Raw genomic sequence first — 57,671 nt, 5'->3', positions numbered from 1 at the left:
GTTCGTCGCGCTCGGTCTGCTGTGCGGCGCAGCCGCGCCGCAGTTTCTGCGGCTGCTCGACGGCTCCAAGGCGCTGTTCGGCAAGCTGCCGTTGCCGCTGCCCGCGCGGCTTGCGCTCGGCGGGCTCGTGGTCGGCATTCTGTCCGTATGGACGCCCGAGGTGTGGGGCAACGGCTACAGCGTCGTCAACTCCATCCTGCATTCGCCGTGGACGTGGACCGCGCTCGTCGTCGTGCTGGTGTTCAAGCTGGTGGCGACCGCGGCCACTGCCGGTTCGGGCGCCGTGGGTGGCGTGTTCACGCCGACGCTGTTCGTCGGCGCGGTGGTCGGCTCGCTGTTCGGCCAGAGCATGCACGCGTTGTGGCCGCACGGCACCTCGGCGCCGTTCGCGTATGCGATGGTCGGCATGGGCGCTTTCCTCGCGGGCGCGACGCAGGCCCCGCTGATGGCGATCCTGATGATCTTCGAGATGACGCTCAGCTACCAGGTGGTGTTGCCGCTGATGCTTTCGTGCGTCGTCGCGTACTTTGTCTCGCGGGCGATCGGCAAGACGTCGATGTACGAAATCACGCTGCGCCGCAATCAGGAAGAGCAGGAACGCACGCGCCTGCGCGCGACGCAGATGCGCGAGCTGATCCGCCCCGCGCAGACCGTCGTGCCGCCCAATGCGACCGTGCACGACATGACGCGCGTGTTCCTCGAATATCCGGTCAAGTATCTGTATGTGGCGAACGAATCGGGCGCCTTTCTCGGCGTCGTCGCGCTGAAGGACATCACGTCCGATCTGCTCGACAAGCGCGATACCTCGACGCGAACCGCCGCCGACTATCTTCAGCCGCACTTCGACGTGCTCACGCCCGACATGCCGCTCGGCGTCGCGTTGCAGCACTTCATGGCGTTCCAGGGCGAGCGCCTGCCGGTTGTCGAAAGCGCCGCGCATCCGCGGCTCGCGGGCGTGGTTTATAAAACGTCGCTGCTCGATGCGTACTTCCGGATGAATCCGACGCGCTGAGCACGGCGGCTCCGCACGCGGGCGGCGCGCCCGTGCAAAGCATCGCAGAATCTCTACAATGAAAAGACGCTGCGGCGGCATCGGCAGCGCGAGCTTACGCCAGGCCGGGCGAGCGCGACGCCCGCCATTCGATCGGAGGGAAGATGAGCGAACCGTCCCTTGACGCCGCGCGCCGCGACCAGGCGGGCTGGGTTTTCCTGCACATCGAAGGCGAGCCGTACGATCGCGGCGAACAGCACGGCCAACTGCTCGCAGCCGAAATCCGCAACGCAATCCGCACCGCCCGCTACCTTGCGAAGTGGGACACCGGCGAAGAGTTCGACACCTTCGTCGAGGCTGCCGTCTCGCAGTTCGCCAACAAGCTCGACACCGAATTCGCCGACGAAATTCAGGGCATCGCCGACGGCGCGAAACTGCCGTTCGCCGAAGTGCTCGCGTGGAACGGCTACATGGATCTGCTGCAAAGCTGGTGGCCCGCGCACGCGGCCCAGCAAAAGCCCGGCCTCGGACTCAAGCCCTGGCGCGGCCGGCGCGGCCATCATTGCAGCGCGTTCATCGCAACGGGCAACGCCACGCGCGACGGCCGCATCGTGATGGCGCACAACTCGTGGGACCGCTACGCCGCGGGCGATGCGTTTAACGTCATCTTCGACATCGTGCCCGACGAGGGCAACCGCATTCTGATGCAGGGCCTGCCGGGCTGCATTTCGAGCCTCACCGATTTCTGGGTCACGGCCGCGGGACTGATGGTGACGGAGACGACCATCTCGAACTTCGTCGGCTACAACGCGGCGGGCGCGCCCGAGTTCTACCGTTCTCGACGCGCGTCGCAATACGCGAACAGCATCGGCGAATGGTGCGAAATGTTTGCCGTGGCGAACAACGGCGGCTACGCGAATAGCTGGCTGCTCGGCGACATCAAGACCGGCGAGATCGCGCGCTATGAACTGGGGCTGCACTACTCCGGCTTCGAGAGCACGAAGGACGGCTTCTACAGCGGCTACAACACGGCGACCGATCTGAAGATCCGCAACCAGGAATGCATCGGCGAAGGCGAGGACTATACCGACGTGCGCAAGAACGGCGCGCGGCGTCTGCGCTTCATGCAGCTCGAGGAGATGCACCGCGGCAAGATCGACGTCGAGCTCGCGAAGGCGATGATCGCCGATCATCACGACGTCTATCTCGATCGCAACGACAACCCGTGTTCGCGCACGATCTGCGGACATCTGGAACTGGACGACGCGCGTTTCGGCGGCTCGGATCACGGGCCGTTCAATCCGTGGGGCGCGAACGACGGCAAGGTGGTCGACAGCGAGATGGCGCGCGACATGGCGTTCTCGGCGCGCTGGGGACATCCGTGCGGCCGGCCGTTCGATGCCCAGGCGTTCATGAAGCGGCATCCGCAGTGGAACTGGCTGAACGGCTATATGCGCGACCGGCCGTCGTGGCCGTGGACGCGCTTCGATGTGCTGAGGTAGCGGCGGCGTGCAAGGATGGAGCGACGCGAGCTTCGCGACGCGCGAACAGCCGCTCGCGCGATCAGCCGTGCCGCGCCGCCGCGCCTCCAAACTGCTGAACACCACTGCCTTTTGACTGCCATTCCCGCGCCATCATCGGCGATTTACAATGGGTGGTCACGAGGCGCGCGGCAAGCTTGCTTTGCAGGCCGCTGGGCAAGCATTACGCGCCCCGCCCGACCAAAGCGCGCGGCCTTTGCAGCCCGGCCTCGCGCGGCTTGCGCTTTCCTTTCGACGCGGGGACGGCACAGCCCTTGCTGAATGCTTAGCGCCGCATGAGCTTAGGAGGTCGGGCATGAAAACCTCGACACTGTTGACCATGGTGACGCTGTCCGCTTCGTGCTTTGCCGCGCCGGTTCACACCGCGCAGGACGGCACGCCGGCGAGCACCCTCGCCGAACGCGCGAACGCCGCGCCAGTCGCCCCCGCAGCGCCTGACGTGGCCGTCACGGACGACAATCGTCCGCAGCAATGGCAGCATATCGTCCTGCCGAAGTCGCGACATCCGGAGCGTGGGTTTGCGGCGCGCAATGAGCGCTTGCAGACCTGACAGCAGCGCCCGTTGCGTGGCTTTGCTCGGTCCGCCGCGACCGAGGGGTCGAGTGCGGCGAACCGGCCGGCAATACGGAGTTCCGGCTCGCGGCGGTCCGCGTGCGGCTTGAGCGGCGCCGGCGGCTTGTGCGGCTCGGGCGGCGCCGCGATTCATTCCAACTTTATCTGCAGGAGCGCTTGCATGACGGCATCGTCCATCCCCGGGGAATCCATCGACTTGCAGATCTCCGACGTACTCAGCGAAATCCATTTCCCCGCCAACAAGGACGCACTCGTCGACGCGGCGCGCGAGGCAGGTGCGAGCAACGAAGTCCTGTCGATGCTCGACGGCCTGCCTGAGCAGGACTACGCGGACGTCGATTCGGTCACGCGGCTGATCGGCGGCAATTTCGGGCCGGGACTCAGTGTGTGAGTTTGTCCGCAGGTGAATGCGGGCGCAGGTGAGCGCGGCCAAAAGCCCGACCTAAAGGCGGCCTAAGCGCGACCTAAGCGCGACCTAAGCGCGGCCGCTCGCGCCCCGCTCCCGCGCACAAACGTTCCAGACGCGCCTCGTCCGCGCGCGCTATGCTCTTTCCCGAGACAGCAACCCTCTTTGGAAGGAGCACCACATGTCCGACGTCCAGCCAGAACAACAAACCTACCGCGCGATCAATTTCGCTGAAAAACTCGCGCTGTTCCAGGACCAATGGCAAGCGCGCGTCGTTGCCGAAATGAACGACTATCAGTTCAAGGTCGTGCGCATCGAAGGCGATTTCGTGTGGCACGAGCATGCCGACACCGACGAGACCTTCATCGTGCTGGACGGCCAATTGCGCATCGACATGCGCGACGGTTTCGTGACGCTGTCGGCGGGAGAAATGTTCGTCGTGCCGAAAGGCACCGAACACAAGCCGTTCGCGGAGCGCGAAGTGAAGCTGCTGCTGATCGAGCCGCGCGGCGTCAAGAACACCGGCGAAGCAACCAACGAACGCACGGCCGTCAACGATCTCTGGATCTAGCCCGGCGCCGTTGCGAGACCGGCGGCGGCGCCCGCTCGTGGCCGCACATGCCGGACTCCACAACCCGCGAGCGCACCTGCACGCTTCGCATGTCGCGAATCGCGCGCCGGCGCCGTGAAGTCCGACTCGAAATGCTCGACGAGGTGATCGACGAAAGTCCGCACCTTCGCCGGCAAGTGAAGGCGGCTCGGATAGACAATCGTGATCTCGATCTCGGGCAGGCGGTAATCGCCCAGCAGTTCGACAAGCCGGCCCGACGCCAGGTCGCGGCCGATCAGATAGCTCGGCAGGATCGCGACGCCCATGCCGAGCAGCGCGAACTGCCGCAGCATTTCGCTATTGTTCGCGGCAATCGCGTTAGTGGTCCTCACGCGCACAAGCCCTTCCGGTCCGCTGAACACGCGCTCCTCGCCGCCCTGCTCGGGCGCCCGGCTCAGACACGGATGACGCAACAGATCGTCGGGGCGCGTCGGCGTGCCGTGCTGCGCGAGATAGGCCGGCGTCGCACAAACGGTTAGCTGACAGGTGGTGAGCCGCCGCGTGACGATGCTCGCACTGCGCGCCGGACGCCCGACCATGATGCCCACGTCGAAACCTTCTTCAACGAGATCCGCCTGGCGGTCGGCGAGCGTCACATCGGGCACGACGTCCGGATAGCGCGCGGCGTACGACTGCACGGCCGGCGCGAGGCTTTGCAGCCCGAACACCACCGGCGCGACGATCCGTAGGGTGCCGACCGGCTCGTGATGGCGCGCGGCCAGCATCTGCTCGACGCCTTCGAGATCGTCGAGCAGATGACGCACGCGCTCCAGATAGGTCGCGCCCGACTCCGTCAGCGACAGACGGCGCGTGGTGCGATTGAGCAAACGGGCGCCGAGGCGCGCTTCCAGATCGGCCACATGGCGCGTGACGACAGCGGTGGAAAGATCGAGCGCGTTTGCCGCGCGGACGAAACTGCCGAGGTCCGCCACTTTGACGAACACGCGCATGGACTGCAATTGATTCATGGGGCGACTCCTGCGTCGAGATGCCGGGCCGGGCGCGCGCTGCCGCCTCCATCACCCCGCGCGGCAAGGCTCGCGCGGATTTGCCCAACGAATCGATTGTATCGACCCGACCTGTCCCAACCCTGACCTGCACATGACAATCGCGCCAGCTTGGCCGATGCGTGCGCGCGACGTTTCACCCGTGATTGCGGAGTCAGACTAGGTATAAACCCTTAGATGCTGGTAAGATGGCGCCTGAACAATTTCACCGCTAGCTATTTCGTCAGCCTCTAGCCATGCCACACCGTTTTCAGCTTCTCGAAAAAATCGCGTTTTCTCTGGTCTGCTGGTCCGCCGCAGCCTGCTCGGCGTTCATCGCTTACGAGCGCTGCCCGGACATCAAGGTCGTTCTTCATGCGGGTAAAGAAGTCCTGCGCTACAGCGGCGAATATTCGTTCGTGTGCGCGAGCCCCGTCGTCGATACCTGCACGCAGTTCACGACAAACTGATTCCCGCAGCGGGACTTATGCGCAAAGGCGTGGGGCATCTTCAGCCCCACGCATGCTCGCGCTTCACGCGCCCTCGCGCGCTTTAAGCACCTCGCGCCCTCAGGCGCTGCGCCCGTACACCACGCGCGCGAAAAATCCAGCCAGCACCGCTTCTGCCGTTTCACTCGGCACATTCTGCGGATCGACCGTGTAGAAGAACTGCACGCCGTCGCACAAACCCATCAAGCCCAGCGCCAGCGTCGCGGCCGGCAGCGGCAGCGGCGTGCCGACCCGCTCCGAGAACTCGCTCACATACGCGGCGAGCTGCTCGAGCTTCTCGTGCATGAACGCGTTGAACCGTAGCCGGAAGCGGCCGTCGCGCACCGCCAGCAGCTTCGCCTCGACCCACAGCAAAAAGCATTTGTTCTCGCGATGCAGGTTGCTGTAGTAGCGCATCACGCGCTCTTCCATTTGCTCGCGCGTGACCGCCTCTTCGAAAATAGCGCGCAAGCCCGCCTGCATGGCCTCGTGGTCGCGCCGCAGCAGTTCCAGGAACAGTTCGTTCTTGCTGCGGAAGTTCGAATAGAACGCGCCGCGCGTGTAGCCCGCCGCCGCGGCGATGTCCTCGACACTCGCCGCGACAAAGCCCTTCTTCATAAAAGTTGCCTGCGCAGCGTCGAGCAGACGCTGCCGCGTCTGGTCTTTGCTTTGCTCGCGTGTGAGTCTTTGCCGTTTCATGGGCGCAAGTCTAGCACCGAAAAGAATTCTAATTCACATCGACATTCAGATACAGGTGTGTATTAGAATGCGAGGCATCATTGAAAATCAGATGCGTATGCCAATTGCATGACCGGGCGTGCGCTCTTCGCTGGTATGCCGCTGCGGCCTGCCATGTTCTTCGCTGTTTCCGGTTGGGGTCATTGTGAAGCGTCCCGGTTTCCGCGCATCTGAAGCGATGCGCCAGCAGTCTCCTCGCCTCGCGGGGCAACGGCGTGCGCGCCGCCTCGCCGTTGCGCTCGCGTTTGCGGGCGTCGTCGCGTTGAGCGCGTGTTCCAAAAAGGAAGCCGCGGCGCCCGAGCCGCGGCCCGTCGTGGCCGTCGCGGTTCATGCGGACGGCAACGCCGCGCCCGTCGCGTCGCTGCCGGGCGAGGTGCAGGCGCGCTATTCGACGCCGCTGTCGTTTCGCGTCGGCGGAAAAATCGTCGAGCGGCGCGTGCGTCTTGGCGACGTGGTGAAGAGCGGCCAGATCGTCGCCCGCCTCGATCCCGCGGATGCGCAAAAGAACGCTGCGAGCGCGCAGGCGCAGCTCGCCGCCGCCGAGCACAGCTATCAATACGCGAAGCAGCAGCTCGACCGCGACCGGGCGCAAGCCAAGGAAAATCTGATCGCCCCCGCGCAACTTGAGCAGACCACGAACGCGTATGCGTCGGCCGCTGCGCAGCGCGATCAGGCGGCCCAGCAGGCGGCGTTGTCGAAAGATCAGTTGCAATACACGACGCTCGCCGCCGATCACGCCGGCGTGATCACCGCCGAGCAGGCCGACACAGGTCAGAACGTGTCGGCGGGCCAGGCCGTCTACAACCTCGCGTGGAGCGGCGAACTCGACGTGGTCTGCGACGTGCCGGAAAGCGCGCTCGCCGGCCTCGCGGTCGGGCAAACGGCGAACGTCACGCTCGGCGCACTGCCGGGCCGCAAATTCACGGCGCGCGTGCGCGAACTGTCGCCCGCCGCCGATCCGCAAAGCCGCACCTATCGCGCGAAACTCACGCTCGACAATCCGGGGCCCGACGTGCGCCTCGGCATGACCGCGGACATCGCGCTGTCGGCGCGTTCGTCTTCGGCGGCGAGCAACGCCGAAGGCGAGCACGGCTTTTTCGTGCTGCCGTCCACCGCGCTCTTTCACGACGGCACGCAGCCGGCCGTGTGGGTCGTGCGAGCGACGGACAGCGCGCTGGAGCTGCGCCGCGTCACGGTCGCGCGCTATAACGAGCGCACGATCGTCGTGAGCCAGGGCCTGAAGAACGGCGAGCACGTCGTGCTGCAAGGCGTGCATACGGTCAGCGCCGGTGAGAAAGTCCGCGCGATTGCGCCACTGCATCCCGAGGACTTCGCTTCATGAGCGCGACGCACGAAGAAGGACGCTTCAATCTGTCCGCGTGGGCGCTGCGCCATCAGGCGCTGGTCGTCTTCCTGATCGCACTGGCCACCGCGTTCGGCGCCCTCGCCTACACGCGCCTCGCGCAATCCGAAGACCCGCCGTTCACGTTCCGCGTGATGGTGATCCGCACCTTCTGGCCCGGCGCGACCGCGCGCCAGGTCCAGGAACAGGTGACGGACCGCATCGGCCGCAAGCTGCAGGAAACGCCCGCCATCGACTTCGTGCGCAGCTACTCGCGCCCCGGCGAGTCGCTGATGTTCTTCACGATGAAAGACTCTGCGCCCGTGAAGGACGTGCCCGAAACCTGGTATCAGGTGCGCAAGAAAGTCGGCGACATCGCCGCGACCTTGCCGCAAGGCGTTCAGGGTCCGTTCTTCAACGACGAATTCGGCGACGTCTACACCAACATCTTCACGCTCGAAGGCGACGGCTTCTCGCCCGCGCAACTGCACGATTACGCGGACCAGTTGCGCACTGTGCTGCTGCGCGTGCCCGGCGTCGCCAAGGTGGATTACTTCGGCGATCCCGATCAGCACATCTACGTCGAGATCACGAACACGCAGCTCACGCGGCTCGGCATTTCGCCGCAACAACTCGGGCAGGCGATCAACTCGCAGAACGCGGTGTCGCAGGCGGGCACGCTGACCACGACCGACGACCGCGTGTTCGTGCGTCCCACCGGCCAGTTCAAGGACGTGAACGCGCTTGCCGACACGCTGATCCGCATCAACGGCCGCTCGTTCCGTCTCGGCGACATCGCGACGATCAAGCGCGGTTATGACGATCCCGTCGTCACGCAGATGCGCGCGGGCGGCAAGGCGGTGCTCGGCATCGGCGTGACGATGCAGCCGGGCGGCGACGTGATCCGTCTCGGCAAGGCGCTCGACGCGCAAATGGTCGGCCTGCGCAAGGCGCTGCCCGCCGGTTTGCAATTGACCGAAGTGTCGAGCATGCCGCACGCCGTCGCTCATTCCGTCGACGACTTCCTGGAAGCCGTGGCCGAAGCCATCGCGATCGTGCTGGTGGTGAGCCTGGTGTCGCTCGGCGTGCGCACCGGCATGGTGGTGGTCATCTCGATCCCGGTCGTGCTCGCCGTCACCGCGCTGTGCATGTACATGTTCGACATCGGACTGCACAAGGTATCGCTCGGCACGCTGGTGCTTGCGCTCGGCCTGCTGGTCGACGACGCGATCATCGCCGTCGAAATGATGGCCGTGAAGCTCGAGCAGGGCTGGAACCGCACGCGCGCCGCGGCGTTCGCCTACACCAGCACGGCATTTCCGATGCTGACCGGCACGCTCGTCACCGTCGCGGGCTTTCTGCCGATTGCCTTGGCCAAGTCGAGCACCGGCGAATACACGCGCTCCATTTTCGAAGTCTCGGCGATCGCGTTGATCGCGTCGTGGCTCGCGGCGGTCGTGCTGATTCCGCTGCTCGGTTTTCACCTGCTGCCCGAGCGCAAGCGCGAGGCGCATCACGCTCCTGACCACGAACACGACATCTACGACACGGGCTTCTATAAGCGTCTGCGCGGCTGGATCGGCTGGTGTATCGAGCGGCGCTTCATCGTGCTCGCCATCACCATCGTGCTGTTCGTCGTGGCGATGGCCAGCTTCGCGCTGGTGCCGCAGCAGTTCTTCCCGAGCTCGGACCGGCCCGAACTGCTGGTGGACGTGCGGCTGCCCGAAGGCGCATCGTTCGACGCGACCTTGCGCGAAGCGAAACGGCTCGAAAAGGTACTTGTGGGACGCCCTGAAATCGATCACTCGGTGGACTTCGTCGGCACCGGCGCGCCGCGTTTTTATCTACCGCTGGACCAGCAACTGACGCAGCCGAATTTCGCGCAGTTCGTGATCACCGCAAAGTCCGTGGAAGAGCGCGAGAAGCTCGCGCAATGGCTCGAGCCCGAACTGCGCAATAACTTTCCCGCGATTCGCACGCGCCTGTCGCGCCTCGAAAACGGGCCGCCGGTCGGCTATCCCGTGCAGTTTCGCGTGAGCGGCGACGACATCGCGACGGTGCGCTCGATCGCCGAGCGAGTCGCCGCGACGCTGCGCGCCGACCGCGATACGCGCAACGTGCAGTTCGATTGGGACGAGCCGGCCGAACGGTCGGTGCGCTTCGAAGTCGACCAGACAAAAGCGCGCGAACTGGGCGTGAGTTCAGACGACATTTCGAGCTTCCTCGCGATGACGCTGTCCGGTTATACCGTCACGCAGTATCGCGAGCGCGACAAGCTGATCAGCGTCGATCTGCGCGCGCCGAAAGCCGAGCGCGTGGACCCGGCGAAGCTCGTCACGCTCGCCATGCCCACGCCGAACGGCGCGGTGCCGCTCGGCACGCTCGGGCATCTGCGCAACGATCTCGAGTACGGCGTGATCTGGGAACGCGACCGTCAGCCGACCATCACCGTGCAGTCCGACGTCGCGCCGGGCGCGCAAGGCATCGACGTGACGCATGCCGTCGACAAGGCGCTCGCGCCGATTCGCGCGAGCTTGCCTGTCGGCTACCGGATCGAGATCGGCGGTTCCGTCGAAGAAAGCGGCAAAGGCCAGGCGTCGATCAATGCGCAAATGCCGATCATGATCGTCGTCGTGCTCACATTGCTGATGATCCAGTTGCAGAGCTTCGCGCGCGTGCTGATGGTGGTGCTGACGGCGCCGCTCGGATTGATCGGCGTGGTCTTCACCCTGCTGCTGTTCGGCAAGCCGTTCGGCTTTGTCGCGATGCTCGGCGTGATTGCGATGTTCGGCATCATCATGCGCAATTCGGTGATTCTGGTCGACCAGATCGAGCAGGACATTGCCTCGGGGCAAAAGCGCTTCGACGCGATTGTCGGCGCGACCGTGCGGCGCTTCCGGCCGATCACCCTGACCGCTGCCGCCGCCGTGCTCGCGCTGATTCCGCTGTTGCGCTCGAACTTTTTCGGGCCGATGGCCACCGCGCTGATGGGCGGCATCACGAGCGCGACCGTCCTCACCTTGTTCTATCTGCCGGCTCTCTACGCGCTGTCGTTCCGCGTACGCAACGACGAGCGCGAGCCGCAAACGCCGCCCGAGTCCGGCGCGGCGCACACGGGGAATTGAACATGAACCAGTTCGCACATTCCCGCTTCCTGAGCAGGTTGGCGGCTTTCTCGCCGGCACGCGTCTCGCGCAACACGGCGCTTGCCGGCTTCACCTTCGCGCTCGCCGCTTCGCTTGCCGGCTGTTCGTTCGGACCGAACGGCGAGCCGCCGGCGATGCCGCAGCCGCTCCACTACGGCAGCGAGGCGCAACCGGCGCAAACCGTCGCTGCGCAAGGCGTCGCGCAGCAGTTCATGGTCGGCGGCAAACCGGTGCCCGAGTGGTGGACGTTGTATCGATCGGATGCGTTGAACGCGCTCGTCGACGAAGGGCTGCACAATAGCCCGACGCTCGCCGCCACCGAACAGACGCTTGCCGCCGCGCGCGAGCAACTGCGCGCGCAGATCGGCAGTTCGATGCTGCCCACGATCGACGCGGGCGGTCAGGCAACCCGCAATCGTGCGCTGGCGATTCCGGAGATCGGCCCGAATACGTTTCTGTACAACATCTTCGTCGGCCAATTGCAGGCGCACTATACGATCGACCTGTTCGGCGCCGCGCGTCTCGCCGATGCCGCGCTCGCCGCGCGCGTGAACGTGCAGGCCTATCAACTCGACGCCGCGCGGCGCGCGCTCGCTGCGAACATCGTGAGCGCCGCGATCACGAGCGCAGCATTGCGCGCGCAGATCGACACCACCGAGCGGCTCGTCACGCTTGCCAACGATCAGGCTCACGACACCGCGCGGCGCTATGCGCTTGGCGCCGTCTCGCATGCCGATCAGTTGAGCGCGCAACAAAGCGCGGCGAGTTTGTCGGCGAGTCTGCCGGGGCTCAGGCAGCAATGGCAAACGACGCGTCACGCGCTCGCCGTGCTGCTGGGCCGCACGCCGGACGCCGCGCCGGACGATCTCCAACTCGTGAGCTTGCATCTGCCCGAGCAGGTGCCGGTCGTCGTGCCGAGCGAACTCTTGCGCGCGCGGCCCGACATTCAGGCCGCCGACGCCGCGTTGAAAGCCGCCGCCGCCGATGTGGGCGTGGCGACCGCGCAGATGTATCCGAGCCTGTCGCTGAGCGCGTCGATGGGACAAGGCGGCTTCAGTTGGCCGGTCGCGCTTTCGGGCGCGGGCGCGATCTGGAGCATCGGCGCGTCGCTGTCGCAGCCGCTCTTTCACGGCGGCGCGCTGATGGCGCAGCGCCGCGCGGCCATGAACACCTACGAGGCCACGGTGTCGCAATACAAGCAAACGGTGCTCGCCGCGTTCCAGAATGTCGCCGATACGCTCGCCGCGCTCGAGCATGACGCGCAGGCGCTGGATGCCGCGAGTACGGCGGCGCGTTCGGCGCAGGGTGTTTTCGATGAAACGTCGGGGCGCTATCGGCTCGGCGCCGTGCCGGTGTCGTCGACGCGGACCAGCGAGCAGCAGTTTCGTAATGCGCAGCTCGATGAGATTCGCTACACGAGCGCACGGCTCACGGATACGGCGGCGCTGTTTCAGGCGATGGGGAATCCGCCGGTGGGGGGTGACGGTGGGCAGGCGAGTTTGGGCGAGGTTTCGCGGGGAGTAGAGGCGAAACCTGGTGGTACGAATTAGTCGGCCGGAGTTATCCCCAGTTGATGTTCATGAGCCTGTTGAAAACTTTCTGATAAGCAGGCTAACTCGTTGAGCGGGCTGGGGTTATCGGCAGCGGTGTGGAATGAAGCAGAAGCGGCGGGATTGCCTTCAAGGACGCAGGCCTCGCGCGACCATTAATCGAGATAGCCTTCTGCGACCTACCGATATATATAATTCGCCGCTCCATGGATACCTCGGGAATTCTTCATGCGAGTCGCCGTTATTAGCCCGTACTATAAAGAGCCGCTTGACTTTCTACGAAGGTGCCACGAGAGCGTCCTTGGACAGCAAGGGGACGTCACTCACTTCATGGTCGCCGATGGATTCCCTGCTGCCGATGTCGATAGCTGGGAAAACGTCGTCCACATCAAGATTCCGAATCACGGTGACTATGGAGACACTCCTCGTGGAGTAGGTGCCGCGTGCGCGGCTGCCAATGGTTTCGATGCGATCTGCTTTCTCGATGCCGACAACTGGTACGAGCCAAACCACATCGAAACGATGCGCTCAATAGTACAGATGACGGGTGCGCAGGTGGTCACGGCTACTCGCACAATAATTGCGGCAGACGGCCGCGTGCTTGGCATCTGCAAGGAATCCAACGGGATCGATTTCAACGACACCAATTGCTATTTCCTGACGCGAGCTGCGTTTCCCGCATGCGCAGTCTGGCTCTTCAAGGACTCGTCGGAGAGCATCGTCGGCGACAGGGTTTTCTGGCGTGCCGTGAAAACCGGTGGCTACACGCGAGCCCACTCAATCGTGCCAACTGTCAACTATGTGACCACGCTTGCATTTCACTACCAGATGTTTGGAGAAACGCCACCCGACGACTCAAAGCTCATCGCCCAATTCAACGACGATCAGCATTTTCAGATAATCAGTTACGCACAACTGAAAGAGATACGCCGAGAGGCAGGCTACTGAAAGCGACCATGCACCTGGCCTATTGTCGGCGGCATTACACGCCGCAGCCGTCCGCTTAGTCTCAGCGACACGGCAGACCCGCGCATAAGCCCGCATTGCCTTGCGGTCTGCGCAGAACACAGCGCGTGCGAGCACCGCCCGCACGCCCTTCCCATCTTCAAGGCTTATTCGACTCAAACAGATCCATGATCTGCTTCTTCTCGTTCGACGACACGCTCGGCGGCGGCACCGCCGGCGGCGTCATACCCGCAGGGCCCACGCCGCCGACCGCATCGCTCACACCGGCCGTCGGATTCGCGGAATCGAGACCGATACTCGCCACGAAACCATTCCCCGGCGTCATATCCGAATAGAACAGCTCGCCGTCGACTGAAGTCACGCCGTCGGGTTGCGCCGGCTCGCTTTGCGGCACGCCGCGCAACGCGCGCTGCATGTACTCGACCCAGATCGGCAAAGCGAGTTGCGCGCCGAACTCGCGGCTGCCGAGTGTCTTCGGCTGGTCATAACCCATCCACGCGACCGCGACGAGCGATTGCTGATAACCGGCGAACCAGCCGTCCTTTGCGTCGTTGGTCGTACCCGTCTTGCCCTGCAAGTCCGAACGATGCAGCGCGTTGGTGCCCGCGCCCGTGCCCGCCGTCGCGACCGAATGCAACAGGCTGTTCATGATGTACGCGTTGCGCGGCTCGAGCGTGCGCGGCGCGTCGCGGCCGGCCGTCAGCGGCTGCGCTTTCGAAAGCGGCTCGCCGCGCGCGTCCGTGACTTCGCTGATCAGATACGGGTTGATCCGATAGCCGCCGTTGGCGAACACCGAATACGCGCCCGCCGATTGCAACGGCGTGACGAGCCCCGCGCCGAGCGCCATCGGCAGATACGGCGGGGTCTTGTCGGCATCGAAACCGAAACGCTGCGTGACGAAGTCTTGCGCGTACTTCGTGCCGATATACGACAGGATGCGGATCGACACCAGGTTCTTCGACTTCTGCAACGCGAGACGCAGCGGCATCGGACCATCCGGCTGATCGTCGTCCTTCGGCTCCCATGCGTCGCCGCCTGGCGTGCTCGACGGGAAGTACAGCGGCGCGTCGTTGATGATCGTCGCCGGTCCGAGGCCCTTGTCGAGTGCGGCCGAATAGATGAACGGCTTGAAGCTCGAACCCGGCTGACGCCATGCCTGCGTCACGTGGTTGAACTTGTTCTTGTTGAAATCGAAGCCGCCGACGAGCGCGCGAATCGCGCCGTCCTGCGGCGTCAGCGACACAAGCGCGCCTTCCACTTGCGGAAGCTGCGTGATCTGCCAGTTGCCCTTGTCGTCGCTCATCACGCGCACGATCGAGCCGGGCTTGATCTTCGTCGCCGACGCGGCGCGCGCGCTCAGCGCATTCGCCACAAAGCGCAAGCCCTCGCCGCTCATCGTGACCTGCGTGCCGTCGACCAGTTGCGCCTTCACCTGCTTCGGACTCGCGTCCGTCACGACGGCGGCCACGAGTTCGCCGTTATCCGGATGATCGGTGAGCGCGTCGTCGATCGTCTGATCGCGGTCGTCGCCCGCAGCCGGCAATTGCACGAAGCCTTCCGGCCCGCGATAACCGTGGCGCCGCTCGTAATCCATCACGCCCTTGCGCACCGCGCGATACGCGGCGTCCTGGTCGGCGGAATCGATCGTGGTCGTCACGTTCAGGCCGCGCGTATAAGTTTCGTCCTTGTACTGCGCATACATCATCTGCCGAACCATTTCGGCGATGTACTCGGCGTGCACGCTGTATTCGTTGCCCGGATTGCGCGTGTGAATCTCTTCCTTCACCGCCTGGTCGTACTGCTCCTGGCTGATATAGCGAAGCTCGAACATGCGCCTCAGAATGTATTCCTGACGGATCTTCGCGCGCTTGGGGTTCACCACGGGGTTATACGCGGACGGCGCTTTCGGCAGACCCGCGAGCATCGCGGCCTGCGCGAGCGTGATGTCTTTCAGATCCTTGCCGAAGTACACGCGGGCCGCCGCGGCAAAACCATACGCGCGCTCACCCAGATAAATCTGGTTCATGTACAGCTCGAGAATCTGGTCCTTCGTCAACGCGCGCTCGATCTTGTACGCGAGCAGCATTTCATAAACCTTGCGCGTGTAGGTCTTTTCGCTCGACAGGAAGAAGTTGCGCGCGACCTGCATCGTGATCGTGCTCGCGCCCTGCGACGCGCCGCCGTGCGCGAGGTCCGCGAAACCCGCGCGCAAGATGCCGAGAAAGTCGACGCCGCCGTGCTCGTAGAAGCGATAGTCCTCGATCGCGAGCACGGCTTTTTTCATCTGGTCGGGGATGTCCTGGAAGCGCACGAGGGAGCGCCGCTCCTCGCCGAATTCGCCGATCAGCACATGGTCCGCCGTGTAGACGCGCAGCGGCACTTTCGGACGATAGTCGGTGAGCGCGTCGAGCGAGGGCAGGTTCGGCCCCATCACGACGAGCGCATAGCCGACGATCAGCGCGCCCACCACGGCGACAATCGCCGCGAAGCTCGCGAACCAGATCGCGATGGTCGCGCCGATCGGGCGGCCGCGTTCTTCGCGATCTCGCGAAGCGGCGTTGCGTCCCTCGGTGCGGCGGTAGGAGTCCCGGTCTTGACCGGCGGGAGAATGCGAAGAATGCGGTCGTTTGATGATTGGCATGACTGGAATAGTGGGCGCGTGAATCAATGGCGTGACTCAGTCTCATGACTCAGTGGATGACTGAATGCCATGACCGGATGCCATGATTCAACGCCTTGTTCTCGCGCTTGAAGCGCGCATGAATCCTGAGCGGGCGTTGTCCGGGACGCAAACCGCCGCGCGACCCTTTGCCCCCGCGAGTCGCCACGGCGCGCCCGAACAGTGTCCGGCGCAACGTAACAACGCATTTTAAAGAAATCAAGCCGCGCTCAACGCAGTTTTTTTGTAAGAATTCCCTTCGCGGCGGCCCCGGCGGCGCGGGCTTGAGTAGATTCGGCAAGCTTTCGATGCGCTTGCGCACACAGCGCGAGTTATCAACAGAAAACGTTCACAAGCCTGTGGACAAGCCCACCAAAAACGCCACAAGCCGTTGATGTCACGGCATTTTCACGACGCGCCCGTTTGCGATCGGCGCAACTCGTCATATGATGGATTCGGCGCACGCCGATGCGCGCCGCGAAGCGCCACACCAACAAAAGTATGCGAGCCGATCATGACAAAGCCCAGCGAACGCATCGTCGTATTCGTTACGCCCGCGCAGAAACGCGCGATCGCCGCCACCGCCGACGAGCTCGGCATCAGCGTCAGCGAGCTCATGCGGCGCGCGGTGCTGAGTTTCGACGCGACGAGCGAGCAGGTGAAAGCGGCGAGCATCGTCGACAGGCTCAATGCGCCGCGCGCGCCCGACGCGCTCGACGCCGCGCTGCGGCGCGTCGCGCAGGACACGGAGCATGCGCGCGCGGCGCTGCCGCCAGGCTTGCGCACGCGCGCGAGCAGCGAGGCGAGCGGACTCGCGAACGCCGACGCAAACCACGCACTGCCCGATGCGGCGAACCGCGCGGCGCATGAGCCGATGACGTCGTCAGGCAAAGCGCTTGCGGGTAGCGCGCCGCACGCATCTCAACCCGCTCCTTCCGAACCCGCCCCGCTGCTGCCCGCCGATGTGCTGGCCGCGCTCACTGCCGATGTCGATGAAGACGCCGTCGCTACCGCCGAAGCCGTCGCGCGAGTCGCCGCGGCCCGAGCGGCTGCCGATCAGAAGCCGGCGCCCGCTGCCGTTACCGCGCAGACGCAAGTACAGACGCACATAAAGAGCGTATTGAAGCGCCCTCGCCTCGACATCGCGCGCGATGACGACGATCCGCAAGGCGATCTGGGCCCCGAAGGCGGACGCTTCGCCTAGCGCCGGCGAAACGCAATGGAGGTGTAAGGCGAATGTACGATGCAAGCCCATCGTCTCCACGCGCTCACGCTTTCACAACCATCGCTCAATTCACGCCGACGACACTCGCCGCTCGCACACTGAGCGGCTCGCGCATCGTGCCCTTTAAGCGCATTTTAAGAGAGCCCGTGGTGTAATATCCGCGAGCCGCTGAAGGGACGCGCCCGCGTGTTTATCATCGAAGCTTGCCGCTTCATCACGCGACGCATGCGCGAACCGACCGGACAATTTGCGCTCGTGCTATTGCATTCCGCACGCGCGCCCCGACCTCCGGTCCGAACGCTGCGCGGCTTGTCGCGCGGCGGCGTAAAGTAGCAGTGGCAAGCAATCGAACGCGCGTGAACTATTCAGCGCCGACACCATTCTTTGGAGGTTTTCATGTCGCTTTTTGACAGCATTTCGCGCACGCTAAAAGGTCTCCTGAACGACGCGGCCGACTCCGTGCAGGACCCGTCGCGCGACTCGCGCCAGATCGTGCGCGAACTGGACGAGAGCATCGGCAAGGCCGAAAATTCGCTGATCGAGATTCAGGCGCAGGTGGCCACGCAGCAAAGCAAGCGCGATGTTGCCGCCGACAAGGCGAAGAAGTATGAAGACGGCGCGAAGCGCGCGCTGCAATCCGGCGACGAAGCGCTCGCGCGTGAAGCGCTGAGCGCGCAAGCCACCGCCGAGGCGGAACGCGATGCACTGACGAAGGAACTCGCCACGCTCGAGCCGTCGGTCGCGCAGTTGAAGAGCCAGATCGAAGACATGCGCGCGCGCCGCAACGATCTGAACGCACGGTCCAACATTCTCCAGGCCAAGCAGCAGATCGCCGAGGCGAAAGACGTCGCTGCGACGGCGCTCGGCGGCATCGGCGGAAAAAACCTTTCCGAAGATTTTCAGAAGCTCGAGGACAAGGTCGCGCTGTCGAATGCACGGTCGGACGCACGCCTGAATTCCGCCGACGTCAAAAGCGGCAAGGCGCTCGACGACAAGCTCGCGGATCTGAACCGCGGCCCGTCGGTGGAAGACCGTCTCGAAGCGCTGAAGAAGCAGCTCAATACGCCGGCCCAGTAATTGCGTGAGTAGTGTCTGACGGCAGGCCGGTGAGCGTGGATGTTTAACCGGCCGCTGGCCGCCGCCGGATCGCCGGCCCGGCGCAATCGACTGAAGGAGACGGGCGTGTGACGCCCGGTCCGCAAATGAAACAACTTATCGCAAGCGCATTCGTCTCGCTCATGCTCGTTTCGGGCGCGGCGTTTGCCGTGCCGACCGTGCAGCAGATCGAATCCGCGATGTCGCAAGGCAACTGGCAGCAGGCCGACGCCGGCTTGTCCGAAGTGCTGCAGGCGCATCCGAACAATGCGCGCGCGCATTACCTGTACAGCCAGGTGCTCGACCGTGAAGGCCGCTATGGCGACGCGCTCGCGCAGCTTCAACAGGCAAAGACGCTCGACCCGCAAATCCGTTTCACCGATCCCACGCGTTTCGCACAAGTCGAGGCGCGCATTCGTCGGGACGCCGAACGGGTGGGCAACGCGAACGCCAAATCGACGAGCCGCGCGGACAACCCGTTCGCCCAGCAAAACGCGAATGCACCGGCCTTGCAGCAGCAGGCCGGACTCGCGCCGCAAGCGCCTGAGCGCCACGGCCCGGGCATCGGCATGTGGGTCGGCATTCTGCTTATCGTGGGCGTGATCGCGCTCGTGTTGCGCTGGACCTTGCGTCGCGCCCGCACGCAAGACGACACGCGCGCGAACGACGATCGTCGCGTGCAACTCAAGCGTGCAACCGACCTGCTCAACACCGTGCGTTCGCTGAAACTCGACGTGAAGCTCTCCACTGCGCCCGGTCACGAAGCGCTCGAAAAGGAAGTCGAAGCAACCGAAGACCAGTTGCGCACGCTCGTCGAAGCGCTGTCGAACAGCAAGAATCCGGTGCCGCCGTATCAGCTCGATGAACTGGAGCAGCGTATCGGCAGCCTGCGCGCACGCGCCGAAGGCCGGCCCGATCCGAACGCAGCAGCCGCGGCGGGCAACGAGCAGTCGCCGTATGCGCGCGAAGCCGAGCGCTTCGGCAATCCGCCGCAAGCGCCCTATCCGCAGCAAGGTCCGTATCAGCAGCAACCGCCTGTCGTCGTGCAGCAAGGCGGCGGTTTCGGCGGCGGCATGGGCGGGCTGCTGACCGGCGTGCTGCTCGGCGAGGCGCTGAACTCGGGGCGTGAACGCGTCGTGGAGCGCGACGTCATCGTCGACGATGAAGGGCGCAGGCGCGGCAGCTCAGGCGACAATGGCGGCGGGCTCGATTTCGGCCAGGGCTCGAACGACTGGAACGACAACAGCGGTGGCGGCATCGACATGGGCAGCAACGACGATTCCGGCGGCTGGAGCGACGACAATACCTGAGTCCTCGCGCTCTTTCAGTCGCGGCACTCTCCGCGTGTGCATTGAAGACAGGCTCCTACACGGAGCCTGTTTTTTTTGCCTGCACGTTCAGCGAAAATCACGCGCGCCGCGAGAGCGGCGCCCGCGCCTCCTCCTGCTGCGCGAGCAGCACCGAGCCCGCAAAAAGCCTCACGATAAAACGCTCCGCATAGCCGACGAGCGCATCGCGGCGCGCGGCGTCGGCATCGAGATATTCGGCGGAGAGATGAAACAGTTGCAGCACGATCTGCGTGCAGACTTCATCGACGACATCGCGCGAAAGTGTGGGCATTAACTGCAACTGCACGACGTCGTCGGCCATTTCCGCTGACACCGCATGAAGCGTCGCGCGCACCGCTTCGCGCAGTGCCGGCGACGTGCCGTGATATTCCGCTAACGCACTGAGAAACACGTCGCGGTTTTCGAGCGCAAACATGAAGAACGCGACGCACGCGCGCCGCGGCACGCTATGCGGTTCGTCGTGCGCGGCGAGCCAGCGCTCGCGTCGCAGCATCGGCCGCAAACGGCGGCTGACCGAATCGACGGCCTCGCGCGCGAGCTCGTCGAGCGTGCCGAAATGCCGGTAAAACGTGTTCGGATTCAGTCCCGCCTCGCGCGCGAGTTCGCGCAAACCCAGACTCGCAAAGCCGCGCCCGCCCGCGGTCAAGCGCAACGCGGCTTCGATCAGTTTGCGTTTGCCGGGCGGCAGTTCCTGTTCTGCCGCAGCGTCGCGCGCGGGCTGCCGCGCCGTTTCCGATACGGATTTCATCGCGTTCATGGTGGCTTTCAATCGCCGCGCGGGACGCGCGTTTGATAGACGTACTCTAAACGATCTTGACGCGAGGTGTACGGTTGTCTACCCTGCGCGTTACGTTTGGGTGGCTACGCGGCTTGCCGTGTGCGCAGGCAGCGCCCGACTTCCCCTTGCAGGAGATCGACGTGACGTCCGCTGCATTTGCTGCATCCGCTGCATCAACACAAGCTGTCGCGCCGCGCATCGCCATTGTGGGGAGCGGCTTCTCCGGCATCGGCATGGCCGTACGGCTGCAAAAAATGGGCATCACGTCGTTCACCGTCTATGAAGCCGCCGCGGACATCGGCGGGACATGGCGCGACAATACCTATCCGGGCGCCGAGTGCGACGTGCCCTCGCATCTGTATTCGTTTTCGTTCGAGCCGAACCCGGCGTGGTCGCGCGCCTTCAGCGGCCAGAACGAAATTCTCGCTTATCTGAAGCATTGCGCGCGCAAGTATGGCGTGGACCGTTACGTGCGTTGCAATGCGCGCGTGGTGGCCGCGCGCTTCGACGAAGCACGTCATGTGTGGCAGATCGAGCTCGATGCCGGCGGCATGCGCGAGAGCATCGAGGCCGACGTATTGATCGCCGCGAGCGGTCCGCTGTCGCGGCCGGCGATGCCGCGCATCGCGGGACTGGAGAACTTCAAAGGCAAGCTGTTTCATTCCGCGCGCTGGGATCACGCGTATCCGCTCGAAGGCAAGCACGTCGCCGTGATCGGCACGGGTGCGAGCGCGATTCAGTTCGTGCCGCAAATCCAGCCGCGCGTCGCCCGGCTCGATCTGTTCCAGCGCACCGCGCCGTGGATCATGCCGAAGCCGGACAAGCGCATCGGCGAACGCGCGCGCTGGCTTTTCGAACATCTGCCGTTCACGCAGCGATTCGTGCGCAGCGCGATCTACTGGAAGCTCGAATCGCAGGCGATTGCTTTCGTTAGTCATCCAAAGCTAATGAAGCGCCCGATGAAGCTGTGCCTCAGCTATCTCGAGCGGCGCGTGAAAGACCCTGAGTTGCGCGCGACGCTCACGCCGAACTACCGCCTCGGCTGCAAGCGCGTGCTGCTGTCGAGCAACTACTATCGCGCGCTCATCGAGCCGAATGTGAACGTGATCACGACGGGCATCCGCGAGATCGTCGCGGACGGCATCGTGACAGAAGACGGCGCGCATCATCGTGCGGATGCGATCATTTGCGGCACCGGCTTTCAGGTCAACGACGTCGGCGCGCCGTTCGACGTGACCGGCGTCGGCGGTGCGGACCTCGGCGCGCTGTGGCTGCGCGACGGCCCCGAAGCCTATCTCGGCGTGAGCGTCGCCGACTTTCCGAACTTCTTCATGATCGTCGGCCCGAACACAGGACTCGGCCACAACTCGCTGATCTACATGATCGAGTCGCAAGTGCAGTACATCGCCGATTGCCTGCGGACGCTGCGCCGGCGCAACGCCCACACGATGAACCTGCGGCCCGACGTGCAGCGCGACTACAACGCGCGCCTGCAGCACGATATGCGGCGCTCGGTGTGGTCGAGCGGTTGCCATAGCTGGTATCAGACGCGAAGCGGCAAAGTGACCGCGCTGTGGCCGGGATTCAGTTTCAGCTTTCGCAAGAGGACGCGCCGCGTGCGGCCAGGCGATTACCGCTTTTTGCCTTGAGGAACGACGCTCACGCGGTGCGCTTGTAAGTCACGTCGCGCGATCCGATGGCGATTATTTAGTATCCCGATTCAAATAAAAAAGGGAGACGGAAAACATGGCAAGCATCGATCCTCGTTCGTCGAATTCGTCGAACTCGTTGACGCACAGTTCAGTCGCGGCGCTGCCGCCCCGCTCGCTCGCCGCGCGCCTCGGCATCACCAGCGTGCCGCGCGACGAACTGCGGCGGCGCTACACACAAAGCGGCTCGAAGTTCATCCGCATCATGGGCGCGGACGTGCATTATGTCGACGAAGGCCGCGGCGACATCATCGTGATGATTCATGGCTTCGCGTCGTCGCTGCACACATGGAATCGTGTCGCCGATGAACTGAAGCACGCTTACCGCATCATTCGTCTCGATCTGCCGCCGTTCGGCGTGACCGGGCCGCTGCGCTCCAGCACAGGCGCGATTGAAACGATGGACCTGCCGACCTACCGCCGTTTCATCGACACTTTTTTGCAGGCACTCGGCATTAGGCGCGCGACTTTCATCGGCAATTCGCTTGGCGGGCTCATTTCGTGGGACTACGCGGTGCGGCATCGCGAGGCCGTCGAGCGGCTCGTGCTGATCGACTCCGCGGGCTTTCCGATGCGGCTGCCCATCTATATTGGCCTCTTCAACAGCGCGCTGGTGCGCGCGAGTTCGCCGCGCTGGCTGCCGGAAGCGATCATCAAAAGCGCGGTGCGCAACGTGTATGGCGATCCGCGCAAAATCGATGCCGTCACGCTGCGGCGCTACGTCGAGTTTTTCCACGGCGAAGGCACGCGCGCCGCGATCGGCAAGATGGTGCCGACGCTCGATTTCGCCGAACTGGATACGAATGTGCTGACGACACTCGCGCTGCCGACGCTCGTATTGTGGGGCGCGAAGGACCGCTGGATTCCGACCGCGCACGCGGCTGAATTCACGCAGCGCATTCCGGGCGCGAAATCGGTCATGTATCCGGGCCTTGGACACATTCCGATGGAGGAAGCGCCCGAGCGCGTGCTGACCGACCTGCGGGCGTTTCTCGGCACGCATGCCGCGCCGAAAGCAGGCGCCGTCGCGCGCGTCTAGCCCGCTCCTCCGAGCAAGCGCAGCAAGTCCCAGAGAAATTTAAAGAGCATGACGATCAGCTCCCACAGATGGTAAAGCTGCTGCCAGCCCGAAGCGCGCGCGAAGGAATCGAACATCGTTAAAGTTGATCAGGAATGGCAGCGGTTGCCGCGGCGCCAAACCGGACATCATAACGACTGCGACGTGGCGACTGCGGGATACCCCGTATCAAGTCTGCCGAAAGCCAGCCGTAAACGCGTCGAGAAGAGGCTGTGTTCGCGCTCGACGAGCGCGTGACCGGCAGCGTTGCTAGCGTCATCAAGGAGACGTTCATGTCGCGTTTCAGCTTTCGCCGGACGGGCCGACCGCAAGGGGTCGTCGGCGATATTGCCGCGCAGGCGGGCAAACTGGGTATCGAAATCTGCGATGTGTCGGGCCACGTCGATGAAGTCGCCGCGCGCGTGCAGCATCAGGCGCAGGTGTGCCGCGCGTTGCGCGAGTCGGCTGCGCAGACGCTCGCCGGAAATCATCGGATCGCGACCGCCGCGCGAGGCATGCGCGATGTGTCGGCACAGGCGGCGACCGGCGTGCAGGAATCGCACGACACGCTGGAGGCGTCGCTTGCCGACATCCACGGACTGGTGGAAGGCGTGACCGTGATCGAGAGCCAGATCGGCGCGCTGCGCAGCGCGCTCGCGCATGTGAGCCGCGTCTCCGAGGAAATCTCGCTGATCGCGCGGCAAACGCATCTGCTCGCGCTGAACGCGGCGATCGAAGCCGCGCGCGCCGGCGAGTCCGGCCGAAGCTTCGCGGTGGTGGCGGCCGAGGTGAAGAATCTGTCGGCGAAGACCGCGCAGGCGACCGGCCAGATCGAGACCACGCTCGCGCAACTCACGCAGCAGACCGAGCAGTTGATCAACGAAGGCTCGGTGAATACGGAGCGGGCGCATCGGGTGCGCGAGGGCACGCGCAAGATCGGCGACGTCGTGCATTCGACGGGCGACGCCATCGCGCATCTGAACAACGAGGCCGAGCAGATCGCCGCGTTGACCGGCGAGATCGAGACGCAGTGCGGCGGGCTCGAGGCGCAGGTGCTGGAAATGGCGAGCGGCGTCGAGGATTCGAGCGAAAACTTCGTGCAGGCGAAGGATCGGCTCGGCAATCTGCTCGGGGTCTCAGAGACCTTGATCGAACTGACGGCGGCGGCGGGCGTGGAGACGCCGGACACGCGTTTCATCGAAGCCGTGCAGGACGCGGCGGCGGCGGTGAGCAAGCTGTTCGAGGCGGCGGTCGCGCGCGGCGAGATTTCGCTCGACGATCTGTTCGATCAGCATTACGTGCCCGTGCCTGGCAGCAATCCGCAGCAGTTCATGACGCGGTTCACGGCCTTCACCGATCGCGTTCTGCCGGCGATTCAGGAGCCGCTACTCGATCTCGATCCACGGGTCGCGTTCTCTGCCGCAATCGACGTGCGCGGTTATCTGCCGACGCACAATCTGAAGTTCTCTTTGCCGCAGCGTGACGATGTCGTGTGGAATATGGCCAATTGCCGGAACCGGCGCATTTTTAACGACCGGACTGGACTGGCTGCCGGGTCGCACACGAAGAAGTTTTTGCTGCAGACGTATCGGCGCGATATGGGCGGTGGACAGTTTGTGTTGATGAAGGATGCGTCCGCGCCGGTTTTTGTGCAGGGACGGCATTGGGGCGGGGTTCGGATTGGGTATAGGGTTTAAGCTGCAATTCGTGAAACAGGGCAAGCGCACTTGCCCCGTCACCTACCCCCTCACCTGCACCCTTCTCCTCTCCGCCCGCTGCATAAAATAATTCACCGCCACCACGCCAACCGTCACCACCGCGATAAACAACGTCGCCAACGCATTCATCTCGGGATTCAAACCCAGCCTGACGCGCGAGAAAACCACCAGCGGCAATGTCGTTGACCCAGGCCCCGACAGAAACGCGGATAAAACCAGATCGTCGATCGACAACGTAAAAGACAATAACCAGCCCGACACCAGCGCCTGTGAAATCAGCGGCAACGTGATCGAGAAAAACACCCGCAGCGGCGTCGCGCCGAGGTCGAGCGCCGCTTCCTCGAGCGAAGGATGCAACTCCTTGACACGCGACTGCACGATAATCGCCACGTACGAAATGCACAGCATCACGTGCCCGATCCAGATCGTGAAAATGCCGCGCCCCGCCGGCCAGCCGAGCCACTTCGCCATTTCGATAAAGAGCAGCAGCAGCGATATGCCCTGAATCACTTCGGGGATCACGAGCGGCGCGTTGATCATGCCGGTATAAAGCGTAAAGCCGCGAAAACGCCCCATGCGCGCGAGCACGAAACCCGCCCATGTGCCGATAATCACCGACGCAAACGCCGTCAGCACCGCCACTCTCAACGACAGCCACGCCGCCGCAATCAGTTCATCGTCGTGCAATAACGCCGCATACCAGCGCGTCGAAAAACGCGTCCATACGGTGACGAGTTGTGATTCGTTGAACGAATAGACGACCAGACTGATGATCGGTATATACAGGAACAGAAAGCCCAGCGCCAACGCGGTGAACTGCAATATCCGGTTCGGCTTCATCAGCGTTTTTCCTCCATCGCCTTGGCCTGCGCGTACTGGAAAAACGCCATCGGCACCAACAGCAGCACTACCATCGCACACGTCACGGCGGAAGCCATCGGCCAATCGGCATTGTCGAAGAACTCATTCCACATCACGCGGCCGATCATCAGCGTATTCGCGCCGCCGAGCAATTCCGGAATCACGTACTCGCCCACCGCTGGAATAAACACCAGCAGGCAACCGGCGATAATGCCGTTCTTCGAAAGCGGCAATGTGATCTGCCAGAACGCTTTCCAGGGTCTTGCGCCCAGGTCGTAGGCGGCTTCGAGCAAGGTCATGTCCATTTTCACGAGATGCGCGTACAACGGCATCACGAGAAACGGCAGATACGAATAGACCATGCCGATATAAACCGCCGTATTCGTGTGATACAGCTCTATCGGCGAATGAATCAGGCCGATCGACATCAGGAAGTTATTCAGCAGCCCGTTGTTTTTCAGAATCCCGATCCACGCATACACGCGAATCAGGAACGACGTCCAGAACGGGAGCATCACGGCCATCATCAGCAGATTACGGCGCGCCGGATCCGAACGCGCGATGTAATACGCCATCGGATAACCGATCAGCAGGCACAGCAGCGTCGAAATTGCGGCCACGACAACCGAATTCACGTAGGTCGCGAAATACAGGCTGTCGGTGACGAGAAACGCGTAATGCGACAGATCGAGCTTGAGATTGATCGCGCCGTCCGCGAAACTCGTGAGCTCGGTATACGGCGGAATGCCGAGCTGCAAATCGGCAAAGCTGATCTTCACGACCAGCAAAAACGGCACCAGAAAAAACAGCAGCAGCCAGACGAACGGACCGGCCACCACGGCGGTGCGGCCCGTCAGGTTGAAGCGCCGCACCGGCCAGTTGAGAACCGAATGGAACTGGCGCTTCATGACGTCAGCACCACACCGGCCGATGCGCTCCAGCGCACGTACACTTCGTCGCCCCAAGTGGGCGGATCGATCTCCGTCAGCGCGAGGCTCGTCACGTTCGCGATCACGGTTTTGCCGCCGTCGAGCTTCACGTGATACAGCGAATAGCCGCCCATGTACGCGATATTCGACACGACGCCCTTGCCCCAGTTGAACGCGCCCTCGGGCGGCTTGCTCGTGAGCGCGATGCGCTCGGGCCGCACCGAGATCGTCACCGGCATGCCGAGCGGACCGGTAATGCCGTGGCTCACATACAAACGGCAAGTCAGATCGGGCGTTTCGATAAAGACGTGGTCGGGCTCGTCCTCGACCGTATGGCCTTCGAACAGATTCGTCGAGCCGATGAATTCCGCCGAGAAACGGCTGTTCGGATACTCGTACACCTCGTGCGGCGTGCCGAGCTGGACGATCTCGCCTTCGCTCATTACCGCGAGGCGCCCTGCCATCGTCATCGCTTCTTCCTGATCGTGCGTGACCATGATGCAGGTCACGCCGACCTTGTCGAGAATGTTGACGAGCTCGATCTGCGTGCGCTGGCGAATCTGCTTGTCGAGCGCGGACATCGGTTCGTCGAGCAGCAACAGCTTCGGCCGCTTCACCAGCGAACGCGCCAGCGCCACCCGCTGCTGCTGGCCGCCGGAAAGCTGATGCGGCTTGCGCTTCGCAAAGCGGCCCATCTGCACGAGTTCGAGCGCGGTCTGCACCCGGTCTTTCAGTTCGGCCTTGGCCACGCCTTCCTGCTTCAGACCGAACGCGACGTTCGACTCGACCGTCATATGCGGAAAAAGCGCATACGACTGGAACATCATGTTGACCGGCCGCCGGTACGGCGGCAGTTGCGCAAGGTCTTCGCCGTCGATCAGGATCTTGCCCGAGGTCACGGTCTCGAGGCCGGCGAGCATGCGCAGCAAGGTCGACTTGCCACAGCCGGAACTGCCGAGCAGCGCGAACAGCTCGCCCTTTTTCACCGACAGATTGACCTGCTTGACCGCCACGGTCTCGCCGAATTTCTTCACGACGTCGACGACCTGCACGAAATTATCGGCGGCGGCGTCGATCGCGGCGTTGCCGCCGGCGGGCGACACGGCCGTCCGGTCCAGCGCGCCCGGCTGCTCACTACTCATCACAATGCTTCACTCCGGCGTTTGACGAACAAAGCCCCCGGTGAACACCGAGGGCTTCTTGATGATGCTGTTACCCGTTCACTCCGGCCACGCTTCAGCGGCCGGACTTGAACTCGGTCCAGAGCCGCGTCTGCAGCCGCTGCACTTCGGGCGGCAACGGCTTCAACAGGAACAGCGTCTTGATGACTTCGGGCGGCGGGTACACGGCGGGATCGTTCGCGACGTCCTTATCGACGTATTTACGCGCTTCGAGATTCGCGCTCGGGTAGTAGACGGCGTTCGTGATCGCGGCATGCACTTGCGGCGTTTCGATGTAGTTGATCCACTCGAGCGCGGCTTCCTTGTTCTTCGCGTCCTTCGGAATCGCCATCACGTCGAACCATACCGGCGCGCCGCCCTTCGGAATGTAATACTCGATCTTGTACGGCTTCTTCGCCTCGATCGCGCGATGCTTGGCGATCACGACGTCGCCCGACCAGCCGTAGGCGAAGCACACGTCGCCGCCCACCAGATCGTTGATATAGCCCGACGAGTTGAACTGCGTGATGTACGGGCGAATCTTCTTGAGCATCGCGAGCGCCTCGCGATAGTCGGCCGGATTCGTGCTCATCGGGTCTTTGCCGATGTAATGCAGCGCGGCGGCGAACATCTGATCCGGCGCATCCAGCACGGACACGCCGCACGCCTTCAGCTTCGAGATGTTTTCCGGCTTGAAGAGCACGTCCCAGTTATCGAGCGGCACATTCTTGCCGAGAATCTGCTGGGCCTTCGTCACGTTGTAGCCGAGGCCGGTCGTGCCGTATGCCCAGGGCACCGTGAACTTGTTGCCCGGATCGGCGCCGGCGACGAGCGCCATCAGCGACGGGTCGAGGTACTTGAGGTTCGGCAGCTTCGATTTGTCGAGCGGCGCGAAGATGCCCGCGGCGATCTGCTTGCCGGCGTAATTGCTGGTCGGCACGACGATGTCGTAACCGGAATTGCCCGTCAGCAGCTTGGCTTGCAGCGTGTCGTCGCTGTCGTAGTTGTCGTATTTGACCTGGACGCCGGACTGCTTCGTGAAGTTCGGAATGGTGTCCTTGGCGATGTAATCGGACCAGTTGTACACGTTGAGCTGCGTATCCTTCGCTGCCGCCGTCAACCACGGCGCCGCGCACAAGACCAGCGCAGCCACTTGCCCCACTACCCGTCTTTTCATCCCGTTCTCCGATCGTGCCGGTCCGAGCCGGCCGTCCTCACGCACGCCGCGAGCAGCGCCATGCTGCGCTAGCGGCTCCCCTGAAAAACCCGAAAACTACCATCAATTATTGCGCGGTCCAAAAAAAATGCCGCACTGTCGCGCAAACGGTACAGCGTAAGCCGCGCCGCCGGAAAATGGGCGCAATTTTAGCGGGTTATGGGCGCGTGTCTACCCGAAAAAAACGCCGCCACGCTTAGGCGCTCTGGCGGCGGCCTCACGTAGGCTCCCACGCGCATGACGAGCCAAACGCGAAGCCGGGCGACGGAGCACAATAGCTGACAACGGACAAGGGGCAACAGCGGCGAGGCGCGGGCTCGATCGGCGGCAACGCGCCCGGCGGGCACAACCCTTGCGAAACCAGGCAGTCTTTGACCTCAGGCATCCATGAACACCAATCCGTTCGCGCTGCGCCCAAACCGCCGTCGACGTCTGCCCGAAGGAGGACCCGCGCACTGGTTCTCGTTCGTCGGCGCGGGTGCGCTGATTGCCGTCGGCTATATCGATCCCGGCAATTGGGCGACGGCGCTCGGCGCGGGCGCCGGCTACGGCTACCAGTTGCTCGGCATGGTGGTGCTCTCCAGCCTGATGGCGATGCTGCTGCAATGGCTGTCGTCGCGGCTCGGCGTCGTCACCGGGCGCGATCTCGCGCAGGTTTGCCGCGAGCGTTCGGGGCCGCGCCGCACGATCTTCCTGTGGCTGACCAGCGAAGTGGCGATCATCGCCTGCGATGTCGCCGAAGTGGTCGGCAGCGCCGTCGCGTTGCAATTGCTGCTGGGCGTCTCGCTGACCGTGGGTGTGCTGATGTCCGCGGTATGCACGTTCGCGCTGCTGGCGCTTCAGCAGATAGGCGGCCGCAAGCTGGAAGCGGTGATCGCGTTGCTGATCGGCTTCGTCGGCTTGTGCTTCGTGATCGAACTGGCGCTCGCGCGGCCCGACTGGCATGCGGCGCTGGCGGGCACCGCGCCGAGCCCCGAGCTTCTGCGCAACGCGGGCATGCTGTGGCTCGCGGCGGGCATCGTCGGCGCGACGGTGATGCCGCACAACCTCTATCTGCACTCGTCGCTCGTCAAGCATCACGCGCCCGACAACAGCGACGCGCAGATCAAGGCCGCGCTGCACGTCGTCAATATCGACACCATCGGCTCGCTGCTCTTTGCTTTCGTGATCAATGCCGCGCTGCTGATCGTCGCCGCCGCCGTGTTCCATGCGAGCGGCCACCGCGACGTCACCGATCTCGCGGACGCTCATCGTCTGATCGCGCCGCTGCTCGGCACGCGCTGGGCCGGCATCCTGTTTGCCGCGGCGCTGCTGGCCTGCGGACTGAGCGCGACCGTCACCGGCACGCTGGCCGGCCAGGCGGTGATGGAAGGCTTCCTGCAACTGCGTCTGCCGCGCTGGAAGCGTGCGCTGCTCACGCGCGCACTGGCAATCGGACCGGCGCTGGTGGCCGTGACGATGTTCGGCCAGGAAGGCTCGAATCAGTTGCTGGTGGCAAGCCAGGTGGTGCTGAGCCTGCAATTGCCGCTCGCGGTCGTGCCGCTGATCCGCTATGCGTCGGATGCCGGCCTGATGCGCGACTGGCGCGTGCACGGCGTGCCGCTGGTGCTGGCGTGGATGTCGGCGGGTTTCATCATCCTGCTTAACGGCGCGCTGTTGTGGCAGGTTGCGTTGGGTGAGTGAGCCGCTTCGCGAGCCGCCAGGCCATTCGCCTATCATTGCAACGCAGTTGTAAATATTCTTTTAGTATTTCGAGTTGAACGGCGCCGCCGCTGGCCGTGGCGCCGCCTTCGCCGTAGTCCCGATGGCTGCCTGCGCTATTGCGGCGGCCATTCGCTTGTTTGTCTTGCCACCGCGTTGTGCCGTCTGCGTGCCGTATCCGCCAGGCGGCGGCGATGACGCCATGCCCCGCGCATGACTTCACTCGACACGCGGCGCGCCGTTTTGCTCACCGCCCTTGCTCCTGGACGACAGCCCATGCCGCTTCCTGCTTTGCCTCCGGCTTTCCTCATTGCTCCATTCGACCGCCTTACCCATCGCGCCTCCGCCAGACCGTTGCGCGTGCCCGGCCACCGCTTCGGCCGCGGCAGGTTCGTCTGCGTCCTCGCTGCGCTGTTGTTGTCGAGCGCCTTTTCCGGCGAGGCTGCGGCCACCGTCGCGATGCTGCAGCCGGCGCGCATCGCCGCTGCGAACGAGCCGCTGCAGATCACGTTGCTCTATTCCGCCGACGACTCCACGCCGCTCACGGTCGCCGTGCCGCAAACGCTGCGCGTGAACCTGAGCGGCGGCGAACAGTCTGCGCAGCCGCTCGAACTCGCGCGCGAAGCGGGCGTGCCCGACACGCTGCGTCTGCGGCCGGGCCAGTTCCGCAAGGTGCGCTTTTCCGCGCCTTGGCCGGAATCGGCTCGCGGAGAAGTGCGTGTCGATCCGATCGGTTTCGATGCTTCGCCCGCGGTCGTCGTGATCAATCGCGGTCCCAACCAGAACGCGATTGCGCAGGCCGAGCGCAGCGAAAGCCAGGCCCGCACGCCGGCCCAGGCCGCGGCGACGGCTGCCGCGCTCGACGGCCCCTCGGGCGACGCGATCTCGCCGCCAGGCGACTCGCTATCGACGACCGGACGCGGCGTGCTTGCGCACGTTTCCTACTACGACCCGATGTATATCGGCGTCGGCCACAACGGCGACACCAATGCGCGGCTGCAACTGAGCTTCAAGTATCGCTTGCGCATTCCCGACGACCTGCGCTCCAAAGCCTTCACCGACAACCTCTACTTCGCCTACACGCAGACGTCGATCTGGGATCTCTCCGCCGACTCGCGTCCGTTTCGCGACACGACGTACTCGCCGCAGCTTTTCTACTACGTGCCGGACACGGGCTGGCGCAGTCCGTTCTTCACGCGCATGGGTTTTGCAGCGGGCGTCGCGCATGAATCGAACGGCAAAGGCGGAAGCGATTCGCGCAGCATCAACATGCCGTTCATCCGCCCGACGTGGGAATTCGGCGATCTGACGGCCAACCATCTGACGGTGTCGCCGAAAATTTATTACTACGTCGGCACGTCCAGTAATCCGGACATTGCGGACTATCGCGGCTATGTCGATCTGCTCGTCAAATACGGCAGCCCGGACGGCTGGCAACTGGCCACCACGCTGCGCAAAGGCACGAAGCACTGGTACGGCAGCGTCGACACGCAATTCACCTATCCGCTCGCGAAGCTGCTCGGCAGCGCGTGGGGCGGCTATCTGTGGATCGGTTATTTCAACGGCTACGGCGAGGATCTGCTCGACTACAACAACCGTCAGCACTGGATGGCGCGAATCGGCTACAGCATCGCGCGGTGAGGCCGACGCGGGCGGCGCGCGGCGGCGGCGCAGTATCGGCCTCGCGGACGGGCTCGGGCGGCTTCACGTCCCGTATCGGTTAACATAGCGGACCTCCGCTTTTCTGCTGCAAGGTTTCCGATGGCTTCCAATCTCCACGCTCTACCCGACAGCCCGTGCATCGGCGTGTGTTCGACACTTTTCGACGAAGTCTGCAAGGGCTGCGGCCGCACGGCCGGCGAGGTGTCGAACTGGGTGTTCATGAGCGATGAAGAAAAGCGGGCCGTGTGGACCCGCATCGAACGCGAAGGCACGGCCATGCGTTTTCAGAACGACAAGCTCTGAGCGTTTCGCTCAAAAGCGCATGCCGACGCCGAGCCCCACCACCACCGGATCGATGCTCACGCGGCCAAGCGGCTGCCCGCCGAGCGAGGCATCCGTGTGCATCCAGATCTTCTTGATGTCCGCGTTGACGAAGACCGTCTTCGTCACCTGCACGTCGACGCCTGCCTGCAATGCCGGACCGAAGCTGTGATTGCGGATCGACACCGGCTGCCCGCCGGCGTGCAAGCCATTGTTGTAGAACAACGTGTAGTTCAGACCCGCGCCGACATACGGACGCACGCGCCCCGCGTGATTGAAGTGATATTGCAGCAGCAACGTGGGCGGCAGCACGTTCACTCCGCCAAGCGGGCCGATGCTCGAAGTCAACTGATGACGCGACGTGCCGAGAATCAGTTCGACGCCGAGATAATCGCGGATCATGTAGGTCAGATCGAGTTCCGGCACGATCGCGTTGTTGACGTCGGTGTTCAGTGTGGAGAGCGTGCCCGTCGTCGATACGCTCGGCATGATGCTGATTGCGCGCAATCGAACGATCACGTCGCCGGCGTGGATGCCGCTCATCGGGTCGTCGCCGGCGGCATGCGCCTGCGGAATGAGCGCGGCGGCGCAGAGCAGCCCCGATGCCAACGCAGCCGTCCTGATGGTGTTGCTGAGCGAGAGCTTCATTTTTCTTCCCCTTTTTGTTGATCTACGGGGATTGTCGAAGCTCCCGCCGCGCGTCACGTTGACTCCCATCAACCGAGGGAGAAAGCCAGCCGCCCTGCGACAGCCGGTCGCGTCGCGCCGGTCAGCAGCAGTTCGATCAGGTCGTGCACGCTGCGAATCGCCGAGCCGAACGGCAGCGCTTCCTTGCCGCGGAAAAAGAGGCCGTTGGCCACATCGCCGCGCAAGGCCGCGGCAAGCCGCGTGTCGATGCAGAAGTGCCCGAACTTCTCGACGCCGTCGCGCCACCCGCACACGCTCAGACATTCGAGCGCCGTCGGGCACGCCTGCCTGAGCGCGCCGACCTTCTCGCGAATCCTCGCTTCATGCCGCAAATAGCGAGTGAGCCACGGCGTTTTCACGGCACGCGCGGGCAAACCCGTCACGCTGACGAATTCGACGATGTCATCGGGCGCCGCCTCGGCCAGCACGCGCTTGAAGTTCGGATGCGCGTCGCCTTCCTCGGTCACGGCGAACGGCGTGCCGAGCTGCACGCCGTTCGCGCCCGCGTTCAGCAGCGCGCGCACGGCCTCATGACTATTGATGCCGCCCGCGAGAATCAACGGCACCTGCTTGCGATCGATCCCGAGCGACGCCAACACGGTCTCGAGTTCATCGAGAATGCGCCTGAAGTCGAAGCGCTGATCGTTCATATCGGCGATGTTCGTGACGCCGAGATGGCCGCCCGCATGCGCCGGATGTTCGATTACGACGGCGTCGGGCAAGCGGCCCTTCTTCATCCACTTCTTCAGCACCAGCGCGACGCCGCGGCTGTCCGACAGAATCGGAATCAGCGCGATGTCGTGGCCTTGCGTCATCTCCGGCAAATCGAGCGGCAGGCCCGCGCCCATCACGATCGCGTCGGCGCCGTTTTCGCAGGCGGCGCGCACGTAATCGGCCTGCGCGCTGACTGCCTTCATCACGTTGACGGCAATCATGCCGCGGCCTTCGCTCAGCTTCTTCGCCGCATGAATTTCACGCGCGAGCGCGGTGAGATTCGCCTCTTCGAGCGTGGCACGGTCGGGCGACTGCCGGCAACGTTCGACCAGATCGGGATGATGATGGCGTAAATCAATACTGGCGATGGTGCCGAGCGCGCCCTCGCGCGCGACGCTGCCTGCGAGCCGGTGCGCCGAAATGCCGACGCCCATGCCGCCTTGCACGATCGGCAAGAGCGAGCGGCCGCGAATGACCAGCGGAGAAAACGAATGAGAGTTGAGCATGGCTGACCCGACGGACGATTATCAAAGCGTGGATAATCGTCGGTCGGGCGCGGCCGGGGTTGCGTCAGATCAAGCGGCGCGCGCATGCCGTTGCGGCGCGCGCGGGTTCGTTGATGCCGGTCATCCGCGTCAGACGTTGAATTGCATCGACTTGAGTTCGAGATATTCCTCGAGTCCAAAGACGCCGTTCTCGCGTCCGAAGCCCGACTGCTTGAAGCCGCCGAACGGCGCCGCCATATTCCACGCGCCGCCGTTGATGTCGATCTGGCCCGTGCGGATGCGGCGCGCGACGCGTTGCGCGCGCTCGTCGCTGCCGGCCCACACTGCGCCGCCAAGTCCGTACGGCGAATCGTTGGCAATCCGAATCGCTTCGTCTTCGTCCTTGTAGGTCAGAATGGACAGCACCGGGCCGAAGATTTCTTCTTGCGCGATCGTCGCTTTCGGATGCACGCGGCCGAACACCGTCGGCTTGACGAAAAAGCCTTTCGACACACCGTCGGGCAGCCCCGCGCCGCCCGTCACGAGTTCGGCGCCCTCCTCGATGCCCTTCGCGATGTACTGCTGCACGCGCGCCTGTTGCGCGGCGGAGGCCAGCGGGCCAAGGCGCGTTTTCTCGTCGCGCGGATCGCCGGCCGCGTAGCTTTCGGCCGCCTGTTTCGCGAGCGCGCACGCTTCGTCGTAACGCGCTTCGGGCACCAGCATGCGCGTGTGCGCCGAACAGGTTTGCCCCGAATTGAGGAAGCACGCGCCGACCGTGCCTTTGACGGCGGCGGCGAAGTCAGCGTCGTCGAGAATGACCGATGCCGATTTGCCGCCCAGTTCGAGCGCGACCCGCTTGATCGTCGCCGATGCCAGTTCCGACACGCGCTTGCCGGCGCGCGTCGAGCCGGTGAACGACACCATATCGACCGATGGATGGCTCGCCAGCATTTCGCCGACCACCGGCCCATAACCGCTGACGAGGTTGAACACGCCGGCGGGCAGCCCCGCTTCGTGGATCGCTTCGGCCAGCACGAACGCATTCAAAGGCGCGATCTCCGACGGTTTCAGCACCACCGTGCAACCGGCCGCGAGCGCGGCCGCCACCTTCAGCGTGATCTGATTGAGCGGATAGTTCCACGGCGTGATCGCCGCAACCACGCCGACCGGTTCGCGCACGACGAGCGAATTGCCGACGCGTTCTTCGAACTGGAAGCTGCCCGCGAGCTTCGCATAGGCGTTCCAGTTGTAGACGGGACTGCCGACCTGGATCGCGCGCGCGAGCTTCAGCGGCATGCCGACTTCGCCTGCGATCAGCGCGGCGAGTTCGTCGGTGCGCGCCTTGAGGTTCTCGGCGATCCGCTCGAGGTATCGGCCGCGCTCGGCGGCGGGCGTGGCGGCCCAGCCGTCGAAGGCCACGCGCGCGGCCGCGATCGCGCTTTCCGCATCGGCGTCGACGCCCTCGGGGATGCGGCCCATGACTTCCTCGGTGCCGGAGTCGATCACGTCGATCGTGCCCGTGCCGCACGGCGCAATCCAATTGCCGTCGATGTGGAGTTTGTCGTAGATCTTCATGATGTCGGCCCTGGCTTCGGATGGTGGTTGTTCTATTTTAGCCAGCGTCGGGGGAAGGGTTCGGTGGGCGGGTTGGGCGGTGAGTTGCCGGCATGCGGCGAAGTACCCGCGGATAAGGGCACTATTTTGTAGTTTGATCGCCGCCTAGCTCCCGTCTTACCTCTGCTACGATGCCGTCGACAAACATAAAAGGGACCAAATGAAAGCCGTTCTGTCCGTAGCTCTATCCGCTCTCGCGCTTACCGCTTGTGTCTACGTCCCGACCGAATACAAAGCCGGGCCGGTCCAAGGTGATCCGAAGAAAATCGTGGAACGCGTTATGTACGAGCAGCCCGGGAGCAAACGGCCGGAATACGTCGATGTTACTGATGACTATGTGGAATTCGGAGCCGGCAGTAAAGGCTCGTCTCGCGAGACGCTGACCGGGTTCAACCATTCGTCCAAGAAGGACGTAACGAGGCTCTACTATCGAACGATGGCCGACGTAAAGCTGTTAGATCGTGCTTCGTTGAAGGGTCACTGGTACATAGTCGAGCCGCGCACAGGGCAAGGACGAAAGCTTGCTGACGTGTACGTGGAGAATCAGAAAGATGCAGAGAGCTTTGTTGACGCACTGATCGCGCTGAAGGCGGCGCTGCCCCCAACGGAGTAGCGATTCCACGCGGCGGCTTCCCGGCGGATATGTCGGCCGCCATTGTCCCAACGGGACAATCCCGCAGGACAACGGCGTCACATGAATAGGCGTTCCGGGCCCCTTACTGCACGCCCTGGCTCGCCAAAAAGTCCTCGTAATTCCCGCCAAAGTCGTTCAGCGTGCCGTCCGTCTTCACTTCGATAATCCGGTTCGCCAGCCCGCTCACGAACTCGCGGTCGTGCGAGACGAAAATCAGCGTGCCTTCGAACTTGTCGAGCGCGATTTGCAGCGACTCGATCGATTCCATGTCCATGTGATTGGTCGGCTCGTCCATCATCAGCACGTTGTGGCGGCCGAGCATCAGCTTGCCCCAGATCATGCGGCCCTTCTCGCCGCCCGACAGCACCTTCACCGATTTGCGAATGTCGTCGGCATTAAAGAGCAGCCGCCCGAGCGTGCCGCGCACCATCTGCTCGTCGTCGCCTTCCTTGCGATAGGCGTCGATCCAGTCCATCAGCGTGACGTCTTGCGGAAACTCTTCGTACGTGTCCTGCGGCATATAACCGACGTTCGCGTTTTCCGCCCACTTCACCGTGCCGTGATCGAGCGGCAGATTGCCGAGCAGCGAGCGCAGCAACGTGGTCTTGCCCGCGCCGTTCTCGCCGATGATCGCAATGCGCTCGCCCGGCTGCACGCTGATGCTGAAGTTATTGAAGATGGTCCGCTCGTACTTCTTCGAAATGTTTTCGGCGACCACTGCGATGTTGTGCAGCTTCTTCTCGAACTCGAAACGGATAAACGGATTCTGCCGCGACGACGGCTTGAATTCCTCGATCTTGATCTTGTCGATCATCTTGAGACGGCTGGTTGCCTGACGCGCCTTCGACTTGTTCGCCGAGAAGCGGCGCACGAAGTCCTGCAGGTCGGCGACACGCTCCTTCGCCTTCGCATTCGCGTTCTGCTGACGCTCGCGCGCCTGCGTGCTCGCGAGCATGTAGTCGTCGTAGTTGCCCGGATAGACCTTCAGCGTGCCGAAGTCCATGTCGGCCATGTGCGTGCACACCTGGTTCAGGAAGTGTCGATCGTGCGAGATGATGATCATCGTCGAGTTGTACTGGTTGAGCACGTCTTCCAGCCAACGGATCGAGTTGATGTCCAGGTTGTTGGTCGGCTCGTCGAGCAGCAGCACGTCCGGCTTCGAGAACAGCGCCTGCGCGAGCAGCACGCGCAGCTTCCAGCCCGGAGCCACGTTGCTCATCGGACCGTTGTGATCTTCAATGGCGATGCCGATGCCGAGCAGCAGTTCGCCCGCGCGCGCTTCGGCGGTGTAGCCGTCGTATTCGGCGAACTTCGCTTCGAGCTCGGCGGCGTGCATGTAGTCGTCGTCGGTCGCGTCGGGGTTCGCGTAGATCGCGTCGCGCTCGGTCATCGCGGCCCACATTTCTGCGTGGCCCATCATCACGACGTCGAGCACGCGCACGTCTTCATACGCGAACTGGTCCTGGCGCAATTTACCGAGGCGCACGTTCGGCTCCAGCATGACGTTGCCGGAACTCGGCTCCAGGTCGCCACCGAGGATTTTCATGAAGGTGGACTTGCCGCAGCCGTTAGCACCGATCAGGCCATAGCGGTTCCCTCCCCCGAATTTGACCGAGATGTTCTCGAACAGGGGCTTTGGCCCGAATTGCATGGTGATGTTGGCAGTAGACAGCACGGCGCGTCCCTTTGAATGTGATATCGGCGAAAAACCCAATATTTTAGCAGGTTACCGGGATTTCAACCGGACGGGAATTCGGCGCGCGCCGCGCCCTGCTGGCTGGGGGCGTCCGGCGTATCGGGCATGCGACGTGCGATAGAACGCGTTCACACGGCGGCCGTGCGCAACCGTCCGCGTTACCTATACTTTTTGAACGCCAACGAAGATTAAAGGAGATTTCATGTCAGACCACGTCTACAAGCAGATCGAACTGACCGGCTCATCGACGAAATCGATCGACGACGCGATCAGCACCGCCATCGCCAAGGCGTCGAAAACGCTGCGCAATCTGCACTGGTTTGAAGTGACGGAAACGCGGGGCCAGATCGAAAACGACCGCGTCGCTTACTGGCAGGTGACGATCAAGGTCGGGCTGCGCATCGACGATTGAGGCAGAGCACGTCGCGCAGGTGGCGCACGTTATACGCCGGCGCCTAGCCCCACAAGCATAAAACCGTAAACCGAAAGAGCTGCCATCCGCCAACAACGGATGCAGCTCTTTCTCAACAATCAATCAACCCAGGCGAGCAGCACAACCCGCCCACCCGGCATCAACTCGCTTACTTCGGCAACGACCCGTCGACACCTTCGACATACCAGTTCAGCCGCTGCAATTCCGGGTCCGTCAGCGTCTTGCCGGCCGGCACCTTCACCGTGCCCGACTGATCCTTGATCGGACCGACGAACACATCCCACTTGCCGCTCGCCAGCTCGTCGCGCTTGCCCGCGACCTTCTTCTGCGCGTCCGCCGGAATCGCCGACGTGTTCAGATCCTCGAGATCGACCGCCTTCTGCGGAATGCCCCACCACACCGGATCGTTCTTCCACTTGCCGTCGAGCACCTGCTGGATCGCCGAGTTGTAGTACACGCCCCAGTGCGCGACCACCGAACCCAGATGCGCGCTCGGGCCGAACTTCTTCATGTCGGAATCCCAGCCGAAAGCATGCACGTGCTTCTCGGACGCAGTCGCGAGCGTCGCGCTCGAATCCGTGTTCTGCAACAGCACGTCGGCGCCCTGGCCGATCAGCGTTTCGGCGGCCTGCTTTTCCTTGCCGGGATCGAACCAGCTATTGATCCAGATGACCTTCGTATGCACCTTCGGATTCACCGAGCGCGCGCCGAGCGTGTACGCGTTGATGTTGCGGACCACTTCGGGAATCGGCACCGACGCGACGAAGCCGAGCGTGTTGGTCTTCGTCACATAGCCCGCGGCGACGCCGGCCAGATACGCGCCCTGGTACATGCGCACGTCGTAGGTGCCGAAGTTCGGCGCCTTCTTGTAGCCGGTTGCATGCAGGAACACCGTGTCCGGGAAGTCCTTCGCGACCTTCAGTTCGAAGTCCTGATAGCCGAAGCTCGAACCGATGATGACCTTATTCCCCTTGTTCGCCAGATCGCGAAACACACGCTCCGAGTCCGCCGATTCCGGCACGTTCTCGATGCGCGTGATCTTGATCTTGTTGCCGAACCTGGCTTCCGCTTCCTTCGATCCCTGGTCGTGCGCGAAGGTCCAGCCGGCATCGCCCGGATTGCCGAGATAGACGAACGCGACGCCCGGTGCATCCGCCGCCTGCGCGGATTGCGCGAACGGCGCCGTCACGGCTGCACCGAGCGCGAGCGAGGCGGCGCCCCATGCGAAAGCCGTCAGCAGATTCCTTTTCTTCATGTTTTCTCCAGTCGTGTGATTAGTCATTGAAACGTGTGGTTATGTCTGGCCAACCGGGCGGCGCGTCAGCCCGCCGAGAAAAACGGCTTGCCGAGCGACGCCGGCGCATTCAGGCGAATCGTGTTCGGGTTGCGCGAAATCAGCACCAGCACGACGACCGTCGCGACATACGGCAGCATCGCGAGGAATTGCGTCGGCACGGGCACGCCGATCGCCTGCGCGTAGAACTGCAGGCCCGTGACCGCGCCGAACAGCAGCGCGCCGATCAGCAAGCGCCCCGGCCGCCACGTCGCGAACACGACGAGCGCAAGCGCGATCCAGCCGCGGCCGGACGTCAGTTGCTCCTGCCACAAGTGCAGATTGACGATCGAGTAGTAGCCGCCCGCGAGTCCCGCCATGCCGCCGCCGAACGCGACCGCGCCATAGCGCACGCCGACCACCGGAAAGCCGACCGAATGCGCGACCTGCGGCGACTCGCCGACCGAGCGCAACACGAGCCCCGCGCGCGTGCGATACAGAAACCAGCCGATGACCGCGAACATCGCAAACGCGAGGTAATCGAGCGGCGTCAGACTGAAAAGCGCGGGCCCGAGCACCGGAATCTTCGAGAGGCCCGGAATGGTCCACGTGTCGATGGTGGCGCGCACGGCCGCCGACGTGTACGGCTTGCCGACATACGCCGACAGACCGATGCCGAAGATCGTCAGCGAGAGGCCCGTGGCGACCTGGTTGGCGAGCATGGTCAGCGTGAGAAACGCGAACAGCAGCGACATCGCGAGACCCGCGCCAATCGCGGCAATCACGCCGAGCCACGGGTTGCCGGTGATCGCGGTGACCGCGTAGCCGGTGACGGCGCCCATCAGCATCATGCCTTCGACGCCGAGGTTGAGAACGCCCGACTTTTCGGCGACGAGTTCGCCCGCGCCCGCGAACATCAGCGGGATCGCGGCGGTGACGGCGCTCGACGTGAGCGCGCTGGCTTGTTGAATATCCATGAATGGCGTGAGCGAAGCGGTGAGCGGGTCAGTGGGCTTGCGCGGCAACGGAGCGCCGGCGCACACGGTAATTCACGAACAGATCGGCGCCGAGCAGGCAAAACAGCAGCAGCCCCTGGAACACGCCGGAGAGTGCCTGCGGCAATTGCATCGAGGTCTGCACCGCTTCGCCGCCGAGATACAGCAGCGCCATCAGCAGACTGGCGAGCACGATGCCGAGCGGATGCAGCCGTCCGACGAACACCACGATGATCGCGGTAAAGCCGTAACCCGGCGACCACGTCGCCTGCAACTGACCGATCGGCCCGGCGATCTCGCCCATGCCGGCAAGACCCGCGAGCCCGCCGCTGATGAGGAGCGACATCCAGATGGTTTTCTTGTCGGAGAAACCCGCGTAGCGCGCGGCCAGCGGCGCGAGACCGCCGACGTTCATCCGGTAGCCGGCGAAGCTCTTGCGCATGAAGATCCACACCAGCGGAATCGCGATCAGCGTGACGAATACCGACGCATTCAGCCGCGTGCCGCGCAGCCATTTCCAGTGCCAGTCGCCGTAAAACGTTGGATAAAGCGCGTCGCCGCTGAACATCTCCGAGAGGGGAAAATTCATGCCCTGCGGATCGCGCCACGGGCCGCTCACCAGATAGATCAGCAACTGTGTCGCGACATACGTGAGCATCAGGCTTACGAGAATTTCGTTCGTGTTGAAACGGCTCTTGAGCAGCGCGGGAATCGCCGCCCACAGCATGCCGCCGATCACGCCGGCCAGCATCATCAACGGCAGAATCCACCAGCCGCTCGCCTGATCGAAATAAATCGCGACGCCGCTCGCGGCAATGCCGCCGAGCAGCATCTGCCCTTCGGCGCCGATATTCCACACGTTCGCGCGATAACCGATCGCGAGGCCGAGGCCGATCAGGCACAACGGCGACGCCTTCAGCAAAAGCTCGGACCAGCCGTTCACGCTCGACAGCGGTTCGATGAAAAACGCGTGCATGGCTTGAAGCGGATCGCGGCCGACCAGCCCAAAGATCACGAAGCCGATGGCGAGCGTGAGCAACGCGGCGATCAGCGGCACGGCGATCTGCATGGTGCGCGAGGGCGTCGTGCGCGCTTCGAGTCGATACGGAAGAATCATGAGTAGCGTGTCGTGTTGTCGGGTTCTGTTATTGGACGCAAGGCGCGCATAAACGCACGGATAAACGCGTGGACAGGCGCGGTTCAGGCATGCGCCGGCTGTTCCGCCGAGGGCGCCGCGCCTTCGCGGCCTCCGAAAAGCCCCGCCATCCAGCGGCCGATTTCCTCGGCGTTGGTCGCGCCTGTCGCGCGCACCGGCGAGAGCCTGCCGCCCGCGAGCACTGCGATCCGGTCGCAGATGTCGAACAGTTCCTCCAGCTCTTCGGAAATGACGAGGATCGCCACGCCGCGCGCCGACAGATCGAGCAACTGCTGACGAATGAACGCGGCCGCGCCGACGTCGACGCCCCACGTCGGCTGCGCGACCACCAGCACCTTCGGCGCCTGCAAGATCTCGCGGCCCACGATGTACTTCTGCAGATTGCCGCCCGACAGACTCTGCGCGAGCGCTTCGGAACCGCCGCAACGCACGTCGAACGCTTCGATACAGCGCTTCGCAAACGCACGCATCGCGCCCGCGTTGATCCAGCCCGAGCGCACCATCTTCTGCCGATGCCCGGTCAGCAGCGCGTTTTCAGCGAGCGTCATCGCGGGCACTGCGCCGCGGCCAAGCCGCTCTTCCGGAACGAAGCCGAAACCGAGCGCGCGCCGCGCGCCCGCGCCGAGACGGCCCGCGGGCTTGCCGCAGATCGTCACCGCATCGGCGCGCACGCCCCGCTTCTCACCCGACAACGCCGACAGCAACTCCGCCTGACCATTGCCCGACACGCCCGCAATGCCGAAGATTTCGCCCGCGTGCACGGCGAACGACACGTTATCGAGCGAGGTGCCAAACGGGTCGTCGCTTGCCACCGAAAGCGCCTTCACTTCGAGCAGCACGTCGCCGGGCTTGTGCTCGCGGCGCGTGTAATCGGGCAGCGAGTGGCCCACCATCAGTTGCGCGAGCGATGCATGCGTTTCCTGTTTGGGCTTCACATGACCCGTCACGCGACCGCCGCGCATCACCGTGGCCGTGTCGCACAGTTCCTGGATTTCGTCGAGCTTGTGGCTGATGTAGAGAATGCTGCAGCCTTCGGCCGCGAGCCGCCGCAGCGTCGCGAACAGCTTGCGCACCGCTTGCGGCGTGAGCACGGACGTCGGTTCGTCCATGATGAGCAGCCGCGGGTTCTGCAGCAGGCAGCGCACGATCTCCACGCGCTGCCGCTCGCCGACCGTCAGGCTATGCACGTGACGCTGCGGATCGATGTCGAGGCCGTAGTCGGCGGACACTTCGCGAATGCGTTTGGACAGCGCTTTCAGATCGAACGGTTCGTCGAGTGCGAGCGCAATGTTTTCGCCGACCGTGAGCGTCTCGAACAGCGAAAAGTGCTGAAACACCATGCCAATGCCGAGCTTGCGCGCGGCCGCGGGACTCGCGATGTCGAGCGCCTCGCCTTCCCAGCGAATCTCGCCCGCGTCGGGCCGCACGGCGCCGTAGATGATCTTCATCAGCGTGCTCTTGCCCGCGCCGTTTTCGCCGAGCACCGCGTGGATCTCGCCCGGCGCGACGATCAGCGTGACGTCGTCGTTGGCTCGCACGGCCGGATACTGTTTGGTGATGCCCTTGAGCATCAACCGGGGCGCCGCCTGTTCCGGCCTGGGTTCCGATCCGGCTGCCGGCTGCGCGGCGGCGCCGTCGCTATAAGAAGAGTCGCTCATGTGATTCCGTAGTGCGTCAGTGACTGCGGTTGCCGTGCGTTCGCCCACCTTCCCGGCGGCCGATCCGTCACCACAACCGGATGACAATACCTAATTCGCCCCGCTCAGTCGAGCCGACAAAATTCGCTGAAACCCGCGCCACAGCAAGCTCTGCGGGTATGCCTCCCTTGACGCCGTTTTTCGTTCATATTAAAACGCATATACCTCTGCACCCCGTCGATCAGCCAGAACATATATTTCGGAGAAGTCATGAGTCAGCAACGCGAGGCGATCGATACCTATCTTTTACGCGTCTTGCACACCCTGTTGATGGAACGCAGCGTCACGCGCGCGGCCGTCAAACTGAATCAATCGCAACCGGCCATTAGCGCCGCGCTGCGGCGTTTGCGCGACATCACCGGCGACCCGCTGCTGGTGCGCGGCAAGTCCGGCATGGTGCCCACCGAATACGGCCTGCGCCTGCTCGAACCGGTGCAGAACGCACTGCGCGAAATCGAGCGCATCAAGTTCCAGCAACACAACTTCGATCCGGCGACGTCGATCCGCTGCTACCGGATCGGCTGCCCGGACTACCTCAACGTGCTGTTCGTGCCGACGGTGGTCGAACGCTTTCGCCAGGCCGCGCCGAACGCGACGCTCGAGTTCCATTCGCTCGGCCCCGCGTTCGACTACGAACTCGCGCTCGAAGACGGCAAGCTCGACATCGTCGTCGGCAACTGGCCGGAGCCGCCCGAGCAACTGCATCTGTCGAACCTGTTCGTCGACCAGATCGTCTGCCTGATGAGCAACACGCATCCGTTCGCGAAGCGCGGCGGGCTCACGCTCGATCAGTATCTGAACGCGCCGCATCTCGCGCCGACGCCGTATTCGGTCGGCCAGCGCGGCGCCATCGACGTGCATCTCGCGCGCGAGCGCTTGAAGCGCCATGTGGTCGTCACGCTGCCGTACTTTAATCTCGCGCCGTACGTGCTGATCAAATCGGATCTGATCTTCACGACGACGCGTCTCTTCGCCGATTACTACGCCAAGTTCCTGCCGCTGACTGTGGTGCCCGCACCGCTCGATTTTCCGCCGATGCAGTACTACCAGCTCTGGCACGAGCGCGTTCACTACTCCGACGAAGTGCGCTGGCTGCGCAGCCTCGTCGCGGAAGCGACCAGGACGTTAATCGACAAGCCTTGAAGCTTGAGTGGCCGCGTGAGCGGTCGGCGGTTTTCGCGTGCAGCCGCCTCTTGCGTTCACGTCGCGTTCACCTCACACCGCGGCTTCGTAAAGCGCCTTCGCCAACCGGTTGTGCCGCTCGATGACCGGTCCGAGTTCCAGCGTCGTCAACTGTCCGTCCTTCACCACGACCTTGCCGCCGATCACGCTATGGCTCACCTGCGGCGGCGCGCAGAACACCAGCGCCGCCACCGGATCGTGCAACGCGCCGGCGAAGAGCGGTTGACGCAAATCGAACGCGACAAAGTCGGCCGCCATGCCCGGCGCGAGCGCGCCGATGTCGTCGCGATTCAGAACCTTCGCGCCGCCGAGCGTGGCGATCTCCAATGCTTCGCGCGCGGTCATCGCATCCGGCCCAAAGCCGACGCGCTGCAACAGCAGCGCCTGGCGCACTTCGGCGACCATCTGCGCGCCGTCGTTCGACGCCGAGCCATCCACGCCCAGACCCACCGGCACACCCGCGAGCCGCATCCGCTTGATGGGCGCGATGCCGGACGCGAGCCGCATGTTCGAGCACGGACAATGCGCGACGCCCGTGCCGGTTCGCGCGAACAGTTCGATGCCTGCGTCGTCGAGTTGCACGCAGTGCGCGTGCCATACGTCGCGCCCGACCCAGCCCAGGTCTTGCGCATATTGCGCGGGCGTCATACCGAATTTCTCGTGGCTATAGGCAACGTCGTTCGTGTTCTCGGCGAGATGCGTGTGCAGCGATACGCCGTAGTGCCGCGCCATCACCGCCGATTCGCGCATCAGATCGCGGCTCACCGAAAACGGCGAGCATGGTGCAACGACGACGCGCAGCATCGCGTAACGTCCTTCGTCGTGGTAACTCTCGATGAGCCGCTGCGTGTCCTTCAGAATGTCCGCCTCGCGCTCCACGACCGAATCCGGCGGCAGGCCGCCGTCCTTGCGCCCCACGCTCATGCTGCCGCGCGCCGCATGAAAACGCATGCCGATGCGGCGCGCCGCGACGATGCTGTCGTCGAGCCGGCTGCCGTTCGGATAGATATACAAGTGATCGCTCGACGTCGTGCATCCCGAGAGCAACAGCTCGGCCATTGCGGTCAACGTCGAAATTTCGATCATCTCCGGTGTGAGGTTCGCCCACACCTTGTAGAGGCTCGTGAGCCAGCCGAACAGCTCGGCGTTCTGCGCGGCGGGCAGCGCGCGCGTGAGGCTCTGATACATGTGGTGATGCGTGTTCACGAGGCCGGGAATCACCAGATGTCCGCGCATGTCGAGCACTTCGTCGGCGGTGGGCGGCAGTTCCGCCGTCGGCCCGACCGCGACGATGCGGTTGTCCTCGATATACAAGCCGCCGTCGCGCAGTTCGCGCCGTGCGCCGTCCATCGTGACGAGCACGTCGGCGTGCTTGACCAGCATCGTTCTGTTCGGTTTGTTCGTATTGTTGGTTTCTTGTGCTGCCTGTTCCATCGTCATCCGCTTTCTCCGCCTGATTGCTTCCGTGCAAAGTCGTTCGAACGCGATGTGACCGCGCGTGAGCCGTGTCGCCGCGCCGCCGCGTCCCGTCGAACGCTGTTGGCCCGGTTACCCGGCGTGCTCCGCCGTCTTCGGGACGTGTGCCGCGCATAAGCCTTGAGTTGCTCGGGCCTTATTGCTGCGGCGCACAGACGTAACCTTCGACGGCCAAAATAACGCTGGCAACTCGCGCCGTTGCGATAACCATCCTCAGGCCGGCGATATAGTCGGTCATTTTTGACGACGGTACGATCGAACGGGGATCGTCTGCGCAGCAAGGCCGCGCGAACGCATCCGCCGAGGCTTTCAGCAGACTGTCGTTCATGCGCCAGCTATTATCTTTCTTATCGCGCGCGCGCTCGACAGAACAAGTTTTTACAATGGCTGCCACGGCGCTCGCTTCAATTCGCCGACGGGTATGTAGCCACTGACGTGGAGCCTCGATCCGCCGCAACGTATCTGGATCGGGCTGCCGCCGAAACCTCGCAAACACACAAGGAAAACTGCGAATGGGAAAGCTCACTACCCATGTGCTCGACACCGCGAACGGCCGTCCCGGCGCGGGCATCAAGGTCGAACTCTTCGCGCTTTCGGGCGACACGCGCCGCGCGCTGAAAACCACCCTCACCAATGACGACGGCCGCTGCGACGAACCGCTGCTGCAAGGCGACGCGCTGGTTCCGGGCGAGTACGAACTCGTGTTCGCCGCGGGCGATTACTTTGCGTCGATCGGCACGAAGGTGCCCGAGCCGCGTTTTGTGGATCGCGTCGTGTTGCGCTTCGGTATCGCCGATGCCAACGCGCACTATCACGTGCCGCTGCTCGTATCGCCGTGGTCGTACAGCACTTATCGCGGCAGCTGATCGATCGGGAACCGCAAAGCGTGCGGTCGATTGCAGAAGCGCAATAACAAACCTTAGAGACGAGTGAACGACGACGCCGTGCGAACTGAGCGCACCGCGTCTTTCACCCCGCAGTCCGCAGGGCGGCGTGACGCACACAACGCCGCCGCGCGAGCAACGAATCAGAAGTGGAGGAGTTTCATGGAAGGCTTTATCACCGACTGGTTGAATCTCGCGATTCGCTGGTTTCACGTCGTCGCCGCAATCGCATGGATCGGCGAGTCGTTCTATTTCGTCGCCCTCGACAACAGCCTGAAACCGCCGCAGGACCCGAACCAGCGCAAGCGCGGCGTGTTCGGCGAACTGTGGCATGTGCACGGCGGCGGCTTCTACAACATGCAGAAGTACACCGTCGCGCCGCCGGAAATGCCGGACGACCTGCACTGGTCGAAGTGGCCGTCGTACACGACGTGGTTGTCGGGCTTCGGGCTTTTTACGGTGCTGTATCTGTTCTCGCCGTCCACGTATCTGATCGACAAAAACGTGCTCGACATGGGCCCCGTGGTCGCGGTCGCGTCGGCGCTCGGTTTTCTCGCCGCAGGCTGGATCGTCTACGACTCGCTGTGCCGCATGCTCGGCAACAAGGACAAGGTGCTCGGCATCTGCGTCGGCGTGTACGTGCTGATCGCGGCGTGGCTCGCGTGCCATATCTTCGCGGGGCGCGCGGCGTATCTGATCATGGGCGCGATGCTCGCGACGATCATGTCGGCCAACGTGTTCTTCGTGATCATTCCGGGCCAGCGCAAGATGGTCGACGCGATGCTGAAGGGCGACACGCCGAACCCGATCTACGGCAAGCGCGGCAAGCAGCGCTCGGTGCACAACACGTATTTCACGTTGCCCGTCGTCTTCGCGATGCTGTCGAATCACTACGCGATGACGTACACGCATCCGTACAGTTGGGCGGTGCTCGTCGTCATCATGCTGGCCGGCGCGCTGATCCGTCAGTTCTTCGTGATGCGTCATCGTGGCCAGGTGCTGTGGTATTTGCCGCTCGCCGGCATCGCGCTGATGTTCGGCGCCCTCTTCTGGACCATGCCCAAGCCGATGGTGCCGCAGGCGCAAGCGGCGAATGCGCCGACGGTGAAAGTGGCCGACATCGCGCCGGTGTTGCAGCAGCGTTGCGTGGCATGCCACTCCGCGCATCCGACGATGATGGGCAGCGCGCCTGCTGGGGTGTTGCTCGATACGCCGGACGAGATCTCGCAGAACGCGCAGCGGATTTATCAGCAAGCGGTGACGCTGAAGGCGATGCCGCTTGGCAATGTCACGCATATGACGGACGACGAACGGATGAAGATCGCTGCGTGGTTCGAGGGGGGTGCGGCGAAGTGATGGCGAAGTGACCGAGACTTTGCCGGTGTGAGGTCGTTGGAACCAGGTCGCTCAGCATCACGAAGCGGGCTTTTCGCGGAAGCGGGAAGCCCGTTTTTTGTTTGCTGCGCGGTGATGGTTGAATTGCTTGCTGGACGCTTCCTCTGTCGCGCAGGCATTCTGTACGGCCTGCTGCCGGTCGACGTTGGTTTCACCAGTCATGGCCGCAACCGAGGCGCCGGCTAACGCACGTTCTCAGTGATGCCGCCGCTGGCCAAGTCGAAGCCGACTCGCCCATGTTGACGACCGTCAAAAAACAAAAGAGCCCACGGCATTTCTGCCATGAGCTCCTTACCATCATCCTGCTCGTCAATCGCCAATAACGCCGGAACAGGAACGCTAAACCGCCACCCCACTCAACGCATCCTCAGTCAACCACAGCGGCTCCACAAGATCCTGCTCGTTAAGATTGAGCCCCTCCCCGCCACGATCGACGACGATAAAGTCGCTCACTTCGCCCAACGCGATCAGCGGATGGTGCCAAACCCCCTTCGCATAATTAACGCCCTGCCAACCGCTCGTCACGAATGCGCGAATCTTCGATTCGTCCAGTTCGCCCGCCGGCGCGACCACCACCAGATACGGCTTGTCGTTCAGCGGCACGAAAGCCTGACTGCCGAGCGGATGCCGTTCGAGCATCTTCACCTCGAACGGCAGCGTGCGCGGCTGTCCGCGAAACAGGTTGATCAACGTGCGGCCGTTCTCGTCCGTCACGTCCACCTTCGCGAGGTCGTGATAGCGGATCGTCGTGCCGAGATTGATCGGGATCTGCTTCGCGCCCTCGAGTTCGATCACGTCGCCGAACGCGGCGAACGCTTCCTTCGTCAATGGTTCGATAGCGAGCGTTTTCATGATGCCAGCGTGCCCCACAAACGCAGACGCGATACGCCGCCGTCCGGAATGATGTTAAAGCGCACGTGCGTCACCGGACCGAGCGCGGCGATCTCGCTTTCGAAGTAATGCTGCTTGTCCATTTGCAGCTTCTGCTCGCCGAGCAGCACGGGCCAGAACATCGCTTGCGTGATCAGCGAACTGTCCGTGCCGCCCGTCACATACGCGGCCTGAATTGAGCAGCGATCCGGATAGTTGCCCTTGAAGTGCGCGGTGTCGACTTCGATCTTCGAGATCACGCCCGGCTGTGCGAGCGCGACGATCGCCCAGTCGTTGCCCGGTTCGCGACGGCGCCGCGTTTCCCAGCCGTCGCCCATGTTCACGCCGCGGCCCGGCATCAGAATCGTCGACGCCGCGCCGAAGTGCTGATTGTTCGCCGCGACCAGATACGCGCCGTTCTCCATCGCCGCGAGATCGAACTGCTGCGTGCGGCTGGCGCCCGCCCAGTCGACTTGCGGCTGACCGTACACACGCAAGCGTGCAATGCCGCCATCCGGATAGATGTTCACGCGCAAGTGCGTGTACGCATTCGTGTCGCCGACTTCGAGATAGTGATGGCTGTTGCCTTGCAACGTGATCGACGGCACGATTTCGGTCCATTGCGTCGACTGATTCGGCACGCCGTCCACCACGCGCGCGGCTTCGACGGAAGCGGCCGGCGGAAAGTTACCGGTGAAGTGGCTCGTGTCGAGATCGAGTCCCTTGATCACGCCCGGACGCGCGAGCTTGACGACGCACCAGTCGTAGCCGGTCACGCGCTTGCGGCGCGTTTCCCAGCCGTCCATCCACTTGCCGTGCTCGTCGTACTTGCCTGGAATGAAGACGGCCGGCTCCGGGTTCAGCATGCGGTCCTTCGGCGCGAAGAATTCGTCGCTGGCCTCGAGCGCCTGCGCGCCCAGGCGCGGGTCCGCCAGATTCACGTAACGCCGCGTGAATTCGGGTGCGTTGGGGTCGAGAGTCGGGAGTGCCATCTTTGTCTTCCTTGATGTGTTTGTTAGTGCGAGGAAACGTTCCGTGAAGCCGCGCGTCGAATCATGCGTTGATTCACGCACCAATCAGGTCTTCGAGCCGGAAACGTGCGATACGGTAGATCTGATCGAGGCTCGCGCGCAGTTCGTCGGCGCGGCTGTTGTTCACGCGCGCCTCGAAGTTCGCGATGATGCCGTGACGGTCATAACCGCGCACCGCGAGAATGAACGGAAAGCCGAACTTCTCGCGATACGCCGCGTTCAGCGCAAGCAGCCTGTCGAACTCTGCCTGCGTGCATTGCGCAAGGCCCGCGCCGCTTTGCTCGCGCGTGGATTCCGCGGTGAGTTCGCCGCGCACCGCCGCCTTGCCCGCGAGCTCCGGGTGCGCATTGATCAACGCGAGCTGCTTGTCTTCGCCCGCCGTCTCGACAATCTTCGACATCTTGCGATGCAGCTCGTCGATGCTCGCAAATGGTCGCTCATTCGCGGCAATTTCCGCGACCCACGGCGAGTGCTCGAAGATGCCCGAGAGCGCCGCGACGAATGCGTCGGTGGAAACGGTGTTGAGTTGGTCCAGTGTGTATTGCATCGCCTTCATGCCGCCGCCTCGCGGTTGTTTTGCTGATACGGATGATGTTCGCGCCAGTGCCGCGCGATGTCGACGCGCCGTGTCACCCAGACGCGATCGTGCTGTTCGATATGGTCGAGAAAACGCTGCAGCCCGCGGAAACGCCCAGGGCGTCCGAGCAGCCGGCAGTGCATGCCGATCGACAGCATCTTCGGCGCTTCGTCGCCTTCTTCGTAGAGCACGTCGAACGCATCGCGCAAGTACGTGAAGAAGTGGTCCGCGGTGTTGAAGCCCTGCGGGCTCGCGAAGCGCATGTCGTTGGTGTCGAGCGTGTACGGCACGATCAGTTGCGGCACGGTCGAGCCGCCTGTCACTTCGACGTCCATCCAGAACGGCAGGTCGTCGCCGTAGTAATCGGAGTCGTATAGAAAGCCGCCGTATTCGGCGACGAGCCGATGCGTGTTCGGACTGTCGCGGCCGGTGTACCAGCCAAGCGGCCGCTCGCCGGTGACGCGCTCGATCGCCTGCATGCCGAGCCGCATATGCTCAACTTCTTTTTCCGGCGATACGTCCTGATAGTGAATCCAGCGATAGCCATGACACGCGATCTCATGGCCGAGTTCGACGAATGCACGCGCCACTTCCGGATGCCGTTCGATCGCCATGCCCACGCCGAACACGGTGAGCGGCAAGCCGCGCTTTTCGAATTCGCGCAGGATGCGCCACACGCCCGCGCGCGAACCGTATTCGTAGATCGACTCCATGCTCATATGACGCGCCGGATACGCAGCCGCGCCGACGATCTCCGACAAGAACTGCTCCGAACCGGGGTCGCCGTGCAGCACGCAATTTTCACCGCCCTCCTCATAGTTGAGGACGAATTGCACGGCGACGCGCGCTCGCCCTGGCCAGTTGGCCTGCACGGGGTGGCGGCCGTAGCCGATCAGATCGCGTGGATAGTTGGGGTCGAGTGGCATGGTTTGACGAATGCGTAGTGACGATACGTGTGGGCTCGCGAAGCGCGCTGCAAGACCTGTTGAAGCCTTGTGCGGCGCCGCCGCGATAACCGTCGCGACGGCCACCGAGATGGCCACCGAGATGGCCACCACAGCGGCCATCACAATGCAGCGCACAGCACGTCGGCCGGCCCGCGGCGAGTTGGACCAGTGTAGCGAAAACGCCTTGGTGCGCCCATACACCGGCGCAGATAGTGCGTGTCAGACTGAATGTATGTGCGGCTCGGCTGCGCTGGTGTTTACCCGCAGCGAATCGGCATGGCTCATGCGCGGCGGCGCGGGGTTCGGGTCCGCTGCCGACGGACTGAACGATTCCAGCGCGCCGTCATAGCGCTTGGGCAATGGCCGCGCATAGTCGCCGCGCTTGGCCGTCGACAGCCGCAGTGCGACGAGCGCTTCCGTCCACTTGACGGCGGCCGTCACGCCTTCGATCACCGGCGCGCCGAGCGCGTCCTCGATCTCCGCGCACAACTCCGCCATGCCCGCGCAGCCGAGCACGATTGCATCGGAACCGTCTTCCGCCAGCGCCCGCCGGCATTCGTCGAGGATGATGCGGCGCGCCGCCGAGCCAGGCTTGTCGAGGTCGAGCACGGCGACGTCCGTCGCGCGCACGTTGCGGCAAAAACGCCGCATGCCGTAACGCTCGGCGAGATGCCACGCCATTCCGCAAGTGCGCGCAAGCGTCGTGACCACCGAAAAGCCCGGCGCGAGCACGCTCGCCGCGTGCATGGCCGCCTCCGCGATGCCGATCACCGGGCCACGCGCGAGCTCGCGCGCCGCGTAGAGACCAGGGTCGCCGAAACACGCGATCACGTAGCCGTCGCAGCCCTCGCGCTCGCCCGCCATCACTTCGGCGAGCAGGCCCGGCGTCGCGAGCGCTTCGTCGTAATAGCCTTCAATGGACGGCGGCCCCATCGTCGGACTGACCGCGATCACCTCGGTGCCCGGCGCGGCGACTTCGCGCGCGCAGCGGCCCATTGCATCCGTCATGCGTTGGGTCGTGTTCGGGTTGATCAGTTTGATACGCATCTCGTCTCCTCTTTCGACTGCATGGGCAATGCACCGGCACTGCCCTTCACCTACCGAAGCTCAGCGTGCCAGCAGGCGATAAAACAGCGCCCCAAGGCCCGCGCCGATGAACCACGAGAAGTTCGCCATGCCGTCGAGCGACGGCACCATCACGCACAACACGGCGATCAGCGCCGCCGGCAACAGCGCGGCAACGGCCCGATAGTTGACACCGTTGCGATACCAGTACGAACCCGTCGGCGCGACCGTGTACAGATCGTCGAGCACGATCTTCTGGCGCTTCACGAGGTAGTAATCGACGATCAGGATTCCGTACAAAGGTCCGATGAAGCTGCCGAGCACGTCCAGCGTGTAGTGAATCACGGCCGGGTTATTGAACAGATTCCACGGCGTGATGAAGATCGACGCAACCGCCGCGAGCATGCCGCCCGCGCGCCAGCTAATGAGCCGCGGCGCGACGTTCGAGAAGTCGAAGGCCGGCGAAACGAAGTTCGCGACGATGTTGATGCCGATAGTCGCAATCGTGAAAGTCAGCGCGCCGAGAATCACGGCGGTCGGATAGTCGATGCGGCCGACCGTTTCCACCGGGTCCGTGATCAGTTGACCGAACACCGGCAGCGTGGCCGCCGTCGTAATCACCGTGACGAGCGAGAACGCGAGGAAGTTGACCGGCAGTCCCCAGAAGTTGCCGCGCTGCACGCTGCGAAAGCTCTTGCCGTAGCGCGAAAAGTCGCCGAAATTCAGCATCGGCCCGGAGAAGTAGGACACCACCAGCGAGGTCGCCGTGATCATCACCGGCAGCACTTCCATGCCGTGATATTTGACGCCGCCCAGATTGATGCCGATGTTGCGCCAACCCGCGCGATACACCATGTAGCCGGCGAGGATGAACATCACGACATAAACAGCCGGACCCGCGAAGTCGATAAACTTCTTGATCGTCTCCATGCCGTGCCAGAACACCAGCGCCTGTAACACCCAGAGCAGCATGAAGCCGGACCAGCCGAGCGTCGACAGCCCCATGAAGCCATGACGATGCACGTCCGCATACGGCAGCAGTTGCGGCACGAACTTCAACACGACGATCACCAGCGCACTCGACGCGAGATACGTCTGGATGCCGTACCACGCGACCGCGATCAGCCCGCGAATCACGGCGGGAACATTGGCCCCGAGCACGCCGAAAGTCGCGCGACATGCGACCGGATACGGCACGCCGTTCGCCTGGCTCGGCTTCGCGATCATGTTGCACAACACGTTGACGATGCCGATGCCGACGAGCAGCGCAATCAGCACCTGCCAGCTCGTCAGGCCGAGCGCGAACAGACTGCCCGCGAACACATAGCCGCCGACGCTGTGCACGTCCGACATCCAGAACGCGAAGATGTTGTAGGCGCCCCAGGTCTGGTGACGCAACGGCGCGAGATCCTCGTTGTATAAGCGCTCGCTGTAGCCGGCCGGCATGGCGGGATTACCGGATGCGTCCCCGTCTGCATAAGGGGGGATTGCGGAACTGCCGGGCGCTGCACTGAACTGAGCCATGATTCCTCCTTGTGATGGGACCGTCGATTGCGAATCGAAGGGCAATGCATTGGCCATGCCACTTGCGGCTTTGCTGCCGGTCCCGCGCCTGCTGTCGTTGCAAGCGCAACAGGCTCGAGCGGCCGCGCTGGCCACGCCGCGGATGTCTCCGTACTGAAGTACTTGTGGTTATCGCATTGCCGGCGTTCCGCGGACGTCCGCAATGGGTCTGCTGCTACTTTCGTCCGGCGCGTTGGCGACGGACACGCGTGCGCCGGCCGGCAGCGCCCGCGCCGGGCCGCCTTGCAACGCTCGCTCTATCGGTTCAGTTCAGTGCGGCGCGCACCAGCAACGGGCGCACGCCGGCCGCTTGCCTCAGCTTGGCGCGGACTTGCGCTTGGATAACGCTTTGGGTGATTCTTCACGCGATGTTTTCGCGGCGCCGCGTGGTGCGCCGCTCATTGCGCCGCTGCTTGCGCCGCTTATGCCGCTTATGCCGCTCATGCCGCCGCTCAGCGCGCCGAATACTTCATGCAGGTCGGCTGCGCCGCGTGCGGGCCGCTCCAGCATCTTCAACTCGACGCTTTGCAGATGGCGCGACATGAGTGCCGCCGCCTCCTTGGCATCGCCGGCGTCGAGCGCGGCGAGAATCGCTTCGTGGTCCTCGAACGAACACGGGCTTCGTCCAAGCGACTCGTACAACGCCGAGATCAGCGTGGAGCGCGCGACCAGTCCGTTCAGGCAATCGCACAGCACGGTGTTGCCGGTGAGTTGAGCCAGCTCCGTATGAAACTCGCCGGACAAACGAATCCACGACGAAAAGTCGCGCGTCTCGAACGCCTTCCGTTCGCGGCCGATCATGCCGCCGATGCTCTTTAACCGCCGCATGCCGTGCCCGTTGCAAATCTTTTCGACGACGGCCAGTTCGATGATGCGGCGCATCTCGAACACCTCATGCACTTCCTGAAGCGACGGACTCGCGACGAACGCGCCGCGGTTCGGCTCAAGATCCACGAGACGATCCGTCGCGAGTTGTGCCAACGCTTGCCGGATCGGACCGCGCTTCACCGCGAATACTTCGCATAACTGTGCTTCGGTCAACTTCGCTCCGGGCGCCAACCGATGCTCGAGAATCGCGGCACGAATGCGCTCGGCAATTGCTTCGGGCTTCGAACTATTTGCGCTGACGGATTCGGTGTCGATGTCGGACATGATGTGTGTCTCGGTATGTTGGTCATATTAGGATGGACATAAAGATTGTCAACAATTTTTGCGGCGATCATCGACAATTTTTCGTGTTGCGGTGCGGCGTGAATTGGCCTGGGTGACTTGGCGGCTTGGTCAGCAAGGACGCGCCGCTCGGCCGGCGAGCACAGTCGATGTCTTTGAGCGGCTATTTTGTCGACAAATCGTTACTTCACCGCTGCCTTCGTTGCCCGAACGGGCGTTCAGATGCGGGCCGTTAGTTGCGTGGACAAGCCATAAAAAAAAACGGGCCGCAGCCCGCTTCTTAGGTGCCCGGGCATTTAACCCAGGAATGGATAGTTGGATAACGTCAGCCTGAAGCCGCGCGCATCGGCGATGAGGTGCGCGTCGGCGCCCACAGGCAGCGTCACCATGTCCGGCACGTGGCCGAACTGCAGGCCAGTGACGATCGGAATGCCGATCACCGATCTCATGTGCTCGATCATGGCTTGCAGGTCGTAGCCGTTGTCATAGTCATACAACTTGCCGCCCGAAAAATCGCCGAGCACGAGTGCCTGCTGCTGACCCAGGATGCCCGACAGATGCAATTGATAAAGCATCCGCTCGATACGAAACGGTTGCTCGTTGACGTCTTCGACAAACAGCACGCCGCCTTGCACTGGTGGCATGTACGGCGTGCCGATGAGCGACGTCAGCACCGCCAGATTGCCGCCCCACAAGGTGCCGGAGACGTCGACCGCGTGCGCTTGGGGGACGTTTCGCGCGATCGTCACGCTGGGCTTTGTCAGCGCGGACCAGAAGTGCTGCATCGTGAATTCGCTGACGTGTTCCGCGCCGAAGTCGCTCATCAGCATCGGCCCGCTGAACGTTTTCAGCCCGGCGCGCGCGAGGAGCGCCAACTGGATCGCCGTGAAGTCGCTATGGCCGACGAGCGCGACCGGTTGATCGGTCAGCCGGCGTTGCAGCCCGTCGTAATCGAGGCCGTGCAGGAGACGCATCGCGCCGTATCCGCCGCGCACGGCCAGCACAATATCGGGCAACGCGCGCGATGCATCCGCGAGCCGGTTCAGGTCCGCAGCGCGCTCGCCGTCCGTACCGCCGAAGCGCTGATAGCGACGCCGCGTCGCGTCGACGCCCTCCACCCGATGCCCTTGCCCGCGCAGGCGCTGCAACGCCCGATTCAGCACCTCGGAGTCAGGCGGGTAGCCGGACGGTGCGATCAGATCGAAGGTACGGTGGACAGTCATCGGCGGGACCTTGTTATGGTGTTGGCTGGGGTTGTTGGCTGGGGTTGTTGGCTGCGGTTGTTGGCTGCGGTTGTTGGCTGCGGTTGTTGGCTGCGGTTGTTGGCTGCGGTTGTTGGCTGCGGTTGTT

General features: G+C 63.6%; 50 protein-coding genes (1 of these 50 running past the window's edge). 24 read left to right on the top strand and 26 right to left on the bottom strand.

The genetic code is table 11. The features are described from left to right. From P0D87_RS30600 to P0D87_RS30580, 5 genes are all read left to right on the top strand, one after another. Nucleotides 1-1,012: the 3' portion of a ClcB-like voltage-gated chloride channel protein gene (locus tag P0D87_RS30600; protein WP_029968599.1), read on the top strand. Its footprint begins 722 nt before the window's first position; only the last 1,012 of its 1,734 coding nucleotides appear in the window; the start codon falls outside the window, past its left edge; it ends in the stop codon at nt 1,010-1,012. 143 nt (nt 1,013-1,155) lie between these two features. Then, nucleotides 1,156-2,493 (top strand): C45 family autoproteolytic acyltransferase/hydrolase, encoded by a 1,338-nt coding sequence (locus tag P0D87_RS30595; RefSeq protein ID WP_053858171.1) that lies wholly within the window; start codon nt 1,156-1,158, stop codon nt 2,491-2,493. Nucleotides 2,494-2,827: 334 nt separating this feature from the next. After that, nucleotides 2,828-3,082, top strand: a complete 255-nt coding sequence (locus P0D87_RS30590; RefSeq protein ID WP_029968601.1) for a hypothetical protein — start codon at nt 2,828-2,830, stop codon at nt 3,080-3,082. 183 nt (nt 3,083-3,265) lie between these two features. Beyond that, nucleotides 3,266-3,496, top strand: coding sequence for a DUF2795 domain-containing protein (locus P0D87_RS30585; RefSeq protein ID WP_006051732.1), 231 nt, complete (start codon nt 3,266-3,268; stop codon nt 3,494-3,496). Between the two features lie 196 nt (nt 3,497-3,692). Next, on the top strand, nt 3,693-4,082 hold the full coding sequence (locus tag P0D87_RS30580) for a cupin domain-containing protein (RefSeq protein WP_006051733.1): 390 nt from the start codon (nt 3,693-3,695) through the stop codon (nt 4,080-4,082). Here the strand turns inward: P0D87_RS30580 and P0D87_RS30575 are convergent. Continuing rightward, entirely contained in the window at nt 4,079-5,089 is a 1,011-nt protein-coding gene (locus P0D87_RS30575; RefSeq protein ID WP_006051734.1) for a LysR family transcriptional regulator, read from the bottom strand. The two genes, P0D87_RS30580 and P0D87_RS30575, sit on opposite strands and share 4 nt — an antisense overlap. Nucleotides 5,090-5,364: 275 nt before the next feature. On the opposite strand from P0D87_RS30575, the gene P0D87_RS30570 reads away from it, so the two are divergent. Next, the gene (locus tag P0D87_RS30570; protein ID WP_006051735.1) at nt 5,365-5,577 is read left to right on the top strand and encodes a hypothetical protein; all 213 of its coding nucleotides are present in this window, start codon (nt 5,365-5,367) and stop codon (nt 5,575-5,577) included. 99 nt (nt 5,578-5,676) lie between these two features. Here the strand turns inward: P0D87_RS30570 and P0D87_RS30565 are convergent, their stop codons facing one another. Then, nucleotides 5,677-6,294 (bottom strand): TetR/AcrR family transcriptional regulator, encoded by a 618-nt coding sequence (locus tag P0D87_RS30565; RefSeq protein WP_029968608.1) that lies wholly within the window; start codon nt 6,292-6,294, stop codon nt 5,677-5,679. Nucleotides 6,295-6,511: 217 nt separating this feature from the next. Between P0D87_RS30565 and P0D87_RS30560 the strand changes: the two genes are divergently transcribed. The 4 genes from P0D87_RS30560 (at nt 6,512) to P0D87_RS30545 (ending at nt 13,319) form a co-directional block, all read left to right on the top strand. Then, a complete protein-coding gene (locus tag P0D87_RS30560) occupies nt 6,512-7,675 on the top strand; it encodes an efflux RND transporter periplasmic adaptor subunit (protein WP_053858172.1) in 1,164 nt (387 codons plus the stop codon). Further along, complete coding sequence (locus P0D87_RS30555; RefSeq protein ID WP_053858173.1) at nt 7,672-10,800, top strand: efflux RND transporter permease subunit; 3,129 nt, start codon at nt 7,672-7,674, stop codon at nt 10,798-10,800. The genes P0D87_RS30560 and P0D87_RS30555 overlap by 4 nt, the downstream gene beginning before the upstream one ends. A gap of 2 nt (nt 10,801-10,802) precedes the next feature. Next, entirely contained in the window at nt 10,803-12,371 is a 1,569-nt protein-coding gene (locus P0D87_RS30550; protein WP_053858174.1) for an efflux transporter outer membrane subunit, read from the top strand. Nucleotides 12,372-12,599: 228 nt separating this feature from the next. After that, nucleotides 12,600-13,319: a glycosyltransferase family 2 protein gene (locus P0D87_RS30545; protein ID WP_053858175.1), complete on the top strand. Its 720-nt coding sequence runs from the start codon at nt 12,600-12,602 to the stop codon at nt 13,317-13,319. Nucleotides 13,320-13,476: 157 nt separating this feature from the next. Here P0D87_RS30545 and P0D87_RS30540 read toward each other — a convergent pair whose 3' ends face one another. Continuing rightward, nucleotides 13,477-15,978, bottom strand: a complete 2,502-nt coding sequence (locus P0D87_RS30540; protein ID WP_006051741.1) for a penicillin-binding protein 1A — start codon at nt 15,976-15,978, stop codon at nt 13,477-13,479. Between the two features lie 532 nt (nt 15,979-16,510). Between P0D87_RS30540 and P0D87_RS30535 the strand changes: the two genes are divergently transcribed. From P0D87_RS30535 to P0D87_RS30525, 3 genes are all read left to right on the top strand, one after another. Continuing rightward, nucleotides 16,511-17,200 (top strand): plasmid mobilization protein, encoded by a 690-nt coding sequence (locus P0D87_RS30535; RefSeq protein WP_053858176.1) that lies wholly within the window; start codon nt 16,511-16,513, stop codon nt 17,198-17,200. 417 nt (nt 17,201-17,617) lie between these two features. Beyond that, the gene (locus P0D87_RS30530) at nt 17,618-18,298 is read left to right on the top strand and encodes a PspA/IM30 family protein (RefSeq protein WP_006051744.1); all 681 of its coding nucleotides are present in this window, start codon (nt 17,618-17,620) and stop codon (nt 18,296-18,298) included. Between the two features lie 125 nt (nt 18,299-18,423). Further along, nucleotides 18,424-19,626, top strand: a complete 1,203-nt coding sequence (locus P0D87_RS30525) for a tetratricopeptide repeat protein (RefSeq protein ID WP_171799848.1) — start codon at nt 18,424-18,426, stop codon at nt 19,624-19,626. Nucleotides 19,627-19,723: 97 nt separating this feature from the next. Here P0D87_RS30525 and P0D87_RS30520 read toward each other — a convergent pair whose 3' ends face one another. Then, a complete protein-coding gene (locus P0D87_RS30520) occupies nt 19,724-20,413 on the bottom strand; it encodes a TetR family transcriptional regulator (RefSeq protein ID WP_053859035.1) in 690 nt (229 codons plus the stop codon). A gap of 170 nt (nt 20,414-20,583) precedes the next feature. Here P0D87_RS30520 and P0D87_RS30515 point away from each other — a divergent pair, with 170 nt between their 5' ends. From P0D87_RS30515 to P0D87_RS30505, 3 genes are all read left to right on the top strand, one after another. Continuing rightward, nucleotides 20,584-22,092: a flavin-containing monooxygenase gene (locus P0D87_RS30515; protein ID WP_053859036.1), complete on the top strand. Its 1,509-nt coding sequence runs from the start codon at nt 20,584-20,586 to the stop codon at nt 22,090-22,092. 97 nt (nt 22,093-22,189) lie between these two features. Then, nucleotides 22,190-23,191 carry an alpha/beta fold hydrolase gene (locus tag P0D87_RS30510; protein WP_053858178.1) on the top strand — a complete coding sequence of 334 codons (1,002 nt, stop codon included), beginning with the start codon at nt 22,190-22,192 and terminating at the stop codon, nt 23,189-23,191. Between the two features lie 311 nt (nt 23,192-23,502). Next, a complete protein-coding gene (locus tag P0D87_RS30505) occupies nt 23,503-24,906 on the top strand; it encodes a methyl-accepting chemotaxis protein (RefSeq protein WP_044021883.1) in 1,404 nt (467 codons plus the stop codon). 42 nt (nt 24,907-24,948) lie between these two features. Here P0D87_RS30505 and P0D87_RS30500 read toward each other — a convergent pair whose 3' ends face one another. The 4 genes from P0D87_RS30500 to P0D87_RS30485 all read right to left on the bottom strand — a co-directional run bounded on the left by P0D87_RS30500 (nt 24,949) and on the right by P0D87_RS30485 (nt 29,054). Then, on the bottom strand, nt 24,949-25,767 hold the full coding sequence (locus tag P0D87_RS30500) for an ABC transporter permease subunit (RefSeq protein WP_006051751.1): 819 nt from the start codon (nt 25,765-25,767) through the stop codon (nt 24,949-24,951). Then, a complete protein-coding gene (locus P0D87_RS30495; protein WP_006051752.1) occupies nt 25,767-26,696 on the bottom strand; it encodes an ABC transporter permease subunit in 930 nt (309 codons plus the stop codon). Before P0D87_RS30495 ends, P0D87_RS30500 begins: the two co-directional genes overlap by 1 nt. Continuing rightward, a complete protein-coding gene (locus P0D87_RS30490; RefSeq protein WP_006051753.1) occupies nt 26,693-27,859 on the bottom strand; it encodes an ABC transporter ATP-binding protein in 1,167 nt (388 codons plus the stop codon). Before P0D87_RS30490 ends, P0D87_RS30495 begins: the two co-directional genes overlap by 4 nt. Before the next feature lie 94 nt (nt 27,860-27,953). Next, nucleotides 27,954-29,054 carry a polyamine ABC transporter substrate-binding protein gene (locus P0D87_RS30485; protein ID WP_006051754.1) on the bottom strand — a complete coding sequence of 367 codons (1,101 nt, stop codon included), beginning with the start codon at nt 29,052-29,054 and terminating at the stop codon, nt 27,954-27,956. A gap of 426 nt (nt 29,055-29,480) precedes the next feature. Between P0D87_RS30485 and P0D87_RS30480 the strand changes: the two genes are divergently transcribed. The 3 genes from P0D87_RS30480 to P0D87_RS30470 all read left to right on the top strand — a co-directional run bounded on the left by P0D87_RS30480 (nt 29,481) and on the right by P0D87_RS30470 (nt 32,759). Continuing rightward, nucleotides 29,481-30,776: an Nramp family divalent metal transporter gene (locus P0D87_RS30480; protein WP_053858179.1), complete on the top strand. Its 1,296-nt coding sequence runs from the start codon at nt 29,481-29,483 to the stop codon at nt 30,774-30,776. 294 nt (nt 30,777-31,070) lie between these two features. Beyond that, nucleotides 31,071-32,435: a phospholipase A gene (locus P0D87_RS30475; protein WP_053858180.1), complete on the top strand. Its 1,365-nt coding sequence runs from the start codon at nt 31,071-31,073 to the stop codon at nt 32,433-32,435. A 120-nt stretch (nt 32,436-32,555) separates the two neighbouring features. Next, entirely contained in the window at nt 32,556-32,759 is a 204-nt protein-coding gene (locus P0D87_RS30470; protein WP_006051757.1) for a DUF1289 domain-containing protein, read from the top strand. 9 nt (nt 32,760-32,768) lie between these two features. Here P0D87_RS30470 and P0D87_RS30465 read toward each other — a convergent pair whose 3' ends face one another. The 3 genes from P0D87_RS30465 to P0D87_RS30455 all read right to left on the bottom strand — a co-directional run bounded on the left by P0D87_RS30465 (nt 32,769) and on the right by P0D87_RS30455 (nt 36,238). Continuing rightward, complete coding sequence (locus tag P0D87_RS30465) at nt 32,769-33,425, bottom strand: OmpW/AlkL family protein (RefSeq protein WP_053858181.1); 657 nt, start codon at nt 33,423-33,425, stop codon at nt 32,769-32,771. A gap of 68 nt (nt 33,426-33,493) precedes the next feature. Continuing rightward, nucleotides 33,494-34,684, bottom strand: coding sequence for an NAD(P)H-dependent flavin oxidoreductase (locus P0D87_RS30460; protein WP_053858182.1), 1,191 nt, complete (start codon nt 34,682-34,684; stop codon nt 33,494-33,496). A gap of 129 nt (nt 34,685-34,813) precedes the next feature. Next, nucleotides 34,814-36,238, bottom strand: a complete 1,425-nt coding sequence (locus P0D87_RS30455) for an aldehyde dehydrogenase family protein (RefSeq protein ID WP_053858183.1) — start codon at nt 36,236-36,238, stop codon at nt 34,814-34,816. Between the two features lie 199 nt (nt 36,239-36,437). On the opposite strand from P0D87_RS30455, the gene P0D87_RS30450 reads away from it, so the two are divergent. Continuing rightward, the gene (locus P0D87_RS30450; protein WP_006051761.1) at nt 36,438-36,890 is read left to right on the top strand and encodes a hypothetical protein; all 453 of its coding nucleotides are present in this window, start codon (nt 36,438-36,440) and stop codon (nt 36,888-36,890) included. 103 nt (nt 36,891-36,993) lie between these two features. Here the strand turns inward: P0D87_RS30450 and P0D87_RS30445 are convergent, their stop codons facing one another. Then, nucleotides 36,994-38,586, bottom strand: coding sequence for an ABC-F family ATPase (locus P0D87_RS30445; protein WP_006051762.1), 1,593 nt, complete (start codon nt 38,584-38,586; stop codon nt 36,994-36,996). Between the two features lie 223 nt (nt 38,587-38,809). Here P0D87_RS30445 and P0D87_RS30440 point away from each other — a divergent pair, with 223 nt between their 5' ends. After that, complete coding sequence (locus tag P0D87_RS30440; protein WP_006051763.1) at nt 38,810-39,019, top strand: dodecin; 210 nt, start codon at nt 38,810-38,812, stop codon at nt 39,017-39,019. A gap of 169 nt (nt 39,020-39,188) precedes the next feature. On the opposite strand, the gene P0D87_RS30435 is transcribed toward P0D87_RS30440, so the two are convergent. The 4 genes from P0D87_RS30435 to P0D87_RS30420 all read right to left on the bottom strand — a co-directional run bounded on the left by P0D87_RS30435 (nt 39,189) and on the right by P0D87_RS30420 (nt 44,122). After that, nucleotides 39,189-40,295: a BMP family ABC transporter substrate-binding protein gene (locus P0D87_RS30435; RefSeq protein ID WP_053858184.1), complete on the bottom strand. Its 1,107-nt coding sequence runs from the start codon at nt 40,293-40,295 to the stop codon at nt 39,189-39,191. 65 nt (nt 40,296-40,360) lie between these two features. After that, nucleotides 40,361-41,290, bottom strand: coding sequence for an ABC transporter permease (locus P0D87_RS30430; RefSeq protein WP_171799849.1), 930 nt, complete (start codon nt 41,288-41,290; stop codon nt 40,361-40,363). Between the two features lie 28 nt (nt 41,291-41,318). Further along, a complete protein-coding gene (locus P0D87_RS30425; RefSeq protein ID WP_006051766.1) occupies nt 41,319-42,425 on the bottom strand; it encodes an ABC transporter permease in 1,107 nt (368 codons plus the stop codon). Between the two features lie 83 nt (nt 42,426-42,508). After that, nucleotides 42,509-44,122, bottom strand: coding sequence for an ABC transporter ATP-binding protein (locus tag P0D87_RS30420; protein WP_053858185.1), 1,614 nt, complete (start codon nt 44,120-44,122; stop codon nt 42,509-42,511). Nucleotides 44,123-44,371: 249 nt separating this feature from the next. Between P0D87_RS30420 and P0D87_RS30415 the strand changes: the two genes are divergently transcribed. Then, the gene (locus P0D87_RS30415) at nt 44,372-45,304 is read left to right on the top strand and encodes a LysR substrate-binding domain-containing protein (protein ID WP_006051768.1); all 933 of its coding nucleotides are present in this window, start codon (nt 44,372-44,374) and stop codon (nt 45,302-45,304) included. 72 nt (nt 45,305-45,376) lie between these two features. On the opposite strand, the gene P0D87_RS30410 is transcribed toward P0D87_RS30415, so the two are convergent. Beyond that, nucleotides 45,377-46,783 carry an 8-oxoguanine deaminase gene (locus P0D87_RS30410; RefSeq protein ID WP_029968643.1) on the bottom strand — a complete coding sequence of 469 codons (1,407 nt, stop codon included), beginning with the start codon at nt 46,781-46,783 and terminating at the stop codon, nt 45,377-45,379. 172 nt (nt 46,784-46,955) lie between these two features. Beyond that, a complete protein-coding gene (locus P0D87_RS30405; RefSeq protein WP_029968644.1) occupies nt 46,956-47,213 on the bottom strand; it encodes a hypothetical protein in 258 nt (85 codons plus the stop codon). Between the two features lie 118 nt (nt 47,214-47,331). Between P0D87_RS30405 and uraH the strand changes: the two genes are divergently transcribed. Both uraH and P0D87_RS30395 read left to right on the top strand, forming a co-directional pair. After that, a complete protein-coding gene (gene uraH, locus P0D87_RS30400) occupies nt 47,332-47,685 on the top strand; it encodes a hydroxyisourate hydrolase (RefSeq protein WP_006051770.1) in 354 nt (117 codons plus the stop codon). 180 nt (nt 47,686-47,865) lie between these two features. Next, nucleotides 47,866-49,059, top strand: a complete 1,194-nt coding sequence (locus tag P0D87_RS30395; protein ID WP_053858186.1) for a urate hydroxylase PuuD — start codon at nt 47,866-47,868, stop codon at nt 49,057-49,059. Nucleotides 49,060-49,437: 378 nt separating this feature from the next. Here P0D87_RS30395 and P0D87_RS30390 read toward each other — a convergent pair whose 3' ends face one another. The 8 genes from P0D87_RS30390 to ldcA form a co-directional block, all read right to left on the bottom strand. Next, complete coding sequence (locus P0D87_RS30390) at nt 49,438-49,950, bottom strand: ureidoglycolate lyase (protein WP_053858187.1); 513 nt, start codon at nt 49,948-49,950, stop codon at nt 49,438-49,440. After that, on the bottom strand, nt 49,947-50,960 hold the full coding sequence (alc, locus tag P0D87_RS30385) for an allantoicase (protein WP_006051773.1): 1,014 nt from the start codon (nt 50,958-50,960) through the stop codon (nt 49,947-49,949). The genes P0D87_RS30390 and alc overlap by 4 nt, the downstream gene beginning before the upstream one ends. A 73-nt stretch (nt 50,961-51,033) precedes the next feature. After that, nucleotides 51,034-51,555, bottom strand: a complete 522-nt coding sequence (gene uraD / locus P0D87_RS30380) for a 2-oxo-4-hydroxy-4-carboxy-5-ureidoimidazoline decarboxylase (protein WP_053858188.1) — start codon at nt 51,553-51,555, stop codon at nt 51,034-51,036. After that, nucleotides 51,552-52,502, bottom strand: a complete 951-nt coding sequence (gene puuE, locus P0D87_RS30375; protein ID WP_053859038.1) for an allantoinase PuuE — start codon at nt 52,500-52,502, stop codon at nt 51,552-51,554. The genes uraD and puuE overlap by 4 nt, the downstream gene beginning before the upstream one ends. A gap of 240 nt (nt 52,503-52,742) precedes the next feature. Then, nucleotides 52,743-53,570 carry an aspartate/glutamate racemase family protein gene (locus P0D87_RS30370; protein ID WP_053858189.1) on the bottom strand — a complete coding sequence of 276 codons (828 nt, stop codon included), beginning with the start codon at nt 53,568-53,570 and terminating at the stop codon, nt 52,743-52,745. Between the two features lie 60 nt (nt 53,571-53,630). After that, nucleotides 53,631-55,112 carry an NCS1 family nucleobase:cation symporter-1 gene (locus tag P0D87_RS30365; RefSeq protein WP_006051777.1) on the bottom strand — a complete coding sequence of 494 codons (1,482 nt, stop codon included), beginning with the start codon at nt 55,110-55,112 and terminating at the stop codon, nt 53,631-53,633. Nucleotides 55,113-55,466: 354 nt separating this feature from the next. Further along, the gene (locus P0D87_RS30360; RefSeq protein ID WP_053858190.1) at nt 55,467-56,303 is read right to left on the bottom strand and encodes a GntR family transcriptional regulator; all 837 of its coding nucleotides are present in this window, start codon (nt 56,301-56,303) and stop codon (nt 55,467-55,469) included. 314 nt (nt 56,304-56,617) lie between these two features. Next, nucleotides 56,618-57,544: a muramoyltetrapeptide carboxypeptidase gene (gene ldcA / locus P0D87_RS30355; protein WP_053858191.1), complete on the bottom strand. Its 927-nt coding sequence runs from the start codon at nt 57,542-57,544 to the stop codon at nt 56,618-56,620. Nucleotides 57,545-57,671: the final 127 nt, after the last annotated feature.

It is taken from the genome of Paraburkholderia sp. RL17-368-BIF-A, from assembly GCF_046054045.1.
GTDB lineage: Bacteria > Pseudomonadota > Gammaproteobacteria > Burkholderiales > Burkholderiaceae > Paraburkholderia > Paraburkholderia graminis.
Note: the sequence above shows the minus strand (reverse complement) of the source record. Positions and strands in the feature narration are given on the sequence as shown.

Coding starts and splice junctions, on each gene's coding strand:
- P0D87_RS30595 (WP_053858171.1), top strand. CDS start 1,156: ATGAGCGAACCGTCCCTTGACGCCGCGCGCCGCGACCAGGCGGGCTGG.
- P0D87_RS30590 (WP_029968601.1), top strand. CDS start 2,828: ATGAAAACCTCGACACTGTTGACCATGGTGACGCTGTCCGCTTCGTGC.
- P0D87_RS30585 (WP_006051732.1), top strand. CDS start 3,266: ATGACGGCATCGTCCATCCCCGGGGAATCCATCGACTTGCAGATCTCC.
- P0D87_RS30580 (WP_006051733.1), top strand. CDS start 3,693: ATGTCCGACGTCCAGCCAGAACAACAAACCTACCGCGCGATCAATTTC.
- P0D87_RS30575 (WP_006051734.1), bottom strand. CDS start 5,089: ATGAATCAATTGCAGTCCATGCGCGTGTTCGTCAAAGTGGCGGACCTC.
- P0D87_RS30570 (WP_006051735.1), top strand. CDS start 5,365: ATGCCACACCGTTTTCAGCTTCTCGAAAAAATCGCGTTTTCTCTGGTC.
- P0D87_RS30565 (WP_029968608.1), bottom strand. CDS start 6,294: ATGAAACGGCAAAGACTCACACGCGAGCAAAGCAAAGACCAGACGCGG.
- P0D87_RS30560 (WP_053858172.1), top strand. CDS start 6,512: ATGCGCCAGCAGTCTCCTCGCCTCGCGGGGCAACGGCGTGCGCGCCGC.
- P0D87_RS30555 (WP_053858173.1), top strand. CDS start 7,672: ATGAGCGCGACGCACGAAGAAGGACGCTTCAATCTGTCCGCGTGGGCG.
- P0D87_RS30550 (WP_053858174.1), top strand. CDS start 10,803: ATGAACCAGTTCGCACATTCCCGCTTCCTGAGCAGGTTGGCGGCTTTC.
- P0D87_RS30545 (WP_053858175.1), top strand. CDS start 12,600: ATGCGAGTCGCCGTTATTAGCCCGTACTATAAAGAGCCGCTTGACTTT.
- P0D87_RS30540 (WP_006051741.1), bottom strand. CDS start 15,978: ATGCCAATCATCAAACGACCGCATTCTTCGCATTCTCCCGCCGGTCAA.
- P0D87_RS30535 (WP_053858176.1), top strand. CDS start 16,511: ATGACAAAGCCCAGCGAACGCATCGTCGTATTCGTTACGCCCGCGCAG.
- P0D87_RS30530 (WP_006051744.1), top strand. CDS start 17,618: ATGTCGCTTTTTGACAGCATTTCGCGCACGCTAAAAGGTCTCCTGAAC.
- P0D87_RS30525 (WP_171799848.1), top strand. CDS start 18,424: ATGAAACAACTTATCGCAAGCGCATTCGTCTCGCTCATGCTCGTTTCG.
- P0D87_RS30520 (WP_053859035.1), bottom strand. CDS start 20,413: ATGAAATCCGTATCGGAAACGGCGCGGCAGCCCGCGCGCGACGCTGCG.
- P0D87_RS30510 (WP_053858178.1), top strand. CDS start 22,190: ATGGCAAGCATCGATCCTCGTTCGTCGAATTCGTCGAACTCGTTGACG.
- P0D87_RS30505 (WP_044021883.1), top strand. CDS start 23,503: ATGTCGCGTTTCAGCTTTCGCCGGACGGGCCGACCGCAAGGGGTCGTC.
- P0D87_RS30500 (WP_006051751.1), bottom strand. CDS start 25,767: ATGAAGCCGAACCGGATATTGCAGTTCACCGCGTTGGCGCTGGGCTTT.
- P0D87_RS30495 (WP_006051752.1), bottom strand. CDS start 26,696: ATGAAGCGCCAGTTCCATTCGGTTCTCAACTGGCCGGTGCGGCGCTTC.
- P0D87_RS30490 (WP_006051753.1), bottom strand. CDS start 27,859: ATGAGTAGTGAGCAGCCGGGCGCGCTGGACCGGACGGCCGTGTCGCCC.
- P0D87_RS30485 (WP_006051754.1), bottom strand. CDS start 29,054: ATGAAAAGACGGGTAGTGGGGCAAGTGGCTGCGCTGGTCTTGTGCGCG.
- P0D87_RS30480 (WP_053858179.1), top strand. CDS start 29,481: ATGAACACCAATCCGTTCGCGCTGCGCCCAAACCGCCGTCGACGTCTG.
- P0D87_RS30475 (WP_053858180.1), top strand. CDS start 31,071: ATGCCGCTTCCTGCTTTGCCTCCGGCTTTCCTCATTGCTCCATTCGAC.
- P0D87_RS30470 (WP_006051757.1), top strand. CDS start 32,556: ATGGCTTCCAATCTCCACGCTCTACCCGACAGCCCGTGCATCGGCGTG.
- P0D87_RS30465 (WP_053858181.1), bottom strand. CDS start 33,425: ATGAAGCTCTCGCTCAGCAACACCATCAGGACGGCTGCGTTGGCATCG.
- P0D87_RS30460 (WP_053858182.1), bottom strand. CDS start 34,684: ATGCTCAACTCTCATTCGTTTTCTCCGCTGGTCATTCGCGGCCGCTCG.
- P0D87_RS30455 (WP_053858183.1), bottom strand. CDS start 36,238: ATGAAGATCTACGACAAACTCCACATCGACGGCAATTGGATTGCGCCG.
- P0D87_RS30450 (WP_006051761.1), top strand. CDS start 36,438: ATGAAAGCCGTTCTGTCCGTAGCTCTATCCGCTCTCGCGCTTACCGCT.
- P0D87_RS30440 (WP_006051763.1), top strand. CDS start 38,810: ATGTCAGACCACGTCTACAAGCAGATCGAACTGACCGGCTCATCGACG.
- P0D87_RS30435 (WP_053858184.1), bottom strand. CDS start 40,295: ATGAAGAAAAGGAATCTGCTGACGGCTTTCGCATGGGGCGCCGCCTCG.
- P0D87_RS30430 (WP_171799849.1), bottom strand. CDS start 41,290: ATGGATATTCAACAAGCCAGCGCGCTCACGTCGAGCGCCGTCACCGCC.
- P0D87_RS30425 (WP_006051766.1), bottom strand. CDS start 42,425: ATGATTCTTCCGTATCGACTCGAAGCGCGCACGACGCCCTCGCGCACC.
- P0D87_RS30420 (WP_053858185.1), bottom strand. CDS start 44,122: ATGAGCGACTCTTCTTATAGCGACGGCGCCGCCGCGCAGCCGGCAGCC.
- P0D87_RS30415 (WP_006051768.1), top strand. CDS start 44,372: ATGAGTCAGCAACGCGAGGCGATCGATACCTATCTTTTACGCGTCTTG.
- P0D87_RS30410 (WP_029968643.1), bottom strand. CDS start 46,783: ATGACGATGGAACAGGCAGCACAAGAAACCAACAATACGAACAAACCG.
- uraH (WP_006051770.1), top strand. CDS start 47,332: ATGGGAAAGCTCACTACCCATGTGCTCGACACCGCGAACGGCCGTCCC.
- P0D87_RS30395 (WP_053858186.1), top strand. CDS start 47,866: ATGGAAGGCTTTATCACCGACTGGTTGAATCTCGCGATTCGCTGGTTT.
- P0D87_RS30390 (WP_053858187.1), bottom strand. CDS start 49,950: ATGAAAACGCTCGCTATCGAACCATTGACGAAGGAAGCGTTCGCCGCG.
- alc (WP_006051773.1), bottom strand. CDS start 50,960: ATGGCACTCCCGACTCTCGACCCCAACGCACCCGAATTCACGCGGCGT.
- uraD (WP_053858188.1), bottom strand. CDS start 51,555: ATGAAGGCGATGCAATACACACTGGACCAACTCAACACCGTTTCCACC.
- puuE (WP_053859038.1), bottom strand. CDS start 52,502: ATGCCACTCGACCCCAACTATCCACGCGATCTGATCGGCTACGGCCGC.
- P0D87_RS30370 (WP_053858189.1), bottom strand. CDS start 53,570: ATGCGTATCAAACTGATCAACCCGAACACGACCCAACGCATGACGGAT.
- P0D87_RS30365 (WP_006051777.1), bottom strand. CDS start 55,112: ATGGCTCAGTTCAGTGCAGCGCCCGGCAGTTCCGCAATCCCCCCTTAT.
- P0D87_RS30360 (WP_053858190.1), bottom strand. CDS start 56,303: ATGTCCGACATCGACACCGAATCCGTCAGCGCAAATAGTTCGAAGCCC.
- ldcA (WP_053858191.1), bottom strand. CDS start 57,544: ATGACTGTCCACCGTACCTTCGATCTGATCGCACCGTCCGGCTACCCG.